53 protein-coding genes (1 of these 53 running past the window's edge) are annotated in these 57,671 nt (G+C 27.8%); 19 read left to right on the top strand and 34 right to left on the bottom strand.

Going from position 1 to position 57,671, the window contains the following annotated elements:
• Both K0040_RS07530 and K0040_RS07525 read left to right on the top strand, forming a co-directional pair.
• Window positions 1-877, top strand: partial view of a recombinase family protein gene (locus tag K0040_RS07530; protein WP_228108308.1) — the 3' portion only. 605 nt of this gene lie to the left of the window's left edge; 877 of the gene's 1,482 nt are visible here — the last part of the coding sequence; its start codon lies off the left edge, out of view; its stop codon occupies window positions 875-877.
• Window positions 878-899: 22 nt separating this feature from the next.
• Window positions 900-2,201, top strand: coding sequence for a glycoside hydrolase family 18 protein (locus tag K0040_RS07525; protein WP_228108307.1), 1,302 nt, complete (start codon window positions 900-902; stop codon window positions 2,199-2,201).
• A 45-nt stretch (window positions 2,202-2,246) separates the two neighbouring features.
• Here the strand turns inward: K0040_RS07525 and K0040_RS07520 are convergent, their stop codons facing one another.
• Both K0040_RS07520 and K0040_RS07515 read right to left on the bottom strand, forming a co-directional pair.
• Window positions 2,247-3,167 (bottom strand): AEC family transporter, encoded by a 921-nt coding sequence (locus K0040_RS07520; protein ID WP_228108306.1) that lies wholly within the window; start codon window positions 3,165-3,167, stop codon window positions 2,247-2,249.
• 25 nt (window positions 3,168-3,192) lie between these two features.
• Entirely contained in the window at window positions 3,193-4,143 is a 951-nt protein-coding gene (locus tag K0040_RS07515) for a calcium/sodium antiporter (protein ID WP_228108305.1), read from the bottom strand.
• A gap of 115 nt (window positions 4,144-4,258) precedes the next feature.
• On the opposite strand from K0040_RS07515, the gene K0040_RS07510 reads away from it, so the two are divergent.
• On the top strand, window positions 4,259-4,960 hold the full coding sequence (locus K0040_RS07510) for a hypothetical protein (protein WP_228108304.1): 702 nt from the start codon (window positions 4,259-4,261) through the stop codon (window positions 4,958-4,960).
• Window positions 4,961-5,014: 54 nt separating this feature from the next.
• On the opposite strand, the gene K0040_RS07505 is transcribed toward K0040_RS07510, so the two are convergent.
• On the bottom strand, window positions 5,015-8,080 hold the full coding sequence (locus tag K0040_RS07505; protein WP_228108303.1) for a helicase C-terminal domain-containing protein: 3,066 nt from the start codon (window positions 8,078-8,080) through the stop codon (window positions 5,015-5,017).
• A 153-nt stretch (window positions 8,081-8,233) separates the two neighbouring features.
• Here K0040_RS07505 and pdaA point away from each other — a divergent pair, with 153 nt between their 5' ends.
• Window positions 8,234-9,058: a delta-lactam-biosynthetic de-N-acetylase gene (gene pdaA / locus K0040_RS07500; RefSeq protein WP_228108302.1), complete on the top strand. Its 825-nt coding sequence runs from the start codon at window positions 8,234-8,236 to the stop codon at window positions 9,056-9,058.
• Window positions 9,059-9,097: 39 nt separating this feature from the next.
• On the opposite strand, the gene K0040_RS07495 is transcribed toward pdaA, so the two are convergent.
• The gene (locus K0040_RS07495; RefSeq protein WP_228108301.1) at window positions 9,098-9,601 is read right to left on the bottom strand and encodes a hypothetical protein; all 504 of its coding nucleotides are present in this window, start codon (window positions 9,599-9,601) and stop codon (window positions 9,098-9,100) included.
• A gap of 191 nt (window positions 9,602-9,792) precedes the next feature.
• Here K0040_RS07495 and K0040_RS07490 point away from each other — a divergent pair, with 191 nt between their 5' ends.
• Window positions 9,793-11,172: a CehA/McbA family metallohydrolase domain-containing protein gene (locus K0040_RS07490; protein ID WP_228108300.1), complete on the top strand. Its 1,380-nt coding sequence runs from the start codon at window positions 9,793-9,795 to the stop codon at window positions 11,170-11,172.
• A 35-nt stretch (window positions 11,173-11,207) separates the two neighbouring features.
• On the opposite strand, the gene K0040_RS07485 is transcribed toward K0040_RS07490, so the two are convergent.
• Window positions 11,208-12,017 (bottom strand): MerR family transcriptional regulator, encoded by an 810-nt coding sequence (locus K0040_RS07485; protein WP_228108299.1) that lies wholly within the window; start codon window positions 12,015-12,017, stop codon window positions 11,208-11,210.
• A 140-nt stretch (window positions 12,018-12,157) separates the two neighbouring features.
• Between K0040_RS07485 and K0040_RS07480 the strand changes: the two genes are divergently transcribed.
• A complete protein-coding gene (locus tag K0040_RS07480) occupies window positions 12,158-13,522 on the top strand; it encodes an MATE family efflux transporter (protein WP_228108298.1) in 1,365 nt (454 codons plus the stop codon).
• 60 nt (window positions 13,523-13,582) lie between these two features.
• Here the strand turns inward: K0040_RS07480 and K0040_RS07475 are convergent, their stop codons facing one another.
• A complete protein-coding gene (locus K0040_RS07475) occupies window positions 13,583-13,774 on the bottom strand; it encodes a ferredoxin (RefSeq protein WP_228108297.1) in 192 nt (63 codons plus the stop codon).
• Between the two features lie 156 nt (window positions 13,775-13,930).
• Window positions 13,931-14,500, bottom strand: a complete 570-nt coding sequence (locus K0040_RS07470) for an ANTAR domain-containing response regulator (RefSeq protein ID WP_228108296.1) — start codon at window positions 14,498-14,500, stop codon at window positions 13,931-13,933.
• 475 nt (window positions 14,501-14,975) lie between these two features.
• Between K0040_RS07470 and K0040_RS07465 the strand changes: the two genes are divergently transcribed.
• Entirely contained in the window at window positions 14,976-17,066 is a 2,091-nt protein-coding gene (locus tag K0040_RS07465; RefSeq protein WP_228108295.1) for a glutamine synthetase III family protein, read from the top strand.
• Between the two features lie 172 nt (window positions 17,067-17,238).
• Here K0040_RS07465 and K0040_RS07460 read toward each other — a convergent pair whose 3' ends face one another.
• The 9 genes from K0040_RS07460 to K0040_RS07425 form a co-directional block, all read right to left on the bottom strand.
• Window positions 17,239-17,709, bottom strand: a complete 471-nt coding sequence (locus K0040_RS07460) for a hypothetical protein (protein WP_228108294.1) — start codon at window positions 17,707-17,709, stop codon at window positions 17,239-17,241.
• 142 nt (window positions 17,710-17,851) lie between these two features.
• A complete protein-coding gene (locus tag K0040_RS07455) occupies window positions 17,852-19,888 on the bottom strand; it encodes an ABC transporter permease subunit/CPBP intramembrane protease (RefSeq protein WP_228108293.1) in 2,037 nt (678 codons plus the stop codon).
• Window positions 19,878-20,666 (bottom strand): ABC transporter ATP-binding protein, encoded by a 789-nt coding sequence (locus K0040_RS07450; RefSeq protein WP_228108292.1) that lies wholly within the window; start codon window positions 20,664-20,666, stop codon window positions 19,878-19,880. Before K0040_RS07450 ends, K0040_RS07455 begins: the two co-directional genes overlap by 11 nt.
• Window positions 20,667-20,705: 39 nt before the next feature.
• On the bottom strand, window positions 20,706-20,819 hold the full coding sequence (locus K0040_RS21050) for a S8 family serine peptidase (protein WP_331476282.1): 114 nt from the start codon (window positions 20,817-20,819) through the stop codon (window positions 20,706-20,708).
• Window positions 20,820-21,017: 198 nt separating this feature from the next.
• A complete protein-coding gene (locus K0040_RS07445; RefSeq protein WP_228108291.1) occupies window positions 21,018-22,394 on the bottom strand; it encodes a peptide MFS transporter in 1,377 nt (458 codons plus the stop codon).
• Between the two features lie 440 nt (window positions 22,395-22,834).
• On the bottom strand, window positions 22,835-23,254 hold the full coding sequence (locus tag K0040_RS07440) for a hypothetical protein (protein WP_228108290.1): 420 nt from the start codon (window positions 23,252-23,254) through the stop codon (window positions 22,835-22,837).
• 1 nt (window position 23,255) lies between these two features.
• The gene (locus K0040_RS07435; protein WP_228108289.1) at window positions 23,256-24,641 is read right to left on the bottom strand and encodes a rhodanese-like domain-containing protein; all 1,386 of its coding nucleotides are present in this window, start codon (window positions 24,639-24,641) and stop codon (window positions 23,256-23,258) included.
• 185 nt (window positions 24,642-24,826) lie between these two features.
• Window positions 24,827-25,252: a flavodoxin gene (locus K0040_RS07430; protein ID WP_228108288.1), complete on the bottom strand. Its 426-nt coding sequence runs from the start codon at window positions 25,250-25,252 to the stop codon at window positions 24,827-24,829.
• Window positions 25,253-25,399: 147 nt separating this feature from the next.
• A complete protein-coding gene (locus K0040_RS07425) occupies window positions 25,400-27,100 on the bottom strand; it encodes an ABC transporter ATP-binding protein (protein WP_228108287.1) in 1,701 nt (566 codons plus the stop codon).
• A 370-nt stretch (window positions 27,101-27,470) separates the two neighbouring features.
• Here K0040_RS07425 and K0040_RS07420 point away from each other — a divergent pair, with 370 nt between their 5' ends.
• Entirely contained in the window at window positions 27,471-29,396 is a 1,926-nt protein-coding gene (locus K0040_RS07420) for an OPT family oligopeptide transporter (protein WP_228108286.1), read from the top strand.
• On the top strand, window positions 29,386-29,730 hold the full coding sequence (locus tag K0040_RS07415) for a PqqD family peptide modification chaperone (protein WP_228108285.1): 345 nt from the start codon (window positions 29,386-29,388) through the stop codon (window positions 29,728-29,730). The genes K0040_RS07420 and K0040_RS07415 overlap by 11 nt, the downstream gene beginning before the upstream one ends.
• Before the next feature lie 205 nt (window positions 29,731-29,935).
• Here the strand turns inward: K0040_RS07415 and K0040_RS07410 are convergent, their stop codons facing one another.
• Complete coding sequence (locus tag K0040_RS07410; RefSeq protein WP_228108284.1) at window positions 29,936-30,736, bottom strand: CPBP family intramembrane glutamic endopeptidase; 801 nt, start codon at window positions 30,734-30,736, stop codon at window positions 29,936-29,938.
• A gap of 362 nt (window positions 30,737-31,098) precedes the next feature.
• Between K0040_RS07410 and K0040_RS07405 the strand changes: the two genes are divergently transcribed.
• Entirely contained in the window at window positions 31,099-31,263 is a 165-nt protein-coding gene (locus K0040_RS07405; RefSeq protein WP_175487665.1) for a hypothetical protein, read from the top strand.
• Window positions 31,264-31,290: 27 nt separating this feature from the next.
• Here K0040_RS07405 and K0040_RS07400 read toward each other — a convergent pair whose 3' ends face one another.
• The 3 genes from K0040_RS07400 to K0040_RS07390 form a co-directional block, all read right to left on the bottom strand.
• Window positions 31,291-32,442, bottom strand: a complete 1,152-nt coding sequence (locus tag K0040_RS07400) for a DUF116 domain-containing protein (protein WP_228108283.1) — start codon at window positions 32,440-32,442, stop codon at window positions 31,291-31,293.
• Window positions 32,443-32,800: 358 nt separating this feature from the next.
• A complete protein-coding gene (fsa, locus tag K0040_RS07395; protein ID WP_228108282.1) occupies window positions 32,801-33,451 on the bottom strand; it encodes a fructose-6-phosphate aldolase in 651 nt (216 codons plus the stop codon).
• Between the two features lie 62 nt (window positions 33,452-33,513).
• On the bottom strand, window positions 33,514-35,046 hold the full coding sequence (locus K0040_RS07390; protein WP_228108281.1) for a VanW family protein: 1,533 nt from the start codon (window positions 35,044-35,046) through the stop codon (window positions 33,514-33,516).
• Between the two features lie 166 nt (window positions 35,047-35,212).
• Between K0040_RS07390 and mnmL the strand changes: the two genes are divergently transcribed.
• The 4 genes from mnmL (at window position 35,213) to K0040_RS07370 (ending at window position 38,323) form a co-directional block, all read left to right on the top strand.
• Window positions 35,213-36,160, top strand: a complete 948-nt coding sequence (gene mnmL / locus K0040_RS07385) for a tRNA modification radical SAM protein MnmL/YtqA (protein WP_228108280.1) — start codon at window positions 35,213-35,215, stop codon at window positions 36,158-36,160.
• A gap of 210 nt (window positions 36,161-36,370) precedes the next feature.
• Window positions 36,371-37,174 carry an ABC transporter ATP-binding protein gene (locus K0040_RS07380; RefSeq protein ID WP_228108279.1) on the top strand — a complete coding sequence of 268 codons (804 nt, stop codon included), beginning with the start codon at window positions 36,371-36,373 and terminating at the stop codon, window positions 37,172-37,174.
• On the top strand, window positions 37,168-37,917 hold the full coding sequence (locus tag K0040_RS07375; RefSeq protein ID WP_228108278.1) for a hypothetical protein: 750 nt from the start codon (window positions 37,168-37,170) through the stop codon (window positions 37,915-37,917). Before K0040_RS07380 ends, K0040_RS07375 begins: the two co-directional genes overlap by 7 nt.
• 10 nt (window positions 37,918-37,927) lie before the next feature.
• Entirely contained in the window at window positions 37,928-38,323 is a 396-nt protein-coding gene (locus K0040_RS07370; RefSeq protein WP_228108277.1) for a YxeA family protein, read from the top strand.
• Window positions 38,324-38,409: 86 nt separating this feature from the next.
• Here the strand turns inward: K0040_RS07370 and K0040_RS07365 are convergent, their stop codons facing one another.
• The gene (locus K0040_RS07365) at window positions 38,410-39,339 is read right to left on the bottom strand and encodes a DMT family transporter (RefSeq protein WP_228108276.1); all 930 of its coding nucleotides are present in this window, start codon (window positions 39,337-39,339) and stop codon (window positions 38,410-38,412) included.
• Between the two features lie 341 nt (window positions 39,340-39,680).
• On the opposite strand from K0040_RS07365, the gene K0040_RS07360 reads away from it, so the two are divergent.
• Entirely contained in the window at window positions 39,681-41,030 is a 1,350-nt protein-coding gene (locus K0040_RS07360) for a sigma-54 interaction domain-containing protein (protein WP_416390181.1), read from the top strand.
• Window positions 41,031-41,173: 143 nt separating this feature from the next.
• Here K0040_RS07360 and K0040_RS07355 read toward each other — a convergent pair whose 3' ends face one another.
• Window positions 41,174-42,010: a pentapeptide repeat-containing protein gene (locus K0040_RS07355; protein ID WP_228108274.1), complete on the bottom strand. Its 837-nt coding sequence runs from the start codon at window positions 42,008-42,010 to the stop codon at window positions 41,174-41,176.
• A 14-nt stretch (window positions 42,011-42,024) separates the two neighbouring features.
• On the bottom strand, window positions 42,025-42,591 hold the full coding sequence (locus K0040_RS07350) for a DJ-1 family glyoxalase III (protein ID WP_074917783.1): 567 nt from the start codon (window positions 42,589-42,591) through the stop codon (window positions 42,025-42,027).
• 165 nt (window positions 42,592-42,756) lie between these two features.
• On the opposite strand from K0040_RS07350, the gene K0040_RS07345 reads away from it, so the two are divergent.
• Complete coding sequence (locus K0040_RS07345) at window positions 42,757-43,347, top strand: zinc dependent phospholipase C family protein (RefSeq protein WP_228108273.1); 591 nt, start codon at window positions 42,757-42,759, stop codon at window positions 43,345-43,347.
• A gap of 11 nt (window positions 43,348-43,358) precedes the next feature.
• Here the strand turns inward: K0040_RS07345 and K0040_RS07340 are convergent, their stop codons facing one another.
• From K0040_RS07340 to K0040_RS07330, 3 genes are read right to left on the bottom strand one after another with little or no spacing between them, the layout of a single operon-like run.
• Window positions 43,359-44,141 carry a Cof-type HAD-IIB family hydrolase gene (locus K0040_RS07340; RefSeq protein ID WP_228108272.1) on the bottom strand — a complete coding sequence of 261 codons (783 nt, stop codon included), beginning with the start codon at window positions 44,139-44,141 and terminating at the stop codon, window positions 43,359-43,361.
• Between the two features lie 16 nt (window positions 44,142-44,157).
• Entirely contained in the window at window positions 44,158-45,396 is a 1,239-nt protein-coding gene (locus K0040_RS07335) for a competence/damage-inducible protein A (protein WP_228108271.1), read from the bottom strand.
• 23 nt (window positions 45,397-45,419) lie between these two features.
• Window positions 45,420-45,995 carry a cupin domain-containing protein gene (locus K0040_RS07330; protein ID WP_228108270.1) on the bottom strand — a complete coding sequence of 192 codons (576 nt, stop codon included), beginning with the start codon at window positions 45,993-45,995 and terminating at the stop codon, window positions 45,420-45,422.
• A gap of 337 nt (window positions 45,996-46,332) precedes the next feature.
• On the opposite strand from K0040_RS07330, the gene K0040_RS07325 reads away from it, so the two are divergent.
• Together K0040_RS07325 and K0040_RS07320 are read left to right on the top strand one after the other, a co-directional pair.
• Window positions 46,333-47,535 carry a DUF819 family protein gene (locus tag K0040_RS07325; protein WP_228108269.1) on the top strand — a complete coding sequence of 401 codons (1,203 nt, stop codon included), beginning with the start codon at window positions 46,333-46,335 and terminating at the stop codon, window positions 47,533-47,535.
• An 18-nt stretch (window positions 47,536-47,553) separates the two neighbouring features.
• Window positions 47,554-48,534, top strand: coding sequence for a dipeptidase (locus K0040_RS07320; protein ID WP_228108268.1), 981 nt, complete (start codon window positions 47,554-47,556; stop codon window positions 48,532-48,534).
• An 82-nt stretch (window positions 48,535-48,616) separates the two neighbouring features.
• On the opposite strand, the gene K0040_RS07315 is transcribed toward K0040_RS07320, so the two are convergent.
• The 8 genes from K0040_RS07315 to K0040_RS07280 form a co-directional block, all read right to left on the bottom strand.
• Window positions 48,617-49,846, bottom strand: coding sequence for a tetratricopeptide repeat protein (locus K0040_RS07315; protein ID WP_228108267.1), 1,230 nt, complete (start codon window positions 49,844-49,846; stop codon window positions 48,617-48,619).
• Window positions 49,847-50,015: 169 nt separating this feature from the next.
• Window positions 50,016-51,179, bottom strand: a complete 1,164-nt coding sequence (locus tag K0040_RS07310) for a MerR family transcriptional regulator (RefSeq protein ID WP_228108266.1) — start codon at window positions 51,177-51,179, stop codon at window positions 50,016-50,018.
• Window positions 51,180-51,353: 174 nt separating this feature from the next.
• Window positions 51,354-51,698, bottom strand: a complete 345-nt coding sequence (locus K0040_RS07305; protein ID WP_228108265.1) for a hypothetical protein — start codon at window positions 51,696-51,698, stop codon at window positions 51,354-51,356.
• Complete coding sequence (locus K0040_RS07300) at window positions 51,688-52,959, bottom strand: MFS transporter (protein WP_228108264.1); 1,272 nt, start codon at window positions 52,957-52,959, stop codon at window positions 51,688-51,690. The genes K0040_RS07305 and K0040_RS07300 overlap by 11 nt, the downstream gene beginning before the upstream one ends.
• A gap of 105 nt (window positions 52,960-53,064) precedes the next feature.
• On the bottom strand, window positions 53,065-53,721 hold the full coding sequence (locus K0040_RS07295) for a TetR/AcrR family transcriptional regulator (RefSeq protein ID WP_228108263.1): 657 nt from the start codon (window positions 53,719-53,721) through the stop codon (window positions 53,065-53,067).
• A 152-nt stretch (window positions 53,722-53,873) separates the two neighbouring features.
• A complete protein-coding gene (locus K0040_RS07290; RefSeq protein ID WP_228108262.1) occupies window positions 53,874-55,022 on the bottom strand; it encodes a toxic anion resistance protein in 1,149 nt (382 codons plus the stop codon).
• A gap of 181 nt (window positions 55,023-55,203) precedes the next feature.
• Complete coding sequence (locus K0040_RS07285) at window positions 55,204-56,346, bottom strand: 5-bromo-4-chloroindolyl phosphate hydrolysis family protein (protein WP_228108261.1); 1,143 nt, start codon at window positions 56,344-56,346, stop codon at window positions 55,204-55,206.
• A 263-nt stretch (window positions 56,347-56,609) separates the two neighbouring features.
• On the bottom strand, window positions 56,610-56,825 hold the full coding sequence (locus K0040_RS07280) for a hypothetical protein (protein WP_228108260.1): 216 nt from the start codon (window positions 56,823-56,825) through the stop codon (window positions 56,610-56,612).
• A 243-nt stretch (window positions 56,826-57,068) separates the two neighbouring features.
• Here K0040_RS07280 and K0040_RS07275 point away from each other — a divergent pair, with 243 nt between their 5' ends.
• Window positions 57,069-57,536 (top strand): hypothetical protein, encoded by a 468-nt coding sequence (locus K0040_RS07275; protein WP_228108259.1) that lies wholly within the window; start codon window positions 57,069-57,071, stop codon window positions 57,534-57,536.
• Window positions 57,537-57,671 lie beyond the last annotated feature (135 nt).

Here is a 57,671-nt window from a genome sequence, read left to right as displayed (position 1 = left end):
AATTGCTAACAAGCTAAATGCTCTAGGTTATGAAACAAATAATCATATTGAATTTAAAGCAAAGGCTGTAAGGGATATATTAAGTAATATAACTTACTGTGGCTATGTCAAATGGAAGACTATAGATAGAAAAAACCATAGTAGACTTCGTCCTGATGGTGAACAGATTATAGCAAAAGGATATCATGAGCCTATTATTGATGAATTTACATTTAATAGGGTCCAAGAAATAAGAAAAGGTAAGTATATTAGTCCAAGTAAAAATAAAGTTTCCAATCCTTTAGCTGGTATAGTTGTTTGTAAAAAATGTGGTCATAATATAATACAAAAAATTTCTAGAGGCAGAACATATCTTTGGTGTAGACATTGTGATAATAAATCTAGCTCTATAGATTATGTAGAGGATGCAATTATAAACTCCTTAGAAGGCTGGTTAGAAAATTACAAAGTAAAAATAGATTTAAAAGATGATACAAAAGAAATAGATAAAATAAAATTTGAATTAAAAAAATTACAAAGAGAATTAAAAGAAACTGAAAAACAAAAAGGTAAATTATATGATTTTCTAGAACGTGGAATTTATGATGATAAAACTTTCTTAGAGAGATCTACTGTTTTAGGCTCCAGAATAGATGATTTAAAAAATCAAATATCAGAATGTAATTTATCTATAATTTCTTACAAAGATAATTTACAAGCTAAAAAACAAATAATCCCTTCTCTAGAAAGGGTTTTATATAACTACTCTCGTTCTAATGATGCAAAGGAACAGAATTTATTACTAAAATCTGTGTTAGATAAAGTTTTATATGAAAAATCTAAAAATGCAAGCAAAGATGATTTCATTTTAGAAGTACATCCAAAATTACCAAAATAGCACTTAAACATAAGTTGTAGACTTGTTTATAAGTTTTTTCAGTTACAGTAATACGCTTAACTGGCTACCAGGAACTCCAGTTTTACTCCCAACACCTAAAACTTTTAAAGAGTTGCTAGAGAGAGTTAATAGCTGTAATGAAAAATATAAATGCTTAGATTGGTATATTTGTTTTATTGAAGATGAGTGCAATAGATGTAAAAAAAGAATAAAATCTTCAAAAAAAGCAATCGAAAAGAATTCAACATTCATGAGACCTCCAATAGATGTGGAATTAAAACCTGACACATTAAATCCAAAGTGCCCTGATTTAGCGCCTATAGTTGGAGAATATGTTCTTGGAAACCCTAAAAATATAGATCCTACTTTTTTAGATTTTGTAATTTATGCATTTGTTGAAATTAGCCCTAGCGGCGAACTAGTCGTTCCAGCTCCAACTTATTTGAAATCTTTAGTAAAACTAAGAGATATAAATCCAGACCTTCAAGTAATAGCTGCCATTGGGGGATGGGCAGCAGATGGATTTTCTGATGCAGCTTTAACACCAACATCCAGATATGCTTTTGCTAGAAATGTACAAAAACTTATGAATGATTATAAATTAGATGGAATCGATATTGACTGGGAATATCCTGGAAGTAGTGCTGCTGGCATTAAATCAAGACCTGAAGATAAAGAAAACTTTACACTTTTATTAACTGCTTTAAGGGATGTTCTAGGACCTGAAACTTGGTTAAGTGTCGCTGGAGCAGGTGATCGTGGATATATAACAAGAAGTGCAGAAATAGATAAAATAGCTCCTTTAATTACTCATTTCAATCTAATGAGTTATGATTTTACTGCAGGAGAAACTGGTGAAAATGCAAAAAAACATCAAGCTAACTTATTTCCATCTGACTTCTCAATACCTGGATATAGTGTAGATAATATGGTAAACAACTTAATTGATGCAGGTATGCCGTCTGAAAAAATTTTACTTGGCCTACCATTTTATGGACGATTAGGTGCTACAATAACTAGATCTTTTGACGAGCTTAGAAAATCTTATATAAATAGAAATGGATTTGTGTACAGATTTGATAACGATGCAAAAGTTCCTTATTTAGTAAAAGATGGCGAATTCGCCATGTCTTTTGATAACGAAGTGTCAATTTTTATAAAAGCACAATATGCACGTCAAAATTGTTTAGGTGGAATATTTGCTTGGCAATCAACATTCGATCAAGCTAATATACTTTTAAGATCTATGTATGAATCTATAAATAATCCTACTGTATTTGAAAAAGAACTTCAAGATACTTTTGGTCAAATACCATCTTTATAAAAAATAACAAAAGCTATGAACTAGAATATTCTAGTTCATAGCTTTTTAAATTAATAATATGTAAACCAAGGCAGGTATTGTTACTACACTACATAAAGTAGTGATAAAGATAGTTTTAGATGCAAGGTTTATATTTCCTTCATACTCATTACAAAACATAATGGTTATAGTTGCTACAGGCATTGCTGAAACAATTATTATAATTCCAAGTATTAATTCGTTTGTGACAAAAGGTTTTAATATTAAGAAAAAAATTATAGGCATTATTATTTGTTTTATAAAAGTATATGGGTATAATCTTTTTTCTAAAAACACTTCTTTTATTGGTATTTCTCCTAAAGATGATCCTATTAACATCATGGCAAGAGGCGTAGTAATTCCCCCTATCATAGATGTTGTCTCTTTTATAACTAAATGTACTTCTATATTTGTTATATATATTATAATAGCAATTATTGATACTATAATCCCTGGATTAATTAAAGTTTTAATATCAAAAGATAATTTATTACTTTCAGATATTAAATAAATACCATAGCTATAACAAAAAATATTGAACACTAAGTTAATGATTGCTGCAAAAAACACAGCTTCACTACCAAAAATTGATTCAATCACTGGAAATCCTACAAAACCAACATTTGAAAATATGGTCATAAATTGATATAAATTTTCATCTTCTTTTGGTACTTTTAAAATTTTCGCCAAAACTATGCCTAAAAAAGGCAAGATTGCATATAAAATGATCGCTAGCACAGCAATATCTAAGACTAACTTTGGATCCCCTGCTTTATGCCTATTTACTACTGATGATAAGATCAGTGCTGGTGCAGTAATATTTAAAAGCAGTGATGATATTTTTTTATTCGCATTTACATCTAAAATATTCTTTTTATTAGTAATATAACCTATTATCATCACTATAAATAAGACTAGCATTTGATTAACAATTACTCTAATATCCATTACCTTCCCCCAATATAATAAAAATTTATTGTCTATAAATTATAAAAATAAAATAAGCAATATATAGTAAACTAATAATAATACCCTCTACTTTATTTATCTTTCTATTTGAGATAGCAAGAATATATACTATTATTGTAGATACTATCATTACAAACATATCTGTAAAGGCTTCAGCTTGCACAGGAACATTACTAATACAAGATGATACTCCAAGAACAAACAATATATTAAATATATTGGATCCTACAGCATTTCCAATAGCAATATCACTTTCACCCTTTTTCGCTGCAACTATACTTGTTGCTAGTTCAGGTAGAGAAGTTCCAATGGCAACTATAGTAAGTCCTACTAGGTTTTCACTCATTCCCAAAGACATAGCTATATCTGATGCACTATTTACTACAAAATTACCTCCTATTATAATACCTAAAAGTCCACCTATACTCAATAAAATACTTTTTGAAAGTGGCATTACTTTATAATTTTCTTCACTTGTTTCATCATTGCTATTTATGGCCATATCAATTAAATAATATATGAATATAATAAATAAGGCTAAAAATATTAATCCATCTGCTCTGGTTAAAATATTTTCGTTATATCCTTGAAACCATACATCATAAGCTAAAATTGCCAGCACTATAGATGACAATAGTAAAAATGGAAATTCTTTAAGAATCGTTGATTTTTGTACATATATTGGTTTTATCATTGCCGTTACCCCAACAACAAACAATATATTAAAAATGTTAGATCCAACAACATTTGCTATAGCCATTTCATTTTGTCCTCTTATAGCAGCTGTTATACTTACAGCAGCCTCTGGTGCACTAGTCCCAAATGCCACTATAGTAAGACCTATTATAAGGCTTGGTATTTTAAACTTTTTTGCAATGGAAGATGATCCCTCTACAAAAAAATCTGCTCCTTTAATTAAAAATAAAAATCCAATTAATAAAATTATGTATGTCATTTTTGTCCTCCTAAAAGTCTTTTTTATTAGTTTGTATTAATACTTTTATGTTATGCAGAGTATATTTTTCAAACAAAACTAGATAATATTTGTATAAATACTTAGGAGATGTGAAATGAATAGAAAATTTATAATTATATTTTTATTATTTATTACTTTACTATGTTTTGGTTGTGAAATGAACAACTTGAACAATAGTAAAAATCAAACAAAATTAACTACTTCAGATATAAAACAATTGGTTGGTGTTACATATGATGATGTAGAAAAAATTTATGGTTCACCTGAAAAATCTACTTATTATCTAAATATAAAGGACTTATCTTTTCTTCATCATAACTATATTAGTCTTAGAGATTTTAATCATTATGCCATTATAAAAGCTTATTATGATATTAATAATGATGACTCTTATGTGATACTTTGGTACAAAGATAATAAAGTTATAAAATCTTCATTTAATGATACAGACACAGTTAATGAAGATTATTTTGAGGCAAATATAAATAATATGGATATAAAAATAGATTATAATAAGAATTATTCAACTTTAAATGAAAATTTTATTACAGAAAAATATAGAAATTATATTGGCAATAATATTAAAGAGTTTAATACAACATATAACTTAACCTGTCCACAAATAGCAGTTAATTTGTTAAATGAAAATAAGATACTTTATTTTTATAATATTAAAAGCAATGGACATTTAAATAAACATTCATTATTTATAATTTCTTATAATAACGTAATAGATGAGATTAGCATTATCCATTCATCTAAAATATGTGAAACTATTATTGATTATATAAAATAAAATTTAAGTAGTAAAAAAGTACATGAGTAATTCATGTACTTTTTATAGATTCTATTATTTATCAATATTATCTTTATTGATTAAATATTTTAAGTCAAAATACTTTAGCAAGTAGTTTTTTTCATCTTTTATTTTAATCTTTGCATTTATTGATCTGTTGTTTATTTCTTCATTAAAATGTTCTTCAATTTTCATTTTACTATTCATATCTCTAATTAATTCGCTATTACTAATATCCCTTATTAAATCTCTTATTACTTCTTTTCTGCATAGAGTTAAATGATGATTCACAATAATTGGTAAATTAAAGTAGTTAGTATTTATTATATCACAATAATGTAAATCCTTTTTTAGCCTATATAAGTTTTCTTTTCTTCCCATATCAAATATAATAAAACATCCATAGTCGTATTTACTCCTAAGTATTCTTCCCATGGCTTGTTTCAATTTAATTATCATTTGAGGTTGATTTACATCATAATAAGTTTTGTTAAATTTATTCATTATTGTTGAATAAAGAGGGTCTTTAGGATTTAAGTTGGGAATTTTGTCTAAGGTCACACAAGTTAGTCCATCCCCTGGTACATCCACCCCTTCAAAACAACCTTTTGATCCTAAAATAACACATTTTTTATTAAAATCTTTTAGTAATTTTATATGCTTTTTGTTCATGTATATTTCTATATCTTTTTCATGAAGAAATTCTTTCAAAATCTCGTAAGTCTTTTCTTGCCTATCCTTCGAATTGAACAAAGATAACATGTGACCATTGGTGTAGGGTGATAAGTTGCTTATTACCCTACTCATATCTTCTATAAAATCTTTGTTTTTGTATGAAGATATATCATCTAAAGTAATAATTTTTATTCTTCTTTTGTAATCAAATAAAGGTTCAATTATCTTTTCTTTACGAATAAATCTATCTATTCCTAAAGTATTAACAAAATGCTTCATATTGTTATTTACTGTTAAGGTTGCTGATAAAAATATGCCACAGTTTAAAGAAGACAATATTTTTTCTTCAAATAAATCAGCTATATTTAAAGGAACAACTTGAAATAAAAAGTTGTCGAAATCCTTGTGTAGGGTAACAATTCTTGCATATAAATCAGCTTCATTATACTCTAAGAACACTTCTATTGTATTTTTTAAAGCTTCCAAGTCTTTTACCTTACTTTCACCTTGTTTGTAAGTATCATTTTCTTTGTCCAAATTATCATCGTCCATTTGTCTATCCAAAATATATAAAATAGATTTTAAATTGGAGAGGATTTTGTCTAGAGAAGTCTTTATACAGTCTCCGTATTTGCTATATGTAACATCTACTAGTCTTTTGTCTTTGTATAAAGATCCGGCTTTTTCTTCACTTTGAAGATTTATCTCCCAACTTAAATTATAGTTTGAAAAATTTGAGTAATTGTTCATTTTCCCATATTCTAAAATATACTCAGCTTCTTCAGTTATAAGATTTATTTCTCTGCTTATTTTGGCCTTATTGTTTGCTTCCATTTTTATATAATTATAAAATCTATCAAAAGGTTTAAGGGACCTCTTTTTTCTACTAATATACGCAAAAGGACTGTTATGTACTAATTCAAAAGGATAAATTTCTTGTAAAAAATACCTCAAACTTCTGTATTCCACTTCTGATGCAAAAAACTCGTAACCTTTTTCCACTAAGTTATGTGCCTCATCTACAATCAAATTTTCTATAGGTTTTTCATCCTTGTAAGGCCATCTAGCAAGAAGGGAATGATTAACTACAGTTATATCTTCTTCTTTTAGTTCTTCTACTCTTTTTTTGTAAAGACATTCTTTGTAACATTTCTTTGGTTTACAAAGATTAGGGTCACAAGAAACTTGCCTTAAATGAGTGATTATATCTGGGAAATGATTTACAATCCAATAATTTATCTCTTCAATATCTCCATAAATACCATCTTTCACAAGTCTTTCTAATATGATTAAAGATAATATTTCATTAGAACTACATTTATTGTTATCGTATTCATTAATATATTTTTCTAGTTTTTCCACACAAATATAATTACTTTTTCCCTTAATATATCCAAATGAGATTTTCCCCTCTAAGCTAAGAGATTGTATTACATTTGGAATATCTTTTTTTATAAGTTGTGTTTGCAGTTCCTTTGTATCTGTGGAAATAATTATCCTTTTATGGTTTAAATAACTTTCCATTATACTTGGTAATAAATACCCCACACTTTTTCCTATACCTGTTGGAGCTTCAATACAAGCAATATTCTCTCCTCTAGTGTTCATAGTTTCTCGTATGATTTTACTTAGTTCAAATTGGCCTGGCCTAAATTCATAATTAAAGCCTTTTTTACTTTGCCAAATTTCACTTTTCTTTAATAAATACTCATAACAAAATCTATTATCTATAAGAGTATTTTTCATATCCTTTTTATTTTCAGCAATGATTTCATCGTCTTCATAAGTCACATCTAAGTCTTCTAAATTGTGATTTCCTTCATCAATAATGTGACTCCAAATCCATTTGTTTAATCCAAATCTATTTAAAGTAGAATTTATCTTAAAAGTTAAATTTTCCAAAGTCCCACTTTTACTTTCTTCATTTTTCAGTCTTAAAAGCAAGGCATTTACTACTTTTATTGTATCTATAACATCATCTAAAGCTCTATGTTTCTCACAAGACAAATCCTTTGTCAAAGTATTTTTTAAATACTCTAAGCTGTATTCTTTATGATAAGGCTCTAATATTGCTGCCAGTTCCATAGAGTCTAAAATCTCATTTTTTATTTCAGGAATATAATGTTCTAAAAATTTTTTTTCAAATTCACCATTATGGCAAATTATTTTTTTATTGCCTAAAAATTCCTTTAACTTATTTTTTATATCATATAAATTTGGTGCTTTACTTAATTCCTCTTTTTTTAAGTTAGTACAAAGAGAAAAAATTTCAATAGGAACTTCTTTTTTATTTTTAATTAAAGTATGAAAAGAAGTTGCTTTATTATTTTCTATTTTAATAGCTCCAATTTCTAATATTTCAGCTTTAAAAGGATTTAGTCCACTAGTTTCTAAATCAAGAAAAACCACATCTTGTACTATACTTTTAATTTTATTTATATTCATGACTCATCCTTTCATAGTTTATTAAAGAATTTTTTTACTTAACCTTATTATATTACCACGAAAGTAATTTAGTTTAATCATAAATTTATTATATTCCTTTTGGCAATAATATGTATAGCTAAATTTCAATAGGACAGAAATGGAGGTTTAGATTTGAAAAAAAATAACATAAATAAATCAATAATTATTGGTGCATTTTTATTAGTTTTTGCATTTATCATTGCTAATAACAATGCAATATTCACCAAAATAAAAACTCAAATTTATTCCAAAGATATTAGTACCCAGGAATATAACTGGTATTTTAATCCACGAGAAGATGGTAAACAACCTTTACCAATAAAAGAAGCCGATTTTTTTAGAAACTACAACACTTATTATGTTGGAAAACCAAAGGAAAAAGTAATATATTTAACTTTTGACTCTGGTTATGAAAATGGGTTTACTAACCATATGTTAGATGTATTGAAAAAACACAATGCTCCAGGTAATTTCTTTGTAGTGGAGAGTTATATCAAAAACAATCCAGACATAATAAAAAGAATGGAAAAAGAAGGGCATTTAGTATGTAACCACTCAGTAAGTCATGTTTCCATGGCATCAATTCATGACGAAGAAAAGTTCAAAAAAGAAATTTTAGATGTGGCTAAAACATATAAAGACGTAACAGGAAAAGAAATGCCTAAATATTTTAGACCACCAATGGGAAAATTTAGTGAAGAATCATTAAAAATGACTAGTGATTTAGGTTACGCTTCAATCTTTTGGAGTTTTGCTTATGTTGATTGGTACAATAACCAACAACCTACCCATGAATTTGCTAAAAATAAAATATATTCCAGAACTCATCCTGGTGCCATAGTTTTACTTCACTCAAATTCAAAAACAAATAGCGAGATATTAGATGAAGTAATCACACACTGGGAAGAAGAGGGATATACTTTGAAATCTTTAGATTACTTAAATAGTAAAAAATAAATGTTTAAAAAGCTGTAAGATTTTTACTTACAGCTTTTTCTATGCATCCACAAAAACTTCTTTACCATTATAATTTCCTATCCAATAGGGTTTATATATACTTCTAACTTCTAAAAGCCTAATATTTTTTATTATATGTTTATCTATGGAATTATTTTTAATCTTACTATCAAAATAATTTAAAATTTCATTTTTTACTTTTTCAACTATATAATCTTCTTTAATATTAGATTTTTTTATACAACTTCTAGCAATATACCTTTTAACTGTTTGTGGCACACTCCCAATGGACTTAGAATGCCCATTATAAGTATTTACCATCATAATTATGTTATCGTTTATATCATCATTTCTAAAGTTATTCTTATTTTTTCTTCTACTAATAATTTCATATTTTAGTATCTTATATTCCACATATTCTAAATGTATATTGTCTACTTTTCTATTAAATTGGTCAATTTTACTTACTAGGGGCGTCTTTCTAAATATATGTTTCATTGCATCTTTTTTTCTTACTTTTATCTCAATAGAATCTGCTAACATATTTATCCTCCTTTAATAAGAAGATGATTTAATAAAAATTAAGAATCCTTCTATATTATATTAATTAATCTTGTCCTCTTATGTTTGTACAAATTAAATAAATGCCAATATACTTAATTTTCCTTTATTGCATAAAAATTAGTTCTTTGTTAAAACTAAATTCGTCATATAAATATATTTGGGAGGAAAATATGAAAAAAATAACTACTATTACTTTAATATTTTTTATTTTTTTTACATTCTATATAGAAACAGATGGAAATACTTATATTGAAAGTAATGATAATAGATCCATAACTATTGATAGTCTGGTTCCTAAAAGAGGAGAGCAAAATATAATCTCTACTCCAGAAATTATAATTAAATACAATAGTAAATTTGTTTTAGATAATTATAAACTCTATTTAAACTATAAAGAAGTAACTAATAAAACCATACTTACATCTAAATATATTTACTATAAATGCGACACAAAACTAAAAAGAGGTGTACAGGTTGTAAAAATTGAAATTCCCACTAAAGATAATAAAGTAGAAGAGATAGAATGGTATTTCACCGTTGGAACGCCTTTTTATAATAATTATAAGGGAATTTTCTTTAACAGTACTAAGGAACTAAATATGCTTACTTCATATGATGATTTGAATAATCTATGCAAAAACACAAATCATTTAGATTATGTTTTTATTACTGAAAAAATAAATAACAAAGAAAATAATAAATCTGATATTCATGTAGATAGTAAAAAGTACAAAAAATTAATTGATTCATGCAATAAATTTACTAATAATAATGATTTTATTTCCATACCCGGTTTCGAATTAAGCACCCAGCTAAAAGACGAAAAAAATAAAACTGAAATAAATACATTTAACTGTGAATATCCCTTTTTATTTAAAGACAATATAAGTCTTCAGTTGCTTTATAAAAAATTATTTTACTATGAAGGTGATTTAATCTGCCAATTTAAAGCAAATAACAATCTAAGCAATATAGATTACTTTAAATATTCACCTTATGGTGACCAGGTTATAACCTTACTTGAATTAAATAAAAAAACAGAGACTAAAAAAAACAGAGACGTATTAAATATAGATAATTATAAGGAAGCATTAAATAACGGCTGGCATGTAAGCCCTATAACATGCCAGTATAACGACTATCCCAATTGGAATATTTCAAAAGATCTTAGAACTACTATACTATGTGAAGATTTAAGTAAAAGCAAAATCATAGATGCAATAAAAAACAGAAGAATATATGTAAGTGAAGATAATAATATAGATATATTTTTTTCATTGAATAAAATGCCTATGGGAAGTATAGTAAAATCTCCTTCTTACATTAGGCTTATTGTAAGTGCAATTAATAATGACGACTATGATAAAATAAAAAAAATAGAAGTGTTTAGCAATAACAACGAAATAGTCTATACAAAAGAATTTAATTCAAGTTATGCAAAAGTTGATTTCACTTTAAAACCACCAAAGGAAAATACTTATTATTTTGCATTAATAACTGAGGAAAGCAATAAAAAATCTATAACCTCTCCAGTTTGGGTTGAACCATAACACAAAAAGATGATGTTTTAGTTTTAACATCATCTTTAACATTTGATAGGTATTTGAATTTCAGTGATAAACTCATCTTTATTTTCAGTTTCATGTATGTCTATTTTGTATATTTCCATTGGATTACCTTTAATTATTAATTTATTTTCTTCAATAAAGTCAAACATATTCTTTATGTGTTCTTTGTTGTTTACATAGTCTCCACTATAAGTCAAAGTTACATAGTAGCCTTCTTCGAATACTATATTATAGTCTTTGGCATTATCTTTTAGTAAACAAAATACAGATTCAAAATCTGTAGTTATGCCATTTCTAAGTGAGTCTACCTTAAATACTGACCCTACATTGTTATTTCCTAAAATACCAAATTTATTATTATGATCTTTTTGTAGCTTTTGTATTAATAAGTCAAAATCAGCATCTCTTTTAATTTGGCCATTTAATATGAGACCTTTTCGTTTTTTTAAATAAGATAATTCCACACTATTTAAGTTAGAATTATTTGCAGTATTTTCTATAGATTCCATTCTCTTTCTCATATTTTCTTTTTGTCTTAATAATTTTAGAATTTGATCATCTAGTAATGTTATGCCGTTTTGAAGTAATTTATTAGTAGAATTCAAATCTCTATTTTCTAAATACTCTTTAATCATTTTAAAAGAGAACCCTAAATTTTTTAATTCTTTTATTAAATTAAGTCTCCAAATATCAGAAACACTGTAAAGCCTATACCCATTATCATCTCTAATAGGTTTTATTATTTCTATCTTTTCATAATACATAAGTGAATCTCTACTCATGTCATACATTTCAGATATTTCTCCAATTTTATAATAATCTTTCATTTTTGCTCCTTTTTAATATATACTGAAATATATTATTTCACAAAGAAAAATATTTTTCAATAAATTTGAAAATATTTACTGATTTTTATTGACCTTGGTATTATACCAAGGATTATGATATAAGCATAAGGAGTGATACAATGACAAAAAATTTATTTAAACAATTTCTAAAGTACTTGGGACCTTCTGTTGTTGCCATGTGGGTTTTCTCACTATACACAATTGTTGATGGAATATTTGTTAGTAAGGGCGTTGGAGAGTTGGCCCTAGCTTCAGTTAATATTTCCATGCCTTTTATTAATTTAGTATTTGCCATATCTGTGTTATTTTCTACGGGGGCTTCTACAATTATAGCAATGTATCTTGGAAAAAAAGATTTAGAAAAAGCGAATGAAGCTTTTTCACTTAATTTAGTCACTATTACAGTTCTTGCAATTATAATAACAGTTACATCTATTTTGGGTCTTGATTATTTAGCTAAAATTTTAGGTGCAACTCCAGATACTATAGGTTATGTTAAGGATTACTTATTTGTAATATCTTTATTTAACATATTCTTTATTGTTTCTTATTCTTTAGAAGTTATCGTAAAAGCTGACGGATTTCCATTATTAGCAACTATTGGTGTGGTAATTTCAGCTATAACTAATATAGTTTTAGATTATATTTTTGTTGTAGAACTTGGATATGGTGTAAAAGGTGCCGCCTTTGCCACAGGCATAGCTCAAGTACTTTCAACTTTATTTTTCTTAAGTCATTTTTTAAGAAAAAAATCAAATTTAAGATTTACTAAATTCAAATTTAGTTTCCATACTATTAAAAGAATAGTTTGCTTAGGTTTCCCTGATTGTACTTCAGAATTAAGTGTTGGAATAGTTACAATATTATTTAACCAAACCTTACTAAGATTAATAGGGCAAGATGCATTAATATCTTATAGTGTAATTTGCTATGTTAATACTCTTATATTAATGACTATGATTGGAATAACTCAAGGTGCTCAGCCTTTAATAAGTTTCTACTTTGGTGCAGGAGAAATAGACAAAGTAAATCATTTATTTAAAATGGGCCTTAAAACAGTTTTAATAACTTCTGTTGCAGTATTTGCCTCATCTATTTTATTTGCAGGTAATATTACAAGCTTATTTATTAATCCTGATGAAACTCAGTTATTTAATTCAACAGTTTCTGTATTTAAGTTATATTCAATTTCTTTCTTATTTGTAGGATTTAACTTAATTATTTCTGGATTCTTTGTAGCCATAGAACAACCTTTGTATTCTTCTATAATTTCTCTTGGAAGAAGTTTAGTATTAGTAACAATAAGTTTGTTCTTACTAACTACAATATTTGGTAGTAGCGCTATATGGATTACAACTGGAGTGTCTGAATTTGTATGTTTAGTTATTGCCCTATCTTTATTATTCAACTTTTTTAGAAAGAAAAAGTTAAATTCTGAAAATGAACCATCTTCTAAAATTATGAAAGATTCCATAATTTTATAAATCTATACTCCAATATAGATAAAAGGCATGTTATTAAATATAATAACATGCCTTTTTTATTTAGTCATCAATATCAATTGCATCAACTGGACAACTATCACAAGCTTGTTTTGCATTTCCAAGTACATCTTCTGGTATATCAGTATTTATTGCATGAGCTATTCCGTCATCAGTCATATGAAAAACCTCAGGGCATACTTCTGGGCATGTTCCACATCCTATACATAAATCATCATCAACATAAGCTTTCATAGCTACACCTCCATATTTTTCTATAATATGGTTTTATAATTCCCAATTATATTTAATATATTACATTTTTTACAATTATTTCTTAACAGTAGACTTAATAAATCCTTTGATTATTGGATTTGCTCTACTAAGTCTACTTTTAAATTCTCATTAACTTTAATATTCATAAGTTTTTAAAATATTTTTAGCAACTTCAACCTTTGTAATTCTTAAATCCATTGCTTGCTTTTCAATATATTTATGTGATTGCTCTTCACTCATTTTTAAATATTGAATCAAAGTTAATTTAGCTCTTTCTATTAATTTTATATCATTTACTTTATTCTTTAACTTTTCATTTTTTTTAATAATAGAATTAAATCTCCTTCTATGAATAATATAAGAATTAATCATATTAATAAGTATAAGTTTATTCAATGGTTTTTCCATTATATAAATTCCTTTACTCTCAATATTATCTCTATTCTCTTTAGGTGAATTATTTTTTACTATTAGTATTATAGAGCTATTAGTATTTTCATTTACAAATACTGATAAGTTTTCTTCACAATCATCGCTTAAAGGTGAATTAATTATTATTAAATCAAAGTTCATTTTTTTTATTATTTCTCTACCACGAAAACTATTTTCTACGGCTAAAACGTTATAATCGCCACTTTCCTTTGCAATATTAACTAATAGTTCTTTACTTTTATTAGAACTAGATACAATTAGAATATTTTCCATAAGAATCACCCTTTAAATTAAAAATAACCTATTAAAATCTTATCTAATACACTGGGGTAAAATGCAAGTTTAATACCTTTTGTTTCATTTTTCATATTAAAAAAAGAGTTACTCACAAAAGAATGAAAGTACTCTTGCTTTACATCCCTTTATAAATACTCTTACTTTCACATAAAATTCAAAGTTATTTTTTGTACTAATTTATAAATTTTCATTATATTTAGTAAAATTCTACATCTTCTTAGAATATATGTCAAATATTTTTTCGAATATTTTGTCTTATCATAAAAATTTTTCTTTTTTAATTTTTTTAAATTTTTTAGTTGACATTTTTTTTAAATATGCATACAATATATTTTATAATTATTTAACAGCAAAGGCGCTGTAGGTACTTTTACCTACTGCGCCTTTTTTTATTTTGAAACAATCCTATGTTTCAATTCAATATTCTGATAATATTAAGGGAGGATATATTATGGAAAGATTATCTAAAACTTTTGGGAGTTTGGTATTCAATGACAATGTAATGAAAGAAAGATTGCCAAGGGATATATATTTAGTTTTAAAAAGTACTATACACCAAGGTAAACCACTTGATATTAAAATTGCAAATGTAGTTGCAAATACTATGAAAGATTGGGCAATAGAAAAAGGTGCAACTCATTATACTCATTGGTTCCAACCAATGACTGGAATCACTGCCGAAAAACACGATAGTTTTATCTCACCTACTGGTGACAATAATATTGTAATGGAGTTTTCTGGCAAAGAATTAATAAAAGGAGAACCTGATGGATCATCATTTCCATCTGGAGGACTTAGAAGTACTTTTGAGGCAAGAGGATATACTGTGTGGGATCCAACATCTTATGCTTTTATAAGAGATACAACCTTATGTATACCAACTGCTTTTTGTTCTTATTCTGGTCAATCTTTAGACAAAAAGACACCTTTATTAAAATCTATGGAAGCTATTGATAAGGCTGCAGTAAGATTATTAAACATTTTAGGTTACAATGAGGTAACTAGAGTAGTAACTACTGTTGGTGCAGAACAAGAGTATTTTTTAATAGATAAAAAACTATTTGAAAAAAGAATGGATTTAAAATTCTGCCAAAGAACTTTATTTGGAGCAAAACCACCAAAAGGTCAAGAAATGGAAGATCATTACTTTGGTTCAATAAAACCTAGAGTGGCAGAATTTATGAAAGAATTAGATATGGAACTTTGGAAACTTGGTGTTTTGTCAAAAACTAAGCATAATGAAGCGGCTCCATCTCAACATGAATTAGCTCCTATTTTTACAGTTACTAATGTAGCAACAGATCACAACCAAATTGCAATGGATTTAATGAAAAGAATTGCTGATAAACATGGTCTTGTTTGTTTATTACATGAAAAGCCTTTTGCAGGTGTAAATGGTAGTGGAAAACATAACAACTGGTCACTTTCTACTAACAAAGGGAAAAATTTATTGGAACCAGGTAAAAAACCTTATGAAAATAAAACCTTCTTATTATTCTTCTCTGCAATTATTAAAGCAGTAGATGAATACCAAGACCTACTTCGATTATCAGTAGCAAGTGCAGGAAATGATCATAGATTAGGTGGCAACGAAGCTCCTCCAGCTATAATTTCCATGTTTGTAGGTTCAGACTTAAAGAAAATACTAAAATGTATTGAAAATGATTTGCCTTATAGCGAAATTTTTCTAAACACAATGGATATAGATGTTGATGTTCTTCCATCTTTTATGAAGGATACTACAGATAGAAACCGTACTTCACCTTTAGCTTTTACAGGAAACAAATTTGAATTTAGAATGCTTGGTTCTACTTGTAATATTGCATGTCCTAATACTATTTTAAATACAATTGTAGCAAATAGTTTATGTGAGTATGCAGATATATTAGAAAAAAGCACAAATACAGAGGATACCATCTTTGATATAATTAAAGATACAATGAAAAAACATTCAAGAATAATATTTAATGGAAATAACTATGCACAAGAGTGGGTTATTGAGGCTGAAAGAAGAGGTCTTTCTAATTTCGAGACTGCTGTTGATGCTCTTCCTCATTATGTGGACGAGAAAAATGTTAATTTATTCGAAAAATTTAATGTTTATACGAAAGAAGAACTTCAATCAAGATGCGATATCTTACTAGAAGAATATTCTAAGACTTTAAATATTGAAGCTTTAACAATGATAGATATGGCTAAAAAAGATATAATACCATCAGTATGTGCTTATTCAAAATCCTTAACCGATACTGCTTTAAATAAGAAATCATTAAGCTGTGATATTGATTGTAATTTAGAAATTTCTTTAGTAAAAAAACTTTCTTCTTTAAATTCTTGTTTAGACATTAAAATCGAAAAGCTGAACAATTCATTATTAGAGAGTAAAAATTTCACTAATCCTAAAGAAAATGCTGAATTTTATAGAGATAATATTAAAGTACAAATGCAAGAACTTCGTGCTATTGCAGATGAGTTAGAAACAATAGTTGGCAATGAATTTTGGCCATTCCCTACTTATGCAGATTTATTGTTTAGTATATAATTGAAATGTATAAAAAAGAAAGCCTTACTATAAATTTTTATAGAAGGGTTTCTTTTTATACTTTAACTCAAGAATTTTTTATACTTGTGACCAAATTAATATCCATAAATCATAGTCAATAATTATATAATAACAATAATTTCAAAAACCTAAGTTTAAATTAGTTAATAACTTATTTTATTGATAAAGCTATTAATTCTAAAATATGCATACTAGTTTTTCTATCCATTTTTTCCAATAAGTTAAAACAAACTTTTAACTTTTCATACTTTTCATCCAAACTTATATCTTTATTATTTATCTCTTCAATTAAACTAACTATTTCTTTTAAATCATTTTCATATTCTACATTATTGTCTTTAATAAATAGTTTAAAATCTTTCAATTTCTCTTCAATATTTTTTAATTTTTCTTCTTTAATCATTTCTTTTTTATAATCAAATAAATATGTTTTTATTTTCTCTAAATCCTTTTTGCTATAATTCCAAACAACATTATTCTCATTTTCACTTATATTATTAATCTTGTTTCTATATTTATCTTGTAGCTCTTCTATAGCTATTACTACCTCCATATAATCATTATTTTTTAATACTTCTTCACATCTATTCAAATCAAATTCTACTTCTTCAATACTCAACAATTTATTCTCTCCTTTTATCATTTTCTATATTATATCATTACCTTATATCTCAATTCATAAAAAATTCCCGTCTCTTAAGCCACTGGGTTGGCCCTAATGTAAAAATAAGATTGCTCCATGAACAATCTTATTATATATTTTTCTATTCAATTATATTATTTTTCTCTAAAGTTTTATTTCCTTTAAATAATAAAACAGCAATACCTATAAATAAAATGCCTAATGATATAAAAACAAGTAATTGATTAAATGGCAGGTAATTAACAGTATTCATTTCAACATTTTTAAGAACATTGGAAGAAATATAACTTACAACAACTGCTAATCCGTTATTTATAAAATGCATAAACATACTTACGCCAATAGAATTAGTTTTACATACTGCATATGCAAAAGATATGCCTAGAATTGATGTAGGTATAATTCTGATAAAATCCATATGCATAATGCCAAATAATATTCCAGAGGCAATCACAGCTCCTCTGTAGGATTTTTTATTGTGTTTAAAAGATGTTAGTATGAAACCTCTAAAAAATAACTCTTCACAAATTGCTGGCATTACTGCCACCAAGCATAGATTTAAAAACAAGTTATCTTTCATAAATAAGGCATTATTTAATCCGTCTATAATCTCTTGGTTTTGTGGAAAATAGTATAAAGTTATATTAGTTATTACAAATACAATTAGATAGGTTCCAATCCAAAGACTAAATGCTCCAACTAAATGTTTAAACTTAGGTAATTTTAATGAAAATACCTTTTTGAAATCACTTTTTATATAGTAAGCAAATAAAAGGGGCAAGGCTAAGATTATAATTTGGGTCAAAGCAATACCAGTCATTTTAAATTTCAACTGAACATAACTTCCTACATAAATTAAAAGCACCAATCCAACAGCATATAAAACAACTCCATCACTTACACCTGGCATAGTGTGCTTTTGTATATTACTTCTTTTTTCTAAGAAGGAAAAACTCTTCCCACTTCCAAACAATATGTCTTCAGAATTAAACATTTTTGACAGTAAGATAACTGCTAAAATTACAAAGGCAAAGTTTGATATAAATACTAATGCTATTAATCCTAAGCTAGACTTAAAAGTAAGTACACTCTTTATTAATAAGGATATGTTTACAACAGGTATTACAGCAGTAATTCTATCTAAGTTCAGGTTTGGTATCATAGATGCATAAGAAGGTATAAGCACCAAAAACATAATTGGTGTAATATAGTTTTGTGCATCTTTGAAGCTTTTTGCCAATGAGCAAACGCACATGCTTACGGCTGACACTACCATGGCAAATAAACAAACACAAATTATTGCTATAAATAATGGTGCTGCCAAGGCTGAAATGCTCAAACTATGAGAAAACATCTGCCCTGTCATATTTCCAGTTGCTAAAATATACATTAATGTCATTAAAATAGATACAACATTTAAAATTGCCGTTACAATTGCACAAATAGATACTGCCATATATTTACCCATAACAAGTTCTAGGTTAGTAATAGGCAAGGTAAATAAAGTTTCTAGTGTGCCTCTTTCTTTTTCTCCTGCCATAGAATCAATTGCTGGATAAATAGCCCCAAGAAGCACTCCCATAATCAAAATAAATGGAAGTATTTGACCAAGAACAAACCCTGCCAACTCTTCATTTTTAGCAACATCAACAGTTTCATATGCTACTGGTTCAAGGGTTTCTTTCACATCTAAGTTGGACTGCTTTATTTTATTTTTAACTTTACTATCTTTGTATGATGAAAAAACACCTTCTAATTTACTATTTATATTTAATGAATTGTCTTTTGATGAATTTATATATATCTTATAGTTTTCTATTTTGTTTTCACCTTTTACACTTATGTATGCATCAATAGATCCTTTTTCCAAATCTTTTTTATAATTATTAGTATTTACTATATTAATATGTCCACTACTTTCATCTCTAAAGTTTTCAATTATAGATATAAGCTCTTTGTTTGGTTTTTTTTCAAAAGCTATATTAATATCTTCGTTTTTTATACTATTCATAGACATGGTCATAACTTGAGACATTATTAACATGAGAACAGGATATAAAATTAAAGGAAGTATAATTCCCATAAATAAAGTTTTCTTATCTCTGAGAATATCTATCATCTCTTTCTTAAAAATGGCTTTTACCATTTTACTCCTCATTTAAGCCCCCCCTTTCACTTGCTAAGTTTATAAATATGTCTCTAAGACTACTTGTATTATACTTAGACTTAAGTTCTTCACAACTGCCTTCAGCTATAAATTCACCTTTATGTATCATATAAATTTTGTCACATAGAATTTCTGCTTCCTCCATGTAGTGAGTTGAATATAATACAGTCTTCCCTCTATTTTTTTCTCTTTTCATAAAATCTATAATAGATTTACTACTAATTACATCTAAGCCTAATGTGGGCTCATCAAATATGTATATGTTCGGATTATGTATAAGACATCTTGCAATAGAGGTTCTTTGTGTTTGTCCTGTAGATAAATTTTCTATTCTATTATCAATAAAGCTTTCCATATCCATAATTTCTATTATACTATTTATAGATTTTTCTATTTCTTCTTTTGACATATCATATAGACTTCCAAATGTAGTTAAAAGTTCTCTAGGAGAAAGTCTATTATATAGCTTTGTATTGCCTGAGAGATATCCTATTTCTTTTTTAGCTGCATTTTTATCTTCCTCGTAGTTGTAGTTTCCTATTTTAATTTGTCCAGAAGTTGGAGTTAAAATCCCTCCAAGCATTCTAAGTAGCGTAGTTTTTCCTGCTCCATTTGGTCCTAATATTCCAATAATTTCTCCTTTTCCTATTTTAAAAGATAAATTATTTACTGCTAAAAACTCTTCTTTTTTTGTTTTAAACTTTTTCTTATTACTTTTATCTTTTACTTGTCTAGTAAAGGATTTGCTCAAATTTTCTACATCAATCATTAATAAACCCCTTTTCTTCTTCCCCTTAATAATTACTTTTTATATAATTATATCATTTCCATTTGCTGTAAATCTATATTGTTTCTTGATTAAAAGAGCTAAAGATCCTGTTGCATGAGGCGTTGCCATGCTTGTTTCACATAAAGGGTGCATTTATCATTAATAACTGGAATTTGTTTTACGATTATATTTTCTAAGTTTTCCAATATTTTCGCCACCCCAATATTATTTAATATAGAAAACAGGCATTTTTCTACATTAAATAATATTCATATGGAAATGTTCTTTGCCACTAAAAAATAGCCTCAACATATGTTGAGGCTACTTTATATAAAAGTATATATTTACTTATTATGCGTTTAAAGCTTCTTCTTCGTCTTCATCTTGAACAAGAGTTTTTAACTTATTATCCATTGACCAAAGAACTACACCACAAGCTATAACTATTCCACCAACTACAGCATAAGCTGGAGCAAATGAGAATTTTCCTAAGAATTCATATAAGTATGCATAAGATTTACCAGCTATGAATATTGCAAATGGCCAAACACCCATCATAAGTCCTAAAACTTTTGCTGGAGAGAATTTAGATATAAATGAGTTTCCAAGTGGTGAGAATACCATTTCACCAACTGACATTAACACACCTACCATTACTATCCATATTAAGCTAGCTTGTCCATCTCCTCTAACTACTTCAGCAAGAGCCATAACACCAAATGCAGCACCAAGAAGTAACATACCTAAAGCAGTTTTCTTGAACATACTTAAGTCACCTTTTGGTGAATTAGCACGTTTAGTCCAATAAGCTGCAAGAACTGGTCCAAGAGCTATACAGCAAAATGCATTTAATGAATCAAACCAAGCAGAAGGAACAGTAAAGTTTCCAATTACCCAGTTAGCTTTATTAGCTGTTTCAACATCTGGTCCCCAGTGATATAATACTGGCATATAAGTTAAGTACCAAACTATCCAGAATACTATTGAGAATATAGTTACAAGAACTATAGCTCCAATTCTTTTCTTTTCTAGTACAGTAAGAGGTGCATTATCTTCTGCTTTTTTAGCAGAACTTTCTTTAACTTCATCAGCTTTGAAAGGTTTTTTACCTATTTCACCCCATGAAGCATTACCACCAAATAGTAACCATAGAGCATCTAAGAATAATAATCCAGCACATACTAAGAAAGTAAATCCATATCCATATGCTAAAGCTATAAATGCAACAAAAGTTGTTCCTATGAAAGAACCTATATTAACAAATGAATATTGTATTGAGAACGCAGAGTCAAGTTGATCTGGATCATCAAATAATTTACCATTTATTCCCGAAATATTTCCTTTAAAGAAACCTGTTCCTACAGATACAAGAGCTATCATTCCCCATAATAATGCAGGAGATGATTGAACAGCTGACTGCCATCCACAAACATATCCAAGACCCATCAATATTGCACCTAACACAACACATAATCTAGGACTTAGCCATCTATCTGCTATCCATCCACCAAATATTGGTGTTAAATATGTGAATGCAACTAAGTTTGCAGTCATTTTTGCACCTTCTACATCACTTAGCCCAAGACCACCTTTTGCTACTGAAGCAACTATAAATACCGCTAATAGCCATTTTGATGAATAAAATGCCATTCTTTCAAGAGTGAAAGATAAAGCACATACATAAAATCCAAAAGGGTATTTCTTTTTAGTTTTTACTGTGTTTTCCATGTACTACCTCCAATATAGTTTATGTTTTTTTATTAGAGATTTCTCAATGCTTCGTCACCATTAGTCATGTGCCTAAAATAATGTATCTTATTTATTTAATTATTTGCATGATTCCATTTTTTTTGACTGGTGCATTTGGAAATTTCTAAATATGTAATGCTTATCCATACATAAATCTAATGATAGTCCTTGATGTCAAATATGGTTTAAACATATTCTAGGAATGCAAAAACTAATTTTACTCCCCATACAAAATGTACCAAAAATCGTTATCATAGTCAACTTAAAAAATGTATTTTTTTGTCATAATTATTTTATTAATATAAAAAATCATTTTAAACTTTCCGACTATTTTAAATTTTACCATATTTTCATATTAATTGCCTTAATAAAGAAAGCTATGGTGAAAAATGTTAATCATTTTTTACCATAGCTTTTAATTATATTATTATAAATATTTTTATTATTTCAATTACTAGCACTAATACTGTAACTAAAACCATAAATGGATAAACTAATAAAGATAAAGGTGTTGTACTAGTCAACATCCAAATTGTTAAAATGCAACATAAAATACTTATTATAAAGTCAAATAAAATATGAGTTTTTTTCTTTTTAAAGATATAATAAACCAATGCTATAAGTAATAAAATCATTACTATTCCAATAATCAATTTAAAAGTAAAAACATTAGATGTTGTAAAAATTTCATTGTTATATTTTGATTTATAAAACCTTAAATGATGATTTACTCCTGCTTTTTTACTAGACAAGTCATGAACAACTTTTAGTCCAACTATCATTGCTATTTGAACAAAAGTAAATATACAATAAAATATTTTTTTTACTGTTTTACTCATATTATTTTGTAGGATCTCCTGTTACATACTTATTTCCTTCATTACTCCATGCAATCCATCCATCTGAATATAAAGATGTATTATCAAGTCCCATTACCATAGCATCCCAGTAAGTTTCAGCAGCTCTCCAACCACTTCCACACATAAATGCTAAATGATTATTTAAATCTATTTTGCAATCATCCTTCCACATAGATAGTATTTCATATCCATTTCTCATTGTTTTATCTGCATTTCTATAATAATCCATTGAACTTGAATCAGTTTTTCCTGCATATCCATATACAGCACCTTCTATACGGCCTTTTATTTTATGGTAGCTATATCCACTTTCTTTTCCTATATATTCATTCCAAGTACGGTTATCTACAAGTGTATAATCATCTTTTTTCAAGAATTCTTTTGTTTCTTTTATTGTGTCTATCATATCTGGATTTGCTGGTGCATCTACTCCAAAATCTTTTTCAGCTTTTGCTTTTACACCTTCTTTTTCTAATGCATATCCTTTTTCATTCCATACATCAAATCCACCACTCATTACACGAACATCTTTTACACCTAAATATTTAAGTATAACAGCATATCTGCAAGCTGCAAGTGGTTCTGGACTTGTAATTATTACACAATCCTTAGAAGTTATTCCGCTTTTTAAAGCTAAGTCTACTAAAGCTTTATCTCCATTTAATCTCCACTCTTCTATATTATTAACATATACTTTTGGAGTCTCAAAGTCATCTGTATTTATATGAACTGCAGATGGTATATGGCCATCTAAGTATCCTGATTCTTTATCATTTCCCCATCTAACATCTACAATTTTTATATTCTTACTATCAGTAAAGTTTTCTGGAGTTTTTCCATCTACTATTTCTTTTACCATATCTGCTGGAACATACATATCATAATTTTCATATGATTCTAGTTCTAAAGATTTGTCTTTAACCCATTCATTGGCATCGTAAGTTGATACATTTTTTATTCCATTAGAAGATAAATAACTTGCAACTTTACTTGCATCTTCTCCATTTGTATCATATACAATTACATTTTCATAAGACTTTAACTTTTTATTTTCTATAGCGTCTGATAAATAGTCATCTTTATTGTCTGCCTTAGATTCTAACCAATCTGCAGAAAAATCTGTAGCTCCTGGTATATGACCACCTCTAGAAGCACCTTCAATAGCCCAACCACTATATACATCATTTCCTCTTGCATCTACAATTATTGTTTTTTCATCTTTTAATGATTTTTTCACATCATCTGTTGCTACTACTTTTGTCTTATTTTCTTCACTAGCTTTACTTTTGTCATTACTTGCACAACCTACAACAAACATTGCTGATAGAGTAGCACAACAAACTAGACTTAATAATTTTTTTTGCATGTTTTCTTCCTCCATTATTCTGATATGTAGCACTTGTATTATATCTTTCCCAATAATATATGGTCAAATTAATTTTTTCTATAAAACAGGTATTAATATAGAAAAATTTTATAAATAGTAAATGTTGTAAATAAACAAAAACCATATGCTTATTTATTAGCATATGGTTTACCAAAATCATTAATTTAATTAGAATATTTTTGCCCTAATAATGTTAATTCTTTTAAGACATCTTCTTCTGGAGATTCATTACATATTATACTTTCTTCAACTATTGTTCCTCCGTAATTTTTAATTCTTTGCTCCCAATCTTGCATCCACTCTCCATCACCCCATCCATAAGAGCCAAATAGAATAATCTTTTTACCATCTATATCATTTGAGATGCTTTCCATAAATGGCTCCATCTCACTTTCTTCTAATTCCTCCACTCCCATAGACGGACAACCTAAAAATAATATGTCTGCTTCTACTACATCATCTAGTGTGGCTTTATCAACAGTTAGTAATTTTGAATTTCCACCTTTTTTGCTGCCTTCATATATGGCTTGTGCCATAGATTCTGTATTTCCTGTTCCACTCCAAAATATTATATTTATTTTATTATTCATAATTATTCCTCCTCGAGATTTATTTAATATAATAATATCATCATTATATTATTTTGTAAATGAGAATAATTATCATTATTATATTATTTTTATTACTAAATATAAAAAAGTCTGAACTAAAATTTTTAGATTCAGACTTTTTATATGTTAACTTACATGTAATTTACTATAAACCCCACCATTATTAATAAGCTCACTGTGAGTTCCTCTTTCAACTATACCACTATCTGATAATACTACAATTTCATCAGCATTTTTTATTGTAGATAGTCTGTGGGCTACAACTAAATTAGTTCTGTCTTTGCTTAACTCTTCTAAAGATTTTTGAATTTCTCTTTCTGTTACATTATCAAGAGCCGATGTAGCTTCATCAAGAATTATTATTGGAGGATTTTTCAGAAATACTCTACATATAGATATTCTTTGTTTTTGTCCTCCTGAAAGCTTAACTCCACGCTCTCCTATATAAGTATCATAACCTTGTGGTAAACTTTCAATAAAGTCATGTATTCTTGCTTTTTTAGCCGCAGCTATTACATCTTCGTCACTAGCATCTGGTTTTGCACATAATATATTTTCTTTTATAGTTCCTGTAAATAAAAATACATCTTGTTGAACAACACCAATATTTTTTCTTAATGATTTTAAACTTACATTTTTTATACTTTTCCCATCTATTCTTATATCACCTTCTTCAAAATCATAAAATCTAGGTATAAGATTGCAAAGAGTGGTCTTCCCTCCTCCAGACGGTCCAACTAAAGCTACTGTTTTACCAGCTTCAATTGATAAATCTAAGTTTTTTAATACTTGTTTTTTATCTTCATAAGTAAATGAAACATTATTTATTTCAATATTTCCTTTAATATCTTTTAGTTCCATAGGATTTTTTACTTCTTTTTCCACATCTTCTTCAATTATTTCCATAAACCTTTCAAAACCAGTCATACCATTTTGATATTGTTCTGTAAAGTTTATTAGTTTTTTAATTGGCTCTATAAACATTTTTACATATAATATATAAGCTGCAAAATCACCTAAATTGATTTCACCTAGATAAGTAAAATATCCTCCAGCAACTAGTGCTACTAATTCTAATAGATCCATAAATAAATTCATTCCTGAAAAATAGTCAGCCATAACTCTATAAGCTGTTTGTCTAGCTGATTTAAAAATATTGTTTCTATGATTAAATTTATTTAATTCTTCTTCTTCGTTACAAAAAGATTTTGTTACCTTCATTCCAGCAATAGAATTTTCTAGTGTAGCATTTACTTCACCTGTAGTTACTCTAGTTTCCATAAAAGCATTTTGCATTCTTTTTCTTTGTTTTGCCGCAAATATTATTACAAAAGGCAGTATGGCAAAAATTATTATGGTAAGGGGTATGTTTATATTTAATAAAATAATAAATGAACCTATAAACATAACTATTGATACAAATAAATCCTCTGGCCCATGGTGAGCAAGTTCAGAAATATCCATTAAATCGTTTATTATTCTAGACATGGTTACTCCAGTCTTATGATTGTCAAAGTATGAGTTAGGTAATTTTTGAAGATGAGTAAACACTTCACTTCTCATATCAGCTTGCATTCTAACACCTACCACATGGCCCCAATATTGCATAAAGTGATTTAAGAATGCCTTTATTATAAATATAAATAATAAGGTAAACCCAAAAATCACAAGCATACTTAAATCCTTATTTGGTACAACATCATTCATTATATCCCTTGTAATCATAGGATATACTAAGTTGCATATTGCAAATAATAATGCTGCTAATAAGTCCATAAAGAAAAGTTTCTTATATGGTTTATAATATTTTATAAATTCTTTTATCATGTATTCCTCCTAAATTTGATAGTAATATAAAGTTTACTATATATTTATACACTTTGCATACAGTATTCAATCAAAAAATCATTCCAAAAGGAATGATTCTTATAAAATATATGTTCATACTAAACTTTTTTTGCTTATTCCTTTCTCATTTTTATTCTCCCTTTTTCTATAAACTTCCACATATTATATTCTACAAATCACATCGTTAACCTCTTTTTGTTCTTTTAAAAATTAATTTTTTGGACGTATATTTTTTATTTTAAAATTTATTTCCAATTTTTCAAAAATAATATAAATTTTTTTACGAAAATGTTAAACACTATATAAGAACAAATGATTTTATTAATAAAATAGAAAGGAAGATGACATAATGAGTAACAAATTACCTAAAGAGGCCTATGGAGGTATATCAGGTAAGGATTATGTACCTTATATAACTGACAAATCCAAAAAAGGCGCAAATATTCCCGTATTAATAATAGGGATAATACTTTCTACTGTATTTGCAGCATCAACTGCATATTCTGGTATGAAATCAGGTTTAACAGTAGCAGCAGGAATTCCAGGAGCAATTATTGGTTCCATGTTTGTAGGAGTTTTTGCAAAAGACAAAGGAATACTTGGCAAAAATATTATACAGGGTATGTCTAGTGGTGGTGAATCTATAGCTAGTGGTTTAATTTTTGTATTGCCAGCAATTATTTTAATAGGAAGCGACCTTACTTTCTTGGAAGGTTTGACAACAGGTGTGGCAGGAACTTTATTTGGTATAGGATGCTCTTCTCTAGTTTACAATTACTTAATAGTAGAGGAACATGGAAAGCTTATGTATCCTGAATCTATGGCTATTTCTGAAACATTAGTAGCTTCACAAGGTGGTGGAGATGCCATAAAATATATGGGTATCGGATTTGGAATAAGTGGTATCATAAACGTTCTAACTGGTTCATTTTTAAATGTAATCAACAATGTTATGACTTATTTAGGTACTCCATTTTATAAGTGGAAATTTTCTTTAGAAGTAAACCCACTTTTACTAGGTATAGGATTTATAGTTGGATTAGAGGTTTCATTAACTATGTTTGCTGGTTCTATACTATCAAACTTTGCAGTAGCTCCACTAATAGGTTACTTCTCAGATATGGCTCGTGAGGGAATGTTCATATGGAATGACCCTGCTGTTGCCATAAATACTATGGATGTAAATGCTATATCAGGCAGTTATGTAAAATATATTGGTGCTGGTATGATGCTTTGTGGTGGTATAATTGGTGCTATAAAACTTATACCAACTATAGTAGTTTCTATAAGAGAAACTTTAAACGCTAAAAAGGGTAATAATGAAGATGATAAAGGTGGTTCTTCTGAAATGTTAATATTAATAGGTGGTATAGTTGTTGGTTTAATTGCCGCTTATTTAATATCTCAAAGTATTACAATGGCAGCTGTTGCTATTATAGTTTCATTCATATTATCATTTTTATTTGTTATAGTTTCTGGACGTTTAACAGGTACTATAGGAACATCAAACCTTCCTGTATCAGGAATGACTATTGCATCTTTAGTAATATTAACTCTTGTATTCGTCATATCTGGTTGGACAGGACTTGAAGATAACAAATCATTGCTTTTATTTGCAGGCTTTATGGTTACTGCCATATCTGTTGCTGGTGGATATAATCAATCTCAAAAGGTAACTTATATAATTGGTGGTAGTAAAAAAGAAATGCAAAATAGCTTCGTACTAGCTTCTATAGTAGGTGTGGCTGTAGTTTGTGGAACAATAGTTGTACTTTCTAGCCAATTGGCAATTACAGGTGCTGACGCTCCTTTTGCACTACCTCAAGCAAACCTAATGTCTACATTAACATCAGGTATAATGTCTGGTAACTTACCTTGGGTTATGGTTATTGCTGGTGTAGTTATGGCTTTAGTACTATTTATGTTAAATTTACCAATAATGACAGTTGCTATAGGATTTTATTTACCAATCTCTACTACTTCAATCATATTAGTAGGAGCCCTAATTCGTTTATTTGTAGAAAAAACTGCTAAAAATGATTTGGAAAGAGAAGCTAAGGTTTCAAATGGTATCAGTTTATCTTCAGGCTTAGTTGCTGGTGGATCTATAATAGGCTTAATAGGTATAATACTACAAGTATCTGGTATAATTACACCTAGAGTCCCTGCTGGATTTGCCGCATCAAATTCAATGGCATTGCTTCTACTAGTTATCCTCGTTGTAGCAACAACTATTCCGATTGCATTTGCAAAGGTTAAACATAATGAAGACTAATGAAGAAGTTTTAAATTTAAAATTTAAAATTTGTGAAAATGTGGATTATTTTATAGACGATAATGGAATAGTTACTTTGTTTGAAAAGCAAGACCATAAAGTACAAAATATTTTAAGAAAACTTAAATTTAAAATACCAATGTACAAAAAAATTGAACTTGATGAATATTGTAGCTCAGTATTTATCTTGCTAAATGGTAAAAATACTGTAGAAGAAATAGGCGAAAATTTAGATTTAAAATATGGCCAAAAGGTTTACCCTTTATATGAAAGATTATTACTTTTTATAAATCATATATATTCAGATTGTAAATATGTTGAAATAATCAATTAAAATAAAAAATTCACTTCGCTTGAGCGACGTGTCGGCGAAACACTTCATATCGCCAACGAGATGCCTTCGCTACCGCTTTAGGCAACGACCTTGCTCAAAAACACATTTTTTACATTTTCTAAATGAGTTGATATAACTTAATTTCAGAAATTATCAACAGCGTAAGTGGAACTATAATTACCTAACATGTAAAAAACTATACTGGCTAATTAGCCAGTATAGTTTTTTCTCTATATTTTCTTTTTTGATCAACAATAATAATAGTCCATAGTATTATAGCCATAAGGATATTCATAACATTGCATATCCCAGCTGCCATAGATATTTCCAACTGTAAACTTTGGGATACAATTAATATGAAATTCCAAATAGAATGGAAAATAATTAAAGGCCATATATTTTTCATCTTCATTGCAAGACCAACAAAGGCAAAACCTAATAAAGATGAATAAAATACTGTAGCAAGTGCCTCTAGTAAAGAATTTCCCATTACTATAGTTGTTATATGTACTATGGAAAAACCTAAACTACTTATTATCATAGCTAATATATAGGATTTTTCACTTTTAAATGAATTTAATATTATACCTCTAAAAATAACTTCCTCGCAAAAACCTGCCATGGCTGTTCCTACAAAAATAATTATTATAAGTAAGTAAATTGAACTATCATAAGTTGATACATGTTCACCTAATTCAGTTATAAATTTTCCTACCATAAATACTAAAACTATTAAATATGGAACAAACCATATAAATTTTTTTAAATCTTTTGATGGAAAGCTTAAATCTTCCCAAGGATAATATTTTTTTATAAAATACAAAATAAATACTGTTGGTGGTATTTGAATTATGAGCTTATAAATAATATTACTTGCATTCATGTTCATTGTTCCTAGCACATTTTCACCCAATATATTAGATACTACATTTCCTATTAAAATCCCAATGCCCATAGTTCCTAAATATCCTATTAATGCTAAAATACCAGCTTTTTTCTTACTCATAAAATCTCCCTCTTATTTTTTATTTTTATTATAACTTAATAATTTGTATATTATGAAATAAGTTTTTTCCTTCAAAATCTTATTTTTTATAATACCTGAAATTAAAATTAGTTTGATATATTAATAGTAATTGGATAAAATAGTTTTATCAATAATAATATAAATAATAAGAGGAGCCTATAATGATAATAAACATAACTGATTTGGCAAAAGCCGCCCTTGATGACATGTTTAAAAACTACGAAATGGATGAATTAGATAATGAAAAGTATGTTCGTGTTTATTTGAAAGAAATTGCATGACATGGACCTGTTTTTAATGTAGCTCAGGATGAGCCTACTTCAAATGATTATATATATGTTGTGGACAACAAATATCATGTAATTATAGATAAGGATTTATCTTCTAAGTTTTCTGTAGTAAATATTTTTTATAAATCAACAAGAAGTTATGGTGATTTCCATATTACTACTGATTTGCAATGGAAAGATGAGTATCACTACTGTAACTGGAGTAAACCTTGGTAAGGTTTGCTCTATAATTTTTTACATTTTCTAATTATTTGCACTTTCTATTCCTAATGTATTTAGTAATTTATCTTCATTAATGTCTGTTATTATTCCACTTTCATGCCAGTGACTTTTACATCCACAATAATCTAAAAATACACATTGAGGAACAAATCCTAAACTTTTTGCCTTAAGTCCACCTGATATTAAATTAAGAACACAGGCAACACCGATTATTCCTATATCTCCATATTGAAATTTTCTTTTAATATTAATATTTGATTCATGAGGAATTATATAAACTTTAAAATTATACTCTTTACCTAACTTATCGTATTTATTTATATGGCATGATTTTGTACAGTTTGCACATATATATCCCTCTTTAGTTTTTATTGACTTACAATAATTTTCATTTTGCGCCCTCATACATGATGGGAGCAATAATCTTTTTTCCTTTGACTTAATAAACATCTCCCTATAGGACTTATTCATTATTTCTGCTCCTACCATGTTTAGATGGTATTCTACTTCTTTTTTTCTACATGTAATATAGTCTTCTCTGTATTTATATTTTTCTTTTGCTAAAATCAAAAATTTATCTACATTTTCTGTATAAGGACCTAATTGTGTTTTAGCTTTATTCTCAAATATATCTTCTATTTCTAAAGAGGACAAGATTATTTTCTTAGCTTCCTCTTCTCCACTAGTTATAAAATATTTTTCCCATGATTTTAACCTTTTAACTTCTTCCCTAAAATCTCCAATTGCATCTAAATACTCAATTAACTTGCCAAAGTTATTTATATTAGGGTCAATTATTTTTTCATCCTCTATGCTGAAAAAATTTGTTTCTATCATTCCTCTCTTTTTATCAACCCTATTTTTTATAATCTCATATTTTCTTAAATAAGATAAAATTATTAAAATCTCCTTAGGTATTTGTTGAAGATTTACTGCTCTGTTTATATAATTTTTCCACAAAACCCCTATCATTAATATTTCCAAATAATACTGTGAAGTTGTTCTTATATTTTCAATATGATTTTTTTCTAAAAAGTTAATAAAATCTTTTACATACTTTCCACAATTATAAAATATTATTTTTTCAATATCTAATGTAAAACTTGATAATTTTTTATAAAACAAATTTGAATTATAATTTTCTTTACACAAAGAATATGTTATTTCTTTCATATGCGGTTTTACCTTCCTTTTTGTATTTATTATAAAATTCCATATAGTAAATAAAACGTCCTTTTAAAAATATTATTCTTTAGTGTAATCATAGTAATGTTCTTATTCTTTTATGCAAGACTTTAATTAAAAAATTCGCTTCGCTTAAGCCACTGCGTGGGCGCTACACTTCATGTCGCCAACGAGATGCCTTCGCTATCGCTTCAGGCAACTACGTTGCTCAAAAAACATTTTTTACACTTTATAAATGAGTTGATATAACTTCATTGTAGAGTTTATCAACAGCGTAAATTCAGCTATCAATTGCCTATAATGTAAAAACTCATGAAATTAATTACTAATTCCATGAGTTTTTTATTTATTTATTTCCGAAAGCATCTTCCCAGTCTTTTTTAAACTTTTCAATTCCTTGATCTGTTAAAGGATGATTTAACATTTGGTATACTAACTTAGCTGGTACTGTTGCTATATGAGCTCCTGCTAATGCTGCATCAGTAACATGAACTGGATGTCTAACACTTGCAGCTATTATTTCTGTTTCTATTCCATGTATATCAAACATTTCTGCCACAGTTCTAACTAAATCCATTCCATTAGTTGATATATCATCAAGTCTACCTAAAAAAGGTGATACATATGTTGCTCCAGCTCTTGCAGCAAGTAGTGCTTGGTTTGCTGAGAATATTAAAGTAACATTAGTTTTTATTCCCTTTTCAGATAATACTTTTACAGCTTTTAGTCCTTGTGCAGTCATTGGTATTTTAACAACCATGTTTTTGTGAATTTTTACTATTTCCATTGCTTCTGCTATCATACCTTCAGCATCATCACTATTTACTTCTCCACTTATTGGTCCATCAACTATTGAAGCAATTTCTCTAACTACTTCTGTAAAATCTCTTCCTTCTTTTGCTATTAAAGATGGGTTTGTAGTTACACCACATATTACACCCATATCATTAACTTTTTTAATATCTTCCACATTTGCTGTGTCTAAAAATAACTTCATTTTTATAATCTCCTTTGCTTGCTTTTCTTTTGTATGTAGGTTAGTTTTGAAATTAATATATTTTATTTATAAATACTTGTGTCAATATATTTTTTATATATTAATTCTCCCTTATTATTATACCCATAAAGATAAGTATTTGCCACATTTCCTTTCACAAAACTTACAGGAGTATATTTTTTTCCATCCAAAACACTTTTATTTGACCAAAATTCCACTGTAATTTGTCCTCCAACTGTATAAGCATGAATATAAATTGGATAACTATAAGGGTTTTTGAATCTTAAGTTTTTACTTCCTGTCGCTAATGTGGCATCTAAGCCTCGTTGTACATAGGCTACAGATTTTGAGTGATTGTATCTTTCTGTTGGTAGAATTCCTGCTTTTAATTGTGCATTATACAATGTTGTAGAAACTTGACAAACTCCGCCTCCTGGAGCATCTTTATGAGTCCCATTTATTATAACTGGTGCCATGTAATAACCATTACTAAGGTCTACTGGGCTAACTTTGTCTTCGTATGAAAACTCTTGCCCAGGCATTAATAATGTTTGATCAATTTTTCTTGCTGCATTAGATATATTCAGTCCCCTATTATAACCTGTTCCTCCAAAGTATGTGGTTGCAGAAGAAATTTTATAGTCTACACCTTCAAGATCTTTATTGTCTATTTTAGGTTTGATTTGTTTATATTCTTCTTTAATAATTATATTACTTTTTCCCACTTCATCACTATTTATTTTTTCTATTATTTTATTTAGCAAATTTTTATCATTAATACTTTTACCATTTTTACCTTCTATTATATTTAATTTATCCCCATTCATTTCCAATTTTGGTTCAATAGGAGATACATGAGTATCATCATAAATTTTGCTAACTTCTTCTTCTAAAGCTTCCTTATTAAGTTTAATATGAAAGTTATAATTCCTTTTTACGCTTAAGTATATTAAACCAAATTGTTCTAAAAATGTTTTGTCTTTGCCATAACTCATTATTTCATTTTCAACTTTTACTACATCTAATTTATCAATTATATTAGATAGTAAAATTTCATAATCTTTATCATCTAATTTTATAATTATTTTATTATTATTAATATGATTTGCCAAACCACTTACCTTTTCATTTAATTGTTGCTCATTTAGTTTTGAAACATCTTCTTCATATAAGGTTATATCTGGGTAAACTAGAGAGTCATATCTTTTGGCACCAAAATACATTATTGTAATTAATGCAAGGAAACATCCAATTTTAATATAAATTTTCTTTTTCTTTCCTACATCTTTTTTTGTATGTTCATCTTCCTCTATTATTTCTTCTTTTATGCTTTCTAACTCTTCACTATTTACATATTCTTTATTATTAAAATCTTCATCTTCTTCATTAAAATCTTCATATTCTTTATTATTATTTTCTTCAACTTTATTCTCTAGTTGTTCATCTTTTTCTTCATCAGTACTTTCTATATTATTATTTTCTAACTTATTTTCATCTGGATTTTCTTTTGTTAAACTTTCATTTTCATCTTTTTTTTGCTTTGCCTTTTGGCGAGCTTTTCTTATAATATCATTATTGTCATCATTTCTCTCCACACTACCCCTCCTTTGATTTCACCACTAGTAAATTGTATTAATAAACTTAAACTTTATTCGTTTTAAAAAATTTCATTTTCGTAATCATTTTATTTATAGGAATTTGTATATAATAAAAATTTATGTTAATATAACTAGGTATAAATCATAAGAAAAAGGTGATAAAATGACAAAGTTCAAATATGCATTTGATGACAATAAAAGATATCATACTTGGAATTACTATCTTAGAAATACATTTGGTGAAAAAATATTTAAGGTTTCTATAAATGCAGGATTTACTTGTCCAAATATAGATGGAAAAGTATCTTATGGGGGATGTACCTACTGCTCCAAAGAAGGTTCTGGAGATTTTGCTGGTAATCCAAAAGATGATTTAATAAAACAGTTTAAAGAAATTAAAGAGATGATGCTAAAAAAATGGCCCAGCGCTAAATATATTGGTTATTTCCAAGCATACACAAATACTTATGCTCCTTTAGAGGTTTTAAAGGAAAAATATGAAACTATCTTAGAACAAGATGATGTAGTAGGACTTTCTATTTCTACTCGTCCAGACTGTTTGGAAGATGATGTAGTTGAATATTTAGGTGAGTTAAACAAAAGAACTAATCTATGGGTAGAGTTAGGTCTTCAAACTATTCATGATTCAACTTCAAAAATTATAAATAGAGGTCATGATTATAAGACCTTTGTAGAAGGCGTAGAAAAGTTAAAAGCTAAAAATATAAAAGTTGTGGTTCATATTATTAATGGACTTCCTGGAGAAGATTATAATATGATGATGGACACAGCTAAGGCTGTGGCTGATTTAAATGTTCACGGAGTAAAAATTCATTTACTTCATGTTATAAAAGGTACTCCAATGGCAAAAATGTTAGAAAAGAATATGATGACTTTAATGACACAAGAAGATTATGTAAATCTAGTTTGTGATCAGTTAGAGATTCTTCCACCTGAAATGGTAATCCATAGACTAACAGGTGATGGTAAAAAAGAAGATTTAGTAGGCCCTCTTTGGTCTTTGAAAAAATGGGAAGTACTAAATGCCATTGGTGATACTCTAAAATCAAGAGATTCTTATCAAGGTATAAAATACTTATCTTCAAAATAATAAATTTCACATTAAAAATGACCTCTTTAATAGGTCACCTTAACTGACACCCCGTAGGTGTCAGTTTTTTTGTGTTTAAAAATAAATAAATTATAGAAATATGATAAAAATATAAAAAATAAGGTTTATTTAAGGTTGGGTTTATTTTTATTTAAGATTTAATATATAAAATAAAGTTAAATAAAGCACAGTTCAAGAAAAGGAGAGCGTATGATAAAGTTAAAAAATATTAATAAATATTATGGCAAATTCCATGTAACTAAAAACTTGAGTTTGAATGTTAATAGTGGTGAAATATATGGGCTTGTAGGAAAAAATGGTGCGGGAAAAACAACCATATTTAAAATTATACTAGGCTTATCAGAATTTAGTAGTGGAGAATTATCAATAAAAGGTAGTAAAGATAAAAATCAATTACTTACAAATAGAAAAGATATAGGTTTTTTTATAGGAAAAAACTTCTTTGATTATTTAGATGCTAGAGAAAACCTAAACTATTATAGACAATTGAAAGGAATCAAGGATAAAAAAGAAATTGATAGAGTATTAAAAATAGTAAACTTGCATGAAACAAAAGCAAAGTATAAAAACTTTTCTATGGGAATGAAGCAAAGATTAGGAATAGCTAACGCCATACTTGGTAACCCAGAAATACTAATATTAGACGAACCTACAAATGGATTAGATCCACAAGGTATAGCCGATATTAGAAATTTAATAAAGAAATTAAATGAAGAATATAAAATGACAATAATAGTATCATCTCACATTCTTGGAGAATTAGAACATACTGCAAATAGATTTGGTATTGTTCACGAAGGAAAAATACTTAAAGAAATAGACAAAAATAATTTGGAAAGTGAATCAGATACTATAGAGATTAAAGTCAGTGATATTGAGAAAACAAAGAAAATTTTAAAGGAAAACCAAATAAAAATTTTACAAGAAAAATCATCTAAAAAGACTTTAGAAGATTATTATTTTGAATTAGTAGAGGGGGCGAAGAAATGTTAAATTATTTAATAGCTGATTTAAATAGAATGAGTCGTAAGAAGTCTTTAGTATACACATTAGCAGCTTATGTAGGATTATTTTTTATTATGGTATATATGATATATAATCCAAATTTAGATGCAGGAGGATACACTTCAAAAACAGATATGTTTTTAGAATTCTATCCTTTAGTAGTAGGAATACCAATATTTTTATCAATATACTCAGATGATTTTAAAAGTAAAGCAATGCAAATAGCTATAGGATATGGTATTGATAGAAATAAAATTATATTAACAAAAGCAATAGAAACAGTAATATTATCAGTAATTTCAGGTGTATTGTTAGGTGTACTGACAATAGTTGTTCCAAAAATTATAGGACTTACACTTACCCACGAACAGTTTTTAGGACTAACTCTTGGCTCAGTAACAGGAATGCTTAAGATTATTGTATATGTAAATATATCTACAATATTAGTTTATCATTATCAAAATGCAATGTATGGAACAATATCATTTGTACTTTTAGGCTCAGGAACAATACGAATTATATTAAGTCTCATATTAGGTCAAAAGTTTGTAATAGACTTAATAGGAAATTTAACCAAACATTTGTTTACAACATTGCTAGCTATAGAAAAGCTAAACTATATAACAACAGGAAGTTTTAATATAACTTCAATAATAGAGATTGTACTATACATGGTAATTCCAGTCATAGTTTCAATGATTATATTTAGAAAAAAAGAACTTGAATTTTAGGAGGCAGAATATGAAAAAAACATTAGGTATTTTAATAGTTTTATCAATAATTGTAGGTGGAGCAGTTTGGGCAAAAGGATATTATAACAATAGGTATGTAGCATCAGAAACTTATTATACTCAAGTACCATTAGATGAAGTAATTAAAGACTCTTGGTTAGTAGATGATAAAGGTGAAAAACAAGATAAAGGAAAATCATATGATTTAATTGGTTATGATAAAGAGGGAAAGAAAAAAGATGTGCATTTCCTTCAAAGAGGTACTTCAAAAGATTATTACGATCCTGGAACTTACGTTAAGGTAAAATCAAGTAAAACATTAGACCTTAGTCAAGTTCCAGTTAAAAAAGATGACGTACCAAAGAAAGCTTTAGAAAAGATAGAAAAAGAAGGAACTAGAAAATAAAATAGTATAAATTAAAAAAGTCATTCGTAAAATTTTTTACGGATGACTTTTTTATAATTTATAATTATAAATTTTAAAGGGCAATTTTATGCTTGACCTGCAACCTTTCTAAGGTCTAAATCAAGACTTTCTTCACTTTCAGATGGTACTTTAGTAACACTTTTTAGAGCTACTATAGCAGAAACCATCATTAAGCAAACTCCAATTATTTTTACATTGTTGAATGGTTCTCCCATGATAGTCCATCCAATAACTTGTGCAAATACTAATTCTATTGATGCTATTACACCAGCAACAGAAAGTTCTATTCCACTTTTCACACCACATGTATAACAAATATAAGCAAGAGCTCCTGAGAATAATCCAAATCCTATTATATTTAAAACTACAGGCATATGTCCTATACTCGCTCCAACTTTAACAAAATTCACTCTACCTACAAGAATCAATGCTCCTGTTAAAAATGAATAAATCATCATAGTTAAATTATTTACTTCATCTAATATATTTTTACTTATTATTGGCATTAAAGAATAAAGAATCGCTGCCATAATTCCACTTATAATTCCGAATGTACTTATACTTTGTAAATCTAAACTTCCTCCTGTAACTGCAAGTATGGCTGCAACTACACATATAGCTAAAGATAATAACTTCATTTTATTAATTTTCTCTTTGTATATAATTTTAGAAAAAACTGTAATAAATATTGGTGAAGTATAAAGTAATACTGCTGCTACTGCACTTCCTGCACTTTTTATGGAATTTACATAGCAGTAGTTAAATAATCCTTGGCAAAGTAATCCTATAATTACTGAATAAATAAGTCCTTTTTTTGATATTTTTAATAAACTTGGATTTTTTATAATTGCATAAAAAACTAATATAATACATCCCATTGAAAGCCTTAAAAAGCTTATTTCTTCTGTTGATAATCCTATATTACTTAGGTTTGTTGTGAATAATCCTATACTAGACCAAAAAAGACCTGCAAGTAATATGTATAAATAACCCATTCTTGTGTCCTCCATTTGAAACATTATAATCTGTCTTTTCATTCTATTATATTGTTATAGCAAATAGTATGCCAACTTTTATATTATAAACTTTTTTAACAAAGTTATTGAAATTAAGCCATTTTTTTTATTATATTTTTTAAAGTTTATTTTTTTTTATATTTAAAATAAGTAATTTAACAAAATAAGTTGATTTTAACTTATTATTCCAATATAATTAAGTTGTTTATGACTTATTTGCACCATAGATAAGTTTAGTCAATATATTAAGTCTAAAATGACTTATTTTGGATAAAAGGGGGATAATTTTGAAGTTTAAAGAAGATTTTTATAAAAAAATTATGGATGCATCTCATGATGAGATTTGTGTTGCTGACAATAAAGGTAATTTAATTTATTGTAATAAAGCATTTGAAAAAAACTATGGAATAAAAAAAGAAGAGATGCTTGGTAAAAATGTTAAGATATTATCTGAAAAAGGCTATTCTACAGTAGGTGCCATACCTCAGGTTTTGATAACAAAGAAAACGAGTTCTATGGAACAGTTTACTAATACAGGAAAAAAACTTGTATTAACAGCAACTCCTCTATTTGATGATAAGGGTGAGATTGAATTTATAGTTGAAAACACTAGAGACATTACAGAACTTAATCAAATAAAAAATAAATTAACAGATACACAAAATGAAGTTAATAAATATAAAAACGAAATTGAAAATATATATAGAACTACTCTGAAAATAGAAACTGATATTATTCTTACAGGAAGTGTTATGAAACCCATAATCAATACAGTAAATCAAATTTCAAAAACAAATGTTATAGTTTTACTTCTTGGGGAATCAGGTACTGGAAAAAGTTCATTAGCCAGATATATACACAAAAATAGTAGAAGAGCAGATAAACCATTTATAACTATTAACTGTGCAACAATATCACCAGAACTTCTTGAATCCGAGTTATTTGGATATGTGCCAGGTGCTTTTACGGGAGCTTCAACTAAAGGAAAGGCCGGTCTTGTAGAGCTTGCTCACGAAGGAACTTTATTTTTAGATGAAATTGGAGAGATTCCTCCAAGCCTTCAAGCAAAGTTTCTTCAGTTAATTCAAGAAAAAACCTTTACTCCAGTAGGTGGCATGAAAGAAAAAAAGGTAGATATTCGAATTATATCTGCTACAAACTGTGATTTATTAAAAAAGGTAAAAGAAAAAACATTTAGAGAGGACCTTTACTATAGATTAAATGTTATTCAATTAAAAATACCTCCACTAAGAGATAGAAAGGATAACCTTATTGAATTAATAAAACATTACTTTAATAAGTATTGCTTTGAATTTAATATAAATAAAATAATTACTAAGGATGCCATAAAATTAATTTCTTGCTATGATTTCCCTGGTAACATTAGAGAACTTCAAAATATTATACAAAAACTTGTTTTAACATCTACCAATCATGTTATTACTGAAAAAAACCTTCCAAAAGATATTTTCAACTATAACTTTGATTATAATATAGACGATAAGGAAGACTTTTTTAATGAACATGATTTTGATACTTTAATGGAATCCTACGAAAAAGAGATTATTTCTAAAACCTATAAGCATTATAAAAGTTCTTATAAGGTGGCCAAATGCCTAAATATATCTCAATCCAAAGCTAGCAGACTTATTAGAAAATACAATCTATAATAATTTAATCTAGAAGTTTTCTATGACAAAATAATATTACAATACTTTAATTCAGGAATTTTCCAAAGTTTTAAAATCAGCATAATATCCTAGTAAATAAAAAATGTAAGTAAAAAATGCCAGTTTAAGCTGGCATTTTTTATTTATTCCTCCCAGTGAGAAGGCCTTTTTATAAATAGTGGTAATTTTGTTTTAGAGTTTCCTCTTGCACTATTTATTTGGGACTGAGTAAGGTACATTGTATTTTCCAAATTACAACCTCTAATATCTGCATCTCTCATATCTGCTCCAATAACAATTGCACCACTTAAATCCCTGTGTTGGAGATTGGCTCCTATTAATAAAGCTCCTACTAAATTTGCTCCTATTAAATCTTCATTTCTAAGGTCTTTTCCTATAAAATCAAAACCTAAAGGTTCATCATTTTTTCTTTTAGGATTCATTTTTTTTATTACATTTGATATAACTTCTTTTAATAAGTAATTTACTTTTGTTCTATGTTCTTCTAAATTAATTTCTAATATTTTCTTTGCACAAAGATTTGTAAGACCTTGGGTTTCTATTATCATCTCATTTATTCTTCTTCTCAAATCTTCACTTTCTGCAAAAGTAAAACTGTCACACAAATACCATATCATTTCTTGCAAGCTTTTTACTACTACAAAAACATCATACATTTCCTGTGCTTTTTCTTGTGAATTTTTCCAACTTACATTTTTATATATGTTTTGGGCCACCTTTTGACCTGCTCCAAAACAGTCATAATTAATACATCCCTTAAGATTCTTTTTCCTTAGATCTTTATGTATCTTGCAAGTAAAGTCATCTTTAAGGTTTTTGCAAGGTTGTCCTGCAATTTTATCTTGGGGAAAATTATCTATTGTAGAAAAATACAAGGCCACACAACAAAAACCAAAGCATTTACTACAGTCTATTTCTAAATTCTTATAAGAACTTGTTTCATTATAATTTCTATACATCATTTTGACTCCTATTATTTGGCAAATTTATTATAAAAATTAACCAGCATTCCTTCCTTTATATCTTCCATTTCATTTATACATCCTAACTCTTCTAATATTGTTAGAGCAAAAGACAGGGCAGTTGCTGGTCCTCTACTAGTTATTATATTATCATCTATTACTACAGCCTCATCTTCTATATAACTAACCTTTTCTTTTTCTTGGATAAAACCAGGATAAGAAGTACATTTTTTACCTTCAAGTATATTAAAATATTCTAATGTTTCTGGTGCAGCACAAATTGCAGCAATTATTTTTTTACTTTCATTCATTTTAGTAATTAATTCTTTTACACAGTTGGCCTTTAGGTTTTCTGCTCCTGGTAACCCCCCAGGAAGTACCACTGCGTCATAATCACCAGAATTAATATCTTTAATACTACAATCAGATTGTACTACTATATTGTGAGTTCCTCTTACGTACTCACCTTCTATAGAACACATTTTGCAATCAATATTACCTCTTCTAAGCACATCCACTACTGAAAGTGCTTCTATCTCTTCAAATCCATCTGCTAATAATACTAATACTTTTTTCATTTTTTACCCTCCTTAATTTCCAGTTATAATTTAAAATTGGAATCATTATCATCTTGAATTTCTTTTTCATTCTTGCTATTATTTATATAGATAGTTATTATAAGCAAAAATTAAGAAAATTCAAATATATACTTTAGCTATACACAAAACTTATGAGGTGAATCAATGTTAATTAACACACATTTTATTATATCTAAATCTGTATTAGATAAATTAGAATCAAATAAATCTTTCTTTTTAAGTGAAAAGAATTTTATTTATGGTAACATTAAGCCAGATATATCTTCCAAATATGTGCTGAATAAGCATTATTTAGATGAGTCTTTGTCTATGGTCCTAGAAAAAATAAAATATCTATGTCACTTAACTTTAGATTCTTTAAAAAGATATTTTTCCATAAGTAAGCTAAGTCAAGAGTTAGGTGTTATTTGTCATTTTTTATGTGACTTTTTCACTACTCCTCATAGCGAACGTTGGGAATTTTCTCATAGCATGAATAAGCATGTTGCTTATGAAAAGGAGCTAGCCTCTTATGCTAAAGACATGGATTTTTCAAATTGTGATTTAAATTGCGAAATCGATTATAGTGTGGAAGAATTTTTCCATAGCTTATACAAAAGATATAAATCTTGTCAAACTAGCTATGAAAACGATTTAAAATTTTCAGCTTATGTTTGTGGCATGGTTGTAAATCATGTTCTTGACTCAATTTTAGCTAACACCGCAAATTCTTACACATTAGAAAATTGTGTATAAAACAAATAGGACTATTTAGTCCTATTTATTTTTTTGATTTTTTCTATTGCATCTCTAACACTGCTAACTACATAAGATGCACTTTCTTTAACATCTTTGTTTGATTTATCCATTGCAAAACTATATTTTATATCTTTTAACATACATATATCATTAGGTGAATCTCCCATAGTTGCAACTTCATCCAAGTTTATATTATATTTTTTACAAATATGTTCTATTCCATGACGTTTAGATACATGGTTAGGAACTATATTTAGGGTGTAAGGCCCAGATAAGTAAATATCACAAACATCACTAAATTCACTTTTGTAATAATACTCCAATCTTTTAAGTTCATCCATATTATTTGATACTATACCTACATTACCAACTAGGTTATCAAAATTCTCTTTTTTAAACATTTCCTTATCTAATATATAATCCTTAGTATAATTACTAAAAGCTTCTTCTCCTCCACTCAAAATAATATCACCATTATATTTTAGATAAAGATGAGCTAAATCTGATTCAAATCTATTTATAATTTTTCTCACTAAATAATCATCTATAGGTTCTTTAAATATTAAATTTTTATCTTTATCAAAAATAAAAGAACCATTTTCGCAAATAAAATATCCATTTAACTGAGTTTTATCACTTAACATATTATATGCCTGTTTAAAGACCCTTCCTGTTGCCACATGGAATATTACACCTTCTTTTCCTATATCCTCTATGGCTTTTATGTCTTCATCGCTAATTCCATCGTTATAAAGTGTTCCATCTAAGTCACAAAATATATGTCTTATCATTTTGCCTCCTAAAAATCTATATTATATTTAATAATTCTAGTCTTAAGTCGTTTAACAAAGTTTTACATGCTCTGTATCTAATTTGTTGTCTATCTCCATTAAATATGTATTTTTTTACAATAGTTTTGTCATTTATTTTAATTCCCATATATACAAGTCCTACAGGTTTTTCTTCACTGCCACCTTCTGGACCTGCTATGCCTGTTGTAGATAACCCAATATTTGTGTTATGTCTTGTGGCAACGCCTTCTGCCATTTCTTTTGCACACTGTTCACTAACTGCACCTACTGAGTTTAGAGTTTCTTCTTTCACATTTAAACTTTTCATTTTTGCTTCGTTTGAATAAGTTACGCAACCTTCCATAAACACAGAAGATATACCAGGATAATTTATTAGAGATGAAGATACCATTCCACCTGTACAAGATTCTGCCACAGATATAGTTAAGTTGTTTTTTACTAGAATTTTTGCAACTTCATCTTCTATTGTAGTTTCATCTTCACCATATACAGTTTCTTTAAATCTATTTTTAATTTCTTTTACAACTGGTAAAATTAACTTTTCTACTTCTTCAACAGTTTTTCCTTTTGCTGTTATTCTTACAGTACACTCTCCATCTTTTGCATAAGTGGCTATAGTAGGATTTACTTGTTTTTGGATCAAATCTAGTAAATCACTTTCTACCTTAGATTCTCCCACACCAATTATTCTAATAACCTTTGACTTAAGTATGTCTTCACTATTTTTTTGTAAAAATGGTTTTACAAAGTTATCAAACATAGGCTTCATTTCTCTTGGAGGTCCTGGCATTACTATTATGATTTTGTTATCTTTTTCCATAATACATCCTGGTGCTGTACCATATTCATTTGGCAGTATGATAGAATTTACTGGAAAATAAGCCTGCTTTTTATTGTTTTCAGTAGGTGTTCTTTTCATTTTATTATGTATTTCTATAATTTTGTCCCATGAAGGCTGGTGAAATTCCATATCTAAGTTAAAATATTTAGCACAGACTTCTTTTGTAAGATCGTCCTGGGTTGGCCCTAGTCCCCCAGTTAATACTACCAAGTCACTTCTTCTAAAACTTTCTTCCAACTGATTTAACAGCCTATTTTCATTATCCCCTACAGTTATTTGATAATATACATCAACTCCCATATTTGCTAATTCATTAGATAAATAATGAGTATTGGTGTTTAGTATATCTCCTAAAAGTATTTCAGTACCTACAGTAATAATTTCTGCTTTCATTAATATCACCTTCTTAATTTATTTTAGAATGATGGTGGTGTCATAGCACAAACTAAGACACATGTTTCATCACCATAATTTTCATACACATGAGGAATTTTACTATCAAAATAGAAACTATCACCTTTTTCTAAAATATATTCCTTATTTTCTAGTATTATTTTCATTTTCCCTTCAATTATATATCCACATTCTTCTCCTTTATGAGAAACTAGCTCTTTATTTATTTTAGTCTCTTTGTCTAATGTAATCAAAATAAATTCTATACTTTTATTATTCAAGTTTGGCATTAATAACTCATAAGATTTTGTAGAATCATTAGTGTTAATTGATTTTCTATGATCTTTTCTGACTACTATTTTTTCCTCTATATTTTCATCATCTTCATCAAAGAAGTAGCCAATATTAACTTCTAGCACATTGGCAATCTTCCACATAACTTTTATTGATGGTACTACCATATTTCTTTCGATTTGACTTATAAGTCCTGTGCTTAGGCCACTTTCCCTAGACAAATCTATAATACTAAAGTTCTTACTCTTTCTTAATTCTCTAATTTTTTTGCCAATGTCTATATTCATATCAAGACCTTTTTTCATATATTCACTTCCTTAAATACCATTGAATACTTATAATCTTTTTTCAATATATTAAATTTTTCAATTTATTTATATGTGGTATTTATTATATTTTCTTAAATATAATACTGCATATATTTCCAATTTATATTAAAGATAGTAAAAATTCAAGTAAACTTAAAAAGTATTTATAATATTTAACAAATAAATTTGCAAAAAACATAATTTTCAATATATTTTCAGTATTTTATTAATATTTTTAATATTTTTTCAATATATTGAAATTTGGTAAATTATGTATTACAATTAAATTAATTTCAATATGTTGAAATTTCGAAAAAATTTATGGGAGGTTATTATGAAAACATTAATTAGTTCGGAAAATATATGGGTATTATGGGCTTTTATTACAGGTTGGGCAGCTTTTAGTATTTATTTAGAACAAAAGTATGAATGGGCTTCCAAAGTTTCCGGCGCTATCATCGCTCTTATTGGAGCATTAATTTTATCTAATTTGAAAGTTATTCCAACGGAGTCTGTGGTATATGATCAAGTGTGGACTTATGTTGTTCCCTTAGCAATCACTTTACTTCTTTATCAATGTAATATTACAAAAATTTGGAAAGAAAGTGGAAAAATACTTGTATTATTTTTAATTAGTTCTATAGGTACCATGGTTGGATCTATTTTAGGATTTTTACTTTTAAATAAACATATTCCTGAATTAGGACAGTTAGCTGGTATGATGACTGGGTCATACATAGGTGGTGGTGCAAATTTTGCTGCCATGGCAAGTGCTTTTGACATTCCAGGAGATTTAGTTTCAGCTGCAGTAGTTTCTGATAATCTATTAATGGCTCTTTATTTCTTTGTACTAATATCTATTCCATCTATTGCTTTCTTTAGAAAAAAGTTTAAGCACCCTCATATGGATGAAGTTGAAAAAGTAGGAATAAAAGAAGGTGAAACAGCTGCTTCTTCATATTGGAAAAGTAAAGAAGTATCTCTAAAGGATATTGGGTTTTGTATAGGTTCAGCTTTTATAATAGTTGCCCTATCTGTAAGTTTAGCAGATTTTTTGGCTTCTGTAATACCAACATCTAATGCTTTTCTAAAAATAATTAATACTTTGTTTGGAAACCAGTATTTAATAATAACAACTGTAACTATGCTTTGCGCTACTATTAAATCAGACTTTTTTGGAAATCTAGGTGGAGCTCAAGAAATAGGAACATTCTTAATTTATCTTTTCTTTGTAGTTATAGGTGTTCCTGCATCTATATCATCTATAATTAATAATTCTCCACTATTACTAGTATTTTGCTTAATAATAGTTTTAGTAAATATGTTAGTAACATTTGGTGCAGCAAAATTATTTAAATTTAATTTGGAAGATGCAATTTTGGCATCTAACGCATGTATCGGTGGACCTACAACTGCAGCAGCTATGGCTGTTTCTAAATCTTGGTCTAAACTTATAGCTCCAATTATGCTAATTGGGACCTTAGGATATGTAATAGGAAATTACTGCGGTATAATAGTTGGAAACTTTTTAATATAGAATGAAAGAAGGGGTATTATGATATTTGATTGCCACTCTGATACTTTCACTCATATTACTTTGAAAAGAGAGAAAAAGGAAAATAATATTTTTAAAAATTATCATTTAAATAATTTTAAAAAAGGTAATGTTTGTGGCAGTATATTTGTTATATGGATAGACCCACCCTATGATAATAATCCTTCTCTTAGGGCACAGGAAATTGTAAATGCTTTAAAGGATGAAATTAATGAGAGTAAAGATATTATAAATGTGGTTAAGTCATACAAAGATATAGGTAAAGGTTTTTCAAAAAGCAAAGTAGATATTGTAATTGGTATGGAAGGTTTGAGTCATATAGGCAGTGATATAGACAAAATTAATTATTATCATGATGAAGTTTATGTGCGACATGCCTCTCTTACTTGGAATGAAGAAAACAAACTTGCTACTGGTGTTTGTGGTGATGAAAATAGGGGATTAACACTAGATGGTAAAAATGCTGTTAAAAGATTGGAAGATTTAAATATGTTAGTGGATGTGTCTCATCTAAACGAAAAATCTTTTTGGGACTTGGTAGATGTGGCTTCAAAACCAATAATAGCATCTCATTCCAATGCAAAATCATTATGTGATGTTAAAAGAAATCTAACTGACCAGCAATTAAAGGCTGTTGCAAATAGCGGTGGTGTAGTTGGTCTTAATGGCTTTAGCGGTTTTGTAAGTCATAATAAAGATAAGCAAAACTTGCAAGGATTTGTTGACCATATTGATTATATGGCAGATTTAATAGGTATTGATCATATTTGTTTAGGTTTTGATTATTGTGATTATTTAGGTAGTGATACACTTTCTTCCTTTTCAGAAAATGTGAATAATCCTAATGTGAAAAATCTTCAAAGTGCTTCTCATTCTTACAATGTTACTAGAGAACTTAGAAAAAGAGGTTATCTTGAGGATGAGATAGATAAAATAACTCATAGAAACATATTTAGGGTTATGGAAGATGTTTTAAGGTAAAAAAAAGGATGTCTTAGAATGATTTTTTCAATCATTAAAGAGACATCCTTTTTTAATTTAAATATACTAGAGAATATTTAAATTATATTTTTAAATTTTCAAGTCTTTTATTTGATTCTTCTAAACCATAAGCTGCTGACTCTTCATATAATTCCTTGGCTTTTTTAAGATTACTTTCTGTACCATAGCCTATTTCATGTACTTGCGCCATGTTAAATAAAATTACTGATATTTCTTCTTTATTGCCTATTTCTTTGACATCAATTAATACTTCTTCATAAAGAGCTAATGCTTTTTCTAAGTCTACTTCTACTCCTTGTCCAAAAAAATACATCTCTGCCAAACAACTTTTAGCAACACATTCATCTTGTTCTATGGCTTTTTCATACCATATTTTAGCCTTTTCGTAATCTTGTTCTACTCCTAGTCCCTCTTGATAAAAATATCCTAAGTTACACTGGGCATCAGCATATCCTAAATTTGCAGATTGTTCATACCATATTCTGGCTTGTTCAAAATCCTTATCTACACCTATGCCTTGATCATACATATAGCCAAGTTGAAACATAGCTAATTCATTTGCATACTCAGCAGCTTCTTCAAAAAGGTCAATAGCTTTTTTATAATCTATTTCTACACCCTCACCACTCAAATACATAAGTCCCAAATTACAAAGGGCGTTTTTATTGTTTTGCATACATGCTTTTTTATACCACTTTACGGCTTTATCATAATCTATATTACAACCTTGCCCCATTTTATACATAACACCTAAATTGTAGGCAGCGTTGGAATTTCCCAGTTGTGCAGCTTTTTCATACCACTTAATAGCATTTTTATAACTTTGCTTTACACCTATGCCATTTTCATAAAAGCAACCCACATTAAAGCAAGCAAACTCTGTCTTAGAACTTTTGAACCAATAAAGGGCCTTTTCATAATCAACTTCAGTACCAGTCCCTTTAAAATACATATTCCCAAGGGCGTACTGGGCATCTTTGTATCCTTGATCAGCTGCTTTTTTATAAAACGCTAAGGCTTTTTTATTATCTTTCATTTTATAGTATTTTTCATCGGCTTCTATATCTATTTCAAAAAAACGTTCCAAACCTTCCATACCATCTTCATAAAAAATCCCAATTATGTATTGGCTATATTCATTGCCTTGAAGTGCTGACATTTTACTCAAAAGCAAAAATTTCTCAAAATTTTGTTCTCCATCTAATCCAAAAAGAGAATCATTTGCATCTTTTAATTTCTTGTACGCATCTAGTTCATTGTATTCCAGTAGATCTTCTTCAAAGTTACTCATATATTCCCCCTATATATTATTTTCCTTACTAAATTTGTTTTTAGTATTGTTTTTACTTAGGTAATTATAACACAAAGTTAAGAAGGCCTACACATTTTTGTGTATGCCTTCTCTTATTTATAACTAAAACTACTATAAACTTTCTTACCATTTATAAATTTAGTTGCAATTAATCATTACTTTTAACATAAAACTTTAGGGCTTCTCCAATAAATTTAGATGTACCACTGCCATATTTATCATCCATTACTTTTATTATATTAGAGTCCAAACAATATTGTTCTGATTGATATGCCCAATAGTTTTCTCCAATTTCTATTTTTAAACAGTCATGTTGCTTTTGTGTTTCGTCTACTATTTCTAAGATTATTTCTTGAATTTCCTCACATGATGGAGATTTGCTTAAATCAGACGTAAGTTTTTTATATAGCGTTTCTAGTTTAGGCTCATAATCACCCAAATTCCATTTTAGAGCTTTCCCTATAAATTTAGAGGCACCACTGCCATATATATTATCAACTTTTTCTATCCAATCTGGAAATACCAGATAAAGTTGTACCATTGAATGCCAATAATTGTCTCCCATATCTTCTCTAAAAATTTCATAATTATCTTTAGCCATATTAGTTATGTCAGTGGCAATTTTTTGAATCTCCTTTGATGAAATATCCTTACTTAAATCAGCTGTAAGCTCTTTGTACAGTCCTTTTAATTTAGGATTATTATCACAAAGACAATCTTCTTTAAACCTATCCATCTCTTCTGCTTTAGTTAACATTAAACTGTTATTCAAATTTTCCTTAAGTGCTTTAGCATATTTTTCTATGCTACCATATTGTTTTATAGCCATAGAGGCAAACTTTTCTTCCTCAGATTTTACCTTTGAAATTATTTCATCGTACTTATCTATACTTCCCCACATTTTAATAACTTTATCAGTATTTTCTTTTTTAAATTCTTCTAGAACATTATAATACTCACTCATATCAAATTCATTAAAGCTCATAGTGTTTGCTCCTTTTAATGTATTATTTATTAGTTCTATCAAACCATTTAATCTATCTCTTTTTAAAATAATCAACTTTTTATGGTTTTCTAGAGCTTTCATCTTATCAAAGTGAGGATTAGTTATGATATCTTTAATTTCGTTTAATTGAAAATCAAGTTCTTTAAAAAATAGAATCTGTTGCAAAGTTTCAAGGGCTTCATCATCATAAAGTCTATAACCTGCTTGGGTTAATTTAGTTGGTTTTAATAATCCAATTTTGTCGTAGTGATGTAGCATTCTCACACTTATTTTTGTTAAATCTGAAACTTGTTTTACTGTTCTCATAATTTTATCTCCTACCTTGGTTTTAAATCTCAATAACACATACACTCTGCCGGCATGAATTTTACTTGTGTACTGGACCTGTAATTTTAGAGTACACTATGACATAATGTTAGGGTCAATACTTTTTTGAATTTAATTTTTATATTCTTTGTGTTTAATTGTAACATATTTTATTTATACTATATTAAATGTAAAACTTTTTTTCATATAAATAACTAAAAAGCTTAGATACTGTGGAATAAATACACTTAGTAATTTATATAAATAATAGCCTGCAGCGGCTATAATACAGATAATTAGAAGTTTCAATATAATATTATTTACTCCAAAGTTTACTGGTAGAATAGGAATAAATATCTTTAAAACACCTAAAACAAATGCTATAAAAAGTGCTATATTTACTAAACATAATGCTAAAATTACAAGACCAAAAGCCAATACTAAAGGCATTATTACAATTATATTTAGTATACCAATTATAAAATTAATACTTGTATATATAAGTTTTTTATCTATCATTACATACCTCCATATAAATATCAGTTTTTTTCAAACTACTAAAAATTTTCTTAGACATAAATGCTATTAAACCAGAAAGTAGGGCAGCAACAAATATAATTATATGTGTTTGATTATTAAGAGCCTCAAATAAATATCCGTATATTATTTGACCAATAGGCGTAGAACACATTGTCATAGCCAAACAAAATGAAATAACTTTTCCAGTAAGGTGGTTAGGTGTTTCACCTTGAATAAAAGTTAAAATTTGAATACTAAATAAAGTAGATACTGCCATTATTAAAAAGCAACAAACTGTAACAACAATATATGAAATCATAGGCGTTACATTAAACATAAGCACAACACCTATTGGAGTCAAAGCTAATATAGCAATTAATAAAATTATATGACTGTGGTAAATCTTAATTTTATTCACTAAAACCCCTGTCATAATTCCACCACATAATCCACCAAGGGCTAACATACCCTGAGTTACCCCATAGGACTGACTAGACATATTCAATATTTGAGTAATAATAACTGGTATACCAATCATTATCAAAGAACTTAAGAATAAATTAAAGCAAGAGATTATAACAATAGTTTTTAGAATTACTGGATTTTCTTTAAATATAAAGTTTAAACTAGTTAAAAAATCTTCTTTTACAATAGAAAGAGCGCTTAATGTAGTTTCTTGCTTTCTATAAGGTATTCTTATAAATATCTCCATAACGGCTGATACAAAGAAGCAAATTATACTTGCTACTAAAATAGGCATTAATCCATAAAAACCATATAAAATACCACCAATTACAGGACCTAATAATCCTGCAAGTGAGCTAACTTGATTTATAACAGCATTGCCAGGTAATAAATTATCTTTATCTACTAAAGTTGGTATACTTGCCTGAACAGTTGGTTGGTAAGCACCTTGTATTCCATATAAAGCCATTAATGTGACTATAAGAGCTATTACTAAGTCAAACGTTTCTATAGAAAGTGCAAATACAGTAATCAATAATGCAGTTAGAAAATCTAAAAACACCATAATATTTCTTTTATTAGCTCTGTCTGCAATAATGCCTCCAAAAGGAGTTATTGTAATCATAGGTATTAAGGAAAAAGCAGACACAGCTCCAAATAAAGCCGCAGAGTTTGTTGTGTCCAAAAGATAAAGTGGTAATGCAAACCTGAGTATTGAATTGCCAAAGAGAGAAATTATTTGACCTACTACTAATAAGCTAAAATCTTTGTTAAAAAGTTTTGCCTTGTTATTCATTAATAAACCTCCATATATAAATATTATTTTTCTTTTAATTTTTTAAACATACATTCGTTTGGTATGTATATCTTAAAAATTAAACTGCCACATTGGGCAGTATTTTTATTTTCTTTCTTTTTCAATAATAGCTCTATATTTTTCTAACACATGAAGAACATTATCGTCTAATACAGGTATACCTAAATCGTCAACTAACTTCCTAAAGAAGTTAAACTTATTCTTAAATTCTTCTTTTGTAGAATGAAATATGGCTGGATTTAACCATATATTCATTAAAATCATAAATGTCTCTGCAACTTCTTTTGGATTATCAGTTACTATTGATCCATCTTCTACACCTTCTCTAATAATTGGCTCTATAAGATTAGGTACAATATTTTCTATGGTATTATAAAGTTGCTGAGTTAAAAATCTAGGATTTTTCATTAAATTAGGTGCTGCAGTAGCTAATTTTTCTTGCCCAGGGTTTTTTAAGGAAATAAGTAAAGTCCTATTAAGTTTTTCTAACCCTGTATAAGAAGTAGATTCTTTTAATGACATAATTTGACTATCAGATGAATCATAAAGCCTAGGTATAACAGATTCAATTATTTCTTCTTTAGACTTAAAGTGATGATAAATCGCCCCTTTACTTAAATCTCCTAAAGCATCTACTATATCCTGAATAGTAGTATTATCATAGCCTTTTTCTAAAAATAGATCCATAGCTGCATCTAGAATACGGTTTATAGTAATCTCAGGATTTTTATTTCTTGCCATTATATCCTCCTTTACATACTTTCGTTCGGTATGTAATGAGCTTAGCAATTATTTTTGTCTATGTCAACTAAAACTTAATATATAGAAAAAGACATGACATAAATAAAATAAGCCTTAGCCATCTACTATCAATGGCTAAGACTCTTTATTTATTAATTTTTAAAATTTATAAGCTTATTTTTTAATTGATCTTCTATATTTCTTAATTCCGCTTCTGCTTCCCTACGTTTTTCACGACCTTCTGTTTGTATATTAAGTATTTCATCAAGAGTTGAAATCAAGGATTCGTTAGTAGCTCTAAGTGTTTCAATATCCACAATTCCTCTTTCAGATTCTTTTGCAGTTTCTATAGTTGAAGTTTTTAATATTTCTGCATTTTTACGTAAAAGTTCATTTGTCATATCTGTTACTTCTCTTTGAACTCTGGCAGCATCAGAAGCATGAGCAACTCCAAGGGCTAACACTATTTGACTTTTCCAAAGGGGAATAGTATTTATAATTGTAGATTGTATTTTTTCTGACATTAAAGTGTCATTGTTTTGAATTAAACGAATTTGAGGAGCCATTTGTAGGGAGATCATTTTAGTTAATTCTAAATCGTGAATTTTCTTTTCAAATCTATTACAAAGAGCTATAAAATCATTTAATTCTTGAGCATCCTGAGGATTGCCGCTTTTTTTTGCTTTTTCTTGCAGTTTAGGAAGTTCTTCCTTTTCTAGTTTTTGAAGTTTCTTTTTCCCAGCTAAAATATACATATAAAGCTCTTTAAAATATACTTTATTTATTTCATACATTCTATCCAGCATGGCAATATCTTTTAAAAGTTGTATTTGATGCTTTTCAAGAACGTTGCACATTTTAGTAATATTGTTTTCTACGTTTTCATAATTTACTTTCATTTGGGAAATCTTATCTTTGCCTTTTTTAAATAAACTGAAAATTCCTTTTTTCTCTTCACCTTCTTCAAAGTTCTTTAACTCAAGAACTACACTAGATAGCATTTCTCCAATTTCACCTAAATCTTTAGTTCTCACATCATTTAATGCTGATTGTGAAAAATCAGAAATTTTCTTTTGAGCACCTACTCCATATTGTAAAATAGAATTTGAATTACTTATTTCTATTTTATCTACAAATTGATCTACCATTTTTTTCTCTTCTTCTGTCAGTTGTATTTCATCAATTATTTGTTCTTCTACTTTTTCTTCTTTTATTTTTACCTGAGGAGCTTCCTCCTCAAATGATTGAAAATTTAATTCTGGTTTTATATCAATAGCCTTTTCTTTGAATTCATCACTCATTGTTAGTGCCTCCCTTTTATAAAATTCGCGACCCTTATGTCGTCAACGATATATCTTCGCTACGCTTTAGATACATCCGTTACTCAAAATTCGCGACCCTCATGTCGCCAACGATGTGCCTTTGAGCAACGTGTTGGCGAATCATTTTGCTCCCGCTTCAGGCAAATCCGTTGCTTAAAATTTACTTCTTAAAGTCTTCTTCTCCTAATCCTTCTTGTTTAAATAATGTTTTAAGCACAGAAATATCTGTAGAAATATCTAAAACAACATCTTCAAACAAATCATCTAATAAATTTTCAAAAGCATTGCTAATAAGATCAATACTCTTTTCAATTTCAATTTTAGCATTTTTTATATTATCACCTTGAACTACTTGATCATTTAACTCTTTGTATGAGTTGATTAATTTTATAGTAATAGGAAGATAATGATTTATAAATTTATTAACTTCTTGTGTTTTATTAGGATTTTTTTCAACTTGATTAAGGATTTGATCTCCAATGTTCCCTAATTTATATAACTTTATAGCTATTTCTTCTCTAGAAAGCTCATCTTTTACAGCTTTTATTTGTTCAATATAATCTCTACCTATTTTAACAGTAGATTCTGTTTCTTCTTTTCCTGAATAATCTATTTCTTCTTTCAATTTTTCCTTGTTAATTTCTTTAGCTATTTGTTCCTTTTTTAAATTTAAATAGTCACTATAGACTTCATCATTTAACATAAAATAAGTTTTTTCTTCATCTATATGACCTTCTAAAAACATGCCTAAATCAATCATTTTACGTAAGTCTTTAAGGACAAAACTCTTTTTTTCTTTTACAAATCTTGCCAAGTCCTCAATTAAAAAATAACTATTGTCGCCAATAAATCTGACATAGGTCTTAAAACGCTTTACTCTTTTTCTTACATTTATTCCTTTTAATAATAAACCTACACTTCCTACAAAAAACAAAACTAAAACTCCTGTAACAACTTGGCTACCTACAATATAATTACTAAAGAATGCTTTAGCTATTAGAAATGACGATATTGATAAACCATAAATTACACTTCCACCAGCTCCAAATACTATACAAAGTATTCCCGATACACTTCCAGCTGGTTTTTTACTAATGTATTTTGATATATCATTTTTAGATTTTTTATTTAAACCCATATATTTTACACCATATTCATTAAACTTTGATATAAATTGATTTAGGGTTTCCTCAGTTTTATAGTTAATGTCTCTTTTTAAATTAACAGTATCTATTGCTTTTAGTGCACTGCTAACTGTGGACATAATTTGATCTTCTAAATTAGAAAAGTCCTTTTTATTCATTATATTGCCTCCAGATTATTTTTCTTATTATTAACATAAATCTAGATATATACTATACCCTTGTGATAATATTTTAAGTTTATTATATATTATAAGTTAGCTAATTGTAACTGATAACCTAAAAATTCCTTTCAAGTCATTTTTATTTAACTGTGAACATGTAAAAAGGGCAATATGCCTTAGTACTATCGCCCTATCATTTAAAATTTCATTGACTTTTCAACTAATAGATTTAAGTTACTATTAAACAAATATATTGTTTGTTATTTTCCTAATGTCTTGTTTAATATATTTTTTTTGCAGTTTCTAAATTTATCTAAATTATAATTTTGATCATACATTCCTATAAATATTAAGGTAAGTCCTAATCCTATACAAAGTCCCTGAATAAAACTTGGTAGTAAATTAAAACGATTTGAAATTATGCCAATCACATTTAATATTAATCCAAAATTAATATAATTATTTAACTTTTTCATATCGAGTCCCTCCAATTAATTATAGTTAATATATAGGATAATTATAACATTTATTTCCATATTTTGTATATATCTATATAAAATTGACCCTTCTTCTGTCGTTTTACTTGTATAGGAATTACGTACAAAGATGGAATTATAGAAATAATACCATCTACAGTATATAATTTAATATATAGATTAGTTTACACTAGTAAACTATGTCGAAGTAAAGATTGATATTTTAATGGGGAGAAAATTATTATGAATTTTATTAAATCCTTTTTTAGAACAGATAAGGAGTATAAATACACATTAGAAAAATACACTTACAAGGATGGCATTTCAGCAATTGTATTTTATATATTAGTTATGATTATTTACTATGTAATGGGGGTGTTGTATGACAAAAAAAATATATATTTAGGTTATGAGGTTAACTTTTTCTTGGCTATATTATGTATTTTATTTGCAGTGATTAATAAACAGCCCATAAAGAGAATAGGATTTGGTAAAAAAAATCTATCAAAGTCATTAATCTTAGGCCTGGTACTGTCAGCAGTTCTTCTAATTATAAATGTTACTTCAGGAATTTTAGGTGGATATCATTTTAATACTGTTTCAAAACTGATTTTAGATTTTGCCTATTACTTTTTTGTAATAGCACTTGTGGAAGAAATTATCTTCAGAGGATTTATTCAAACAAGAATTTATGGAATTATATTTATATAATATAATATAAGAGTCTGGAAACATAATTGTGTATTCTTCAAAAAAAATACAAATTAAATAGTAATAATTTAGTTATATTCAGGGGCCATGATTTTCATAATCATGGCCTTTTGTAATTAAATTTTCCATTTTTGC

This window comes from Terrisporobacter petrolearius, from assembly GCF_020748185.1.
Lineage (GTDB): Bacteria > Bacillota > Clostridia > Peptostreptococcales > Peptostreptococcaceae > Terrisporobacter > Terrisporobacter petrolearius.
Note: the sequence above shows the minus strand (reverse complement) of the source record. Positions and strands in the feature narration are given on the sequence as shown.

Bases quoted from the DNA above. Each gene is read 5' to 3' on its own strand.
- K0040_RS07280 (WP_228108260.1), bottom strand. From the start codon at position 56,825: ATGAAAAAGTTAAATAATTATATTAATTTTGGATTAATATTAAATGTG.
- K0040_RS07510 (WP_228108304.1), top strand. From the start codon at position 4,259: ATGAATAGAAAATTTATAATTATATTTTTATTATTTATTACTTTACTA.
- K0040_RS07305 (WP_228108265.1), bottom strand. From the start codon at position 51,698: ATGATAGATAAAAAACTTATATATACAAGTATTAATTTTATAATTGGT.
- K0040_RS07470 (WP_228108296.1), bottom strand. From the start codon at position 14,500: ATGGAAAATATTCTAATTGTATCTAGTTCTAATAAAAGTAAAGAACTA.
- K0040_RS07335 (WP_228108271.1), bottom strand. From the start codon at position 45,396: ATGAAAGCAGAAATTATTACTGTAGGTACTGAAATACTTTTAGGAGAT.
- K0040_RS07285 (WP_228108261.1), bottom strand. From the start codon at position 56,346: ATGAATAAAAAGGACTTTTCTAATTTAGAAGATCAAATTATGTCCACA.
- K0040_RS07355 (WP_228108274.1), bottom strand. From the start codon at position 42,010: ATGTATAGAAATTATAATGAAACAAGTTCTTATAAGAATTTAGAAATA.
- K0040_RS07520 (WP_228108306.1), bottom strand. From the start codon at position 3,167: ATGGATATTAGAGTAATTGTTAATCAAATGCTAGTCTTATTTATAGTG.
- K0040_RS07445 (WP_228108291.1), bottom strand. From the start codon at position 22,394: ATGGAAAACACAGTAAAAACTAAAAAGAAATACCCTTTTGGATTTTAT.
- K0040_RS07325 (WP_228108269.1), top strand. From the start codon at position 46,333: ATGAAAACATTAATTAGTTCGGAAAATATATGGGTATTATGGGCTTTT.
- K0040_RS07410 (WP_228108284.1), bottom strand. From the start codon at position 30,736: ATGAGTAAGAAAAAAGCTGGTATTTTAGCATTAATAGGATATTTAGGA.
- K0040_RS07310 (WP_228108266.1), bottom strand. From the start codon at position 51,179: ATGAGAACAGTAAAACAAGTTTCAGATTTAACAAAAATAAGTGTGAGA.
- K0040_RS07360 (WP_416390181.1), top strand. From the start codon at position 39,681: ATGGATGCATCTCATGATGAGATTTGTGTTGCTGACAATAAAGGTAAT.
- K0040_RS07320 (WP_228108268.1), top strand. From the start codon at position 47,554: ATGATATTTGATTGCCACTCTGATACTTTCACTCATATTACTTTGAAA.
- K0040_RS07455 (WP_228108293.1), bottom strand. From the start codon at position 19,888: ATGAGGAGTAAAATGGTAAAAGCCATTTTTAAGAAAGAGATGATAGAT.
- K0040_RS07330 (WP_228108270.1), bottom strand. From the start codon at position 45,995: ATGAAAAAAGGTCTTGATATGAATATAGACATTGGCAAAAAAATTAGA.
- K0040_RS07315 (WP_228108267.1), bottom strand. From the start codon at position 49,846: ATGAGTAACTTTGAAGAAGATCTACTGGAATACAATGAACTAGATGCG.
- K0040_RS07430 (WP_228108288.1), bottom strand. From the start codon at position 25,252: ATGAATAATAAAATAAATATAATATTTTGGAGTGGAACAGGAAATACA.
- K0040_RS07515 (WP_228108305.1), bottom strand. From the start codon at position 4,143: ATGACATACATAATTTTATTAATTGGATTTTTATTTTTAATTAAAGGA.
- K0040_RS07415 (WP_228108285.1), top strand. From the start codon at position 29,386: ATGAAGACTAATGAAGAAGTTTTAAATTTAAAATTTAAAATTTGTGAA.
- K0040_RS07400 (WP_228108283.1), bottom strand. From the start codon at position 32,442: ATGAAAGAAATAACATATTCTTTGTGTAAAGAAAATTATAATTCAAAT.
- K0040_RS07340 (WP_228108272.1), bottom strand. From the start codon at position 44,141: ATGATAAGACATATATTTTGTGACTTAGATGGAACACTTTATAACGAT.
- K0040_RS07495 (WP_228108301.1), bottom strand. From the start codon at position 9,601: ATGTTAGCAGATTCTATTGAGATAAAAGTAAGAAAAAAAGATGCAATG.
- K0040_RS07480 (WP_228108298.1), top strand. From the start codon at position 12,158: ATGACAAAAAATTTATTTAAACAATTTCTAAAGTACTTGGGACCTTCT.
- K0040_RS07505 (WP_228108303.1), bottom strand. From the start codon at position 8,080: ATGAATATAAATAAAATTAAAAGTATAGTACAAGATGTGGTTTTTCTT.
- K0040_RS07450 (WP_228108292.1), bottom strand. From the start codon at position 20,666: ATGATTGATGTAGAAAATTTGAGCAAATCCTTTACTAGACAAGTAAAA.
- K0040_RS07275 (WP_228108259.1), top strand. From the start codon at position 57,069: ATGAATTTTATTAAATCCTTTTTTAGAACAGATAAGGAGTATAAATAC.
- K0040_RS07295 (WP_228108263.1), bottom strand. From the start codon at position 53,721: ATGGCAAGAAATAAAAATCCTGAGATTACTATAAACCGTATTCTAGAT.
- fsa (WP_228108282.1), bottom strand. From the start codon at position 33,451: ATGAAGTTATTTTTAGACACAGCAAATGTGGAAGATATTAAAAAAGTT.
- K0040_RS07465 (WP_228108295.1), top strand. From the start codon at position 14,976: ATGGAAAGATTATCTAAAACTTTTGGGAGTTTGGTATTCAATGACAAT.
- K0040_RS07380 (WP_228108279.1), top strand. From the start codon at position 36,371: ATGATAAAGTTAAAAAATATTAATAAATATTATGGCAAATTCCATGTA.
- K0040_RS07375 (WP_228108278.1), top strand. From the start codon at position 37,168: ATGTTAAATTATTTAATAGCTGATTTAAATAGAATGAGTCGTAAGAAG.
- K0040_RS07365 (WP_228108276.1), bottom strand. From the start codon at position 39,339: ATGGGTTATTTATACATATTACTTGCAGGTCTTTTTTGGTCTAGTATA.
- K0040_RS07290 (WP_228108262.1), bottom strand. From the start codon at position 55,022: ATGAGTGATGAATTCAAAGAAAAGGCTATTGATATAAAACCAGAATTA.
- K0040_RS07350 (WP_074917783.1), bottom strand. From the start codon at position 42,591: ATGAAAAAAGTATTAGTATTATTAGCAGATGGATTTGAAGAGATAGAA.
- K0040_RS07440 (WP_228108290.1), bottom strand. From the start codon at position 23,254: ATGAGTAAAACAGTAAAAAAAATATTTTATTGTATATTTACTTTTGTT.
- K0040_RS07485 (WP_228108299.1), bottom strand. From the start codon at position 12,017: ATGAAAGATTATTATAAAATTGGAGAAATATCTGAAATGTATGACATG.
- K0040_RS07425 (WP_228108287.1), bottom strand. From the start codon at position 27,100: ATGATAAAAGAATTTATAAAATATTATAAACCATATAAGAAACTTTTC.
- K0040_RS07490 (WP_228108300.1), top strand. From the start codon at position 9,793: ATGAAAAAAATAACTACTATTACTTTAATATTTTTTATTTTTTTTACA.
- K0040_RS07345 (WP_228108273.1), top strand. From the start codon at position 42,757: ATGTTAATTAACACACATTTTATTATATCTAAATCTGTATTAGATAAA.
- K0040_RS07370 (WP_228108277.1), top strand. From the start codon at position 37,928: ATGAAAAAAACATTAGGTATTTTAATAGTTTTATCAATAATTGTAGGT.
- K0040_RS07435 (WP_228108289.1), bottom strand. From the start codon at position 24,641: ATGCAAAAAAAATTATTAAGTCTAGTTTGTTGTGCTACTCTATCAGCA.
- K0040_RS07300 (WP_228108264.1), bottom strand. From the start codon at position 52,959: ATGAATAACAAGGCAAAACTTTTTAACAAAGATTTTAGCTTATTAGTA.
- mnmL (WP_228108280.1), top strand. From the start codon at position 35,213: ATGACAAAGTTCAAATATGCATTTGATGACAATAAAAGATATCATACT.
- K0040_RS07420 (WP_228108286.1), top strand. From the start codon at position 27,471: ATGAGTAACAAATTACCTAAAGAGGCCTATGGAGGTATATCAGGTAAG.
- K0040_RS07475 (WP_228108297.1), bottom strand. From the start codon at position 13,774: ATGAAAGCTTATGTTGATGATGATTTATGTATAGGATGTGGAACATGC.
- K0040_RS21050 (WP_331476282.1), bottom strand. From the start codon at position 20,819: ATGCACCCTTTATGTGAAACAAGCATGGCAACGCCTCATGCAACAGGA.